Here is a 57,671-nt window from a genome sequence, read left to right as displayed (position 1 = left end):
CCGATGGCGTCGCCGCGGTCATGGTAAATGAAAATATGGAGAAAACAGCTGCGAAGAACGTGGTGTACAGCGTCGTGTTCAACTACCGCGGTTACGATACGCTGGGAGAGAGCTTCATTTTGATCGGAGCCATCGCCGGGACCATGGCGATTCTTCGCAGAGAGAAGAGGGCGCCGAAGCAGGTCGTGGATTATGCGGGAAGAGGCTTCGGTGAGACCGCCGCGCAGGCAAAGACGGATCCCCCGGTTGTTTCCGCAGGGGCAGCGCCCGAAGGAGGCCGCTACCGGCGCAGGCCGCTCATCATGCGGTGCGGCTGTGACTTTCTGCTTCCTCTGGCGGCCGTGTACGGCTGGTATATCGTCCTCCACGGCGCGATCAGTCCGGGGGGCGGCTTTCAGGGCGGCGTGCTGGCGGCCGGCACGGTTCTTCTGGTTTATCTGGCCTACGGCCTTACCGGTGTGCGGCGGGTGTTTCACGGGGGCTTTCTTCACGCCTCCGAGACGCTGGCGGAGATCCTGTATGTGTTTATCGCTTTGATGGGAATCTTCGAGGGGGTAAATTTCTGCTTCAACTTTGTTCTCTCCGGGACGGAGGAGACGGCGATGCTGATGAATGATGCGGTGGGCTATCATGTCATGGCCGGGATCTGCTGTCTGCTCATTCTGATGCTCGAGGCGCTGAACACGGACCGCGCGGAAGAGCAGCAGACAGAGTGAGAGGAGCGGGGGGACATTATGATTCTGATCAACTATATCGCTGCCTTTGCCCTGATTGCGCTCGGCTTCTACTGCATGGCGGTGAAGAAAAATCTGATCAAAATATGTATCGGAATGGGAATCGCGGATTACGGCGCGAATCTTCTCATTGTCTCCGTAGGCTTCCATGACGGAGGAACCGCTCCGATTTTTACGATCGGGGAGCTGACGAGGGCCAGCTTTTTCGTTGACCCGGTGCCGCAGGCGCTGACCCTTACCTCGATTGTGATCGGGGCCTGTACGACGGCGATGACGCTGAGTCTGATTATCCGTCTGAAAGAAAAATACGGGACATTAAATTCGGATGAGATCAGGAGGCTGCGGGGATGATGGAAATGATCTACGGGCAGATCGGAGGCGCGGTCGCGCATTTTCCGATTTTTGCCGTCATATCACTGTTTCTGGGAGCTTTTCTGACGGCGCTTGTCGGGAAGCGGCGCGCGCTTCTTAGAAGAGGCATCGTGTTTGTCTCGTCGCTTGTGTCTCTTGTACTGGTTATTCTGATGATCCCTCCCGTCATGTCGGAGGGCTGGATCATCACGTACTGGATGGGAGGCTGGGAGCCGGTCGGCCAGTGGGCGATCGGCATCGGTCTGGAGGCGGATGCGCTGAGCCTGTTCTTCGCGCTGATCGTCACGGCGGCGGTGTTCACCGCGGCGCTGTATTCCTTTCCGTATATGGCGCAGGATTCTCAGCCGGAGAATTACTATACGTTATATCTGATGCTGGCAGGCTCGCTCCTCGGTCTGGTGCTGAGCGGTGATCTCTTTAATATTTTTGTCATGATCGAAATTATGACCATGACGGCCGTCGCATTGACGGCGTTCCGCGTTGACTATGACGGGGCGCTGGAGGGGGCGATAAAGTATATGATCGTCGGCTCCATCGGCTCCTCGGCGGTGCTGGTGGGGATTGCCATCCTTTATTCCCAGCTCCATACGCTGAATCTGGCGCAGCTTGCGCTCCGGCTTCCGGAGGCGAACAGTCCGGCGACGGCGGCCGCGTTTGCGTTCCTGTTTGTCGGCTTCGGCTCCAAGGCGTTTCTGTTCCCGTTCCATCCTCTGGCGGCGGATGCCCATGCGGTGGCTCCCGCCTCCATTTCCATGATCATTTCGGGCGTGATCACCAAGTGCGGCGTATACGGAATCATCCGTCTGTGCTATGTGCTCTGGCAGAATATGTCCCTGCCGGCGGTTTCGACGGCGGTTACACTGATCGGGGCGGTGAGCTGCTTCATCTGTGTGACCATGGCGTTTAATCAGCACAATTTTAAGCGTTTGCTGGCGTTTCATTCAATTTCGCAGATCGGCTATGTGATTGCGGCTGTCGGCCTTGGATCGTTCTTCGGTCTGGAGGCGGGACTTTTTCATGCCATGAACCACACCATCTTCAAGGGACTGCTGTTCCTTGCGGCGGGCGCGGTGCAGCACGCCGCAGGGACGCTGGATCTCGACCGGCTGGGCGGTCTTGCGCGCAAAATGCCCCGTACGTTTCTGCTGTTTCTGATCGGCGCGGCGGCGATCAGCGGACTGCCGCCGTTCAATGGCTTTGCTTCCAAATGGATGATATATCAGTCGGTGTTTGAGAAAGCGGAGGAATCCGGAAATCCCGTGTTTATTCTTGTTCTTGTCCTCTGTCTGCTCTCCTCGGTGCTCACGCTGGCGTCCTTTGTGAAAGTCACACAGAGCGTCTTTTTCGGACCGTGCAGGCCGGAGTACGCGGAGCTGCGGGACGTGTCCGCAGCCATGCGCGTTCCCATGTGGATTCTGGCAACGCTCTGCGTGATCACGGGACTTTTCCCCGGAGCGGTGAGAAATATTCTGCTCGCGCCCGCTGCGGCGGCTGCCGGCAATCCGGCGGCCTATATTGACGCGGTGTTCGGAGTGGGAACGGCGGCCGGAGCGCATATTCCGGAGGCGGCGAAAGCATCGGAGACGCTGATCGGCTGCTGGGAGCCGCTTTCGTGGCTGTGGCTTTTGCTGACGGTGACCTGTGCGGTCTGCTTTGTGATGGTGCTGGGCGGCCGGCCCTTTGGACGGACCGTGCAGGCAGACGATGCAGAGGAGCGCAGGCAGGCTTCCGAAAAGCTGTTTGCGGGACTTCCGGATCCGAAGTATGAGAGCTTTTTCTCGGGAGAAAAGGCGGAGTTTTCTCATGTCGGCGGATCGGATCTCTTCTGGGGCTTCAAGTACAGCCTGCGCCGCTACTTCTCTTATATGAGACGATGGCACAGCGGCAATGTGAACGATTATACGAGATACGGCATCGCGGCGCTCGCTTTTATGCTCGCCTTTGCGGTGCTGTGCCTCTGATGCCGGACGGGAGATAGCAGTCATGGATTTTCTGATGCTTGCAGTTCAAATTCTTGTTTTCCCCGGTCTCCTGTTTATGACCGCAATGGGAGTGCTCCTTACGGGTCTCGGCGGCAAGCTGGTGGCCCGCCTGCAGAACCGTGTGGGCCCGCCGGTACTTCAGCCGTGGTACGATATCCTGAAATGCTTCGGGAAAGAGATGATCGTGCCGGAGCACGCCGGGAGGGCGGTGTATATCGGTGCGCCGGTGCTGGGCTTTGCCGTACTGTGCACGGCGGGCTTCTTCATCCCGATGGGCGGCAGGGCCGTATTCTCCGGGACGGCGGATGTTATTGTCGTCCTGTATCTCCTGACATTCTGCAGCGTCATGGCAATGGCCGGCGCGGCATCGACGGGCTCCCCTTTTGCCGGGGTGGGCGTTTCGCGCGAGATGGTTGCCATGATCTCCTATGAGCTGCCGTTTGTGCTGATTCTCCTTGCCGTGGGGAAGCTCGCGGGCTCGGATACGGGCGGCGTGACCTTTTCCCTGCAGAGCATTGCGGAGTGGCAGAGGATTCACGGACCGGTGCTGTTTCATTGGAGTATGATTCCCGCGGCGATCGCCATGCTCTTTGTCATCTCCTGTGAGGCAGGGCTCCATCCGTTTGATGTGGCCGAGGCCGAGACGGAGATCTGCGAGGGACTGCTGGCGGAATACAGCGGGCTTCCTCTGGCGTTTTACCGGCTGACGCACTGCGTAAGGCTGTTTATCATGACGGCTCTGTTTGCCGCTCTGTTCCTCGGAGGACTGGCGGCAGGAAACGATGGCCTCGCTGTCCTTTTGCTGGTGGCTGTCTGCATTGTGCTCACGTTCCTATGCATGGCGCTGCCGCACGGAATCTGTGCCCGCCTGCGCGTAGAGCAGCTGTTCCGTTTTTACTGGACCGTTGTGACAGGGCTTGCACTGGTCAGCCTTGTGCTGGTCTGGTTCGGCCTCTGATTCTGACGGAGAGAAAAGAGAGTTAGTGTAAAAAATCATGCTGATGCGCTGATTTTTTACACTGCTATTTGTGCCGAAGCCCAAATAGCCTCTGATCGCAGCCGTAAAACCGCCTGCGCGGATTTTACGGCGCGTGCCTCGCACAAAGTGCTTCGGCATGGTGATTCCTATGTTTCAGAAATGGATTGACAGCAGTATGAAGAAAAGCCCGTGGATCTTTCATATCAATGCGGGCTCGTGCAACGGGTGCGATATCGAGCTGGTTTCTGTTCTCACGCCGCGCTACGACGCGGAGCGCTTCGGATTCCGGCTCACCGGCTCGCCGAGGCAGGCGGATATTGTGGTGGTCAGCGGACCGATCACGATGCAGAGCCGTGAAAGGCTGGTCAGAACGCTGGCACAGGTGCCGGAACCGTTCTGTGTGGTGAGTCTGGGCTCCTGCCCCCGTTCCGGGAATGTATTCAAAGGGAGCTATGCGATCGACGGACCGCTGGAGAAGTGGACGCATGTGGATGTATCGGTGGGCGGCTGCACGCCGAAGCCGGAAGCGATCATTGCGGCGCTGGCACAGGCGGCGGAGCTTCTTGAGAAAAAACGCAGCCGGATGCACGGCTGACGATGGCGGAGGATGTACGCTTATGTTACCTTATTTTGGTGAGGCGATCAGAAATCTGTTCAAAAAACCGGCGACGGAACGATTTCCCGGCAGCGCGGCGCCGAAAGCGGCAGAGTGCTATCGGGGGCGGCTTTCCTATGACCCGACAAAGTGTGTTAACTGCGGAATGTGCATCCGGGTGTGTGCCCCGCAGTGCATGACCCGCACCATCCGGGAGATCGACGGGGAGACGCAGGAGATCACGTTCACCTTTGATATGACAAGCTGCACATTCTGCGGCATGTGTGCGGATTTCTGCTCGCAGCATTCCATTGTTATGACGGATGATTATATGATGGTCAGCAGCGATCCCAAGGACTTTCTCGTGACGGGGAGCTTTCAGAAAAAGAAGCCTGCCGCTCCCAAATTTACGCCGGAGCAGCTTGCTGCGATGAAAGCGGCGGCAGAGGCGAAGAAAAAGGCTGCGGCGGAGAAGCAGGAGGAAAAGGTCTGAATATGCAGAAGACGGAGATTGTGCAGATTACGAAAGAAGAGATCCGGGAAATCGCCGCGAAGATGAGGGGGGAAAACCGTCTCCTCGTTATGATTCACGCGTTTCTTGAAAAAGACGGAACGCCGGTCGTGATGTACGATTACAGCGAGGGACCGACGATTCGTGAATATGAGGTGAGAGGGGAGTCTGTGCTCCCCAGCATTTCCGACATCTACGATCAGGCGGCGGCATGGCCGGAGCGGGAGATCGGCGAGCTGATGGACATTGCATTCGAGGGTCTGGATACCAGCGAGCGCCTCTTTCTTCCCGATAATCTTCTGGACGGAAAGGGACAGATTCTGGTCACGTCGATGGAGGAATTAAAAAAGAAGAACGGCAATCTGTGATCGCACCATAAGTATTTATAAAGGGAGTATTCATAAAAGCAGAAGAAAACCGGCGGCTGTCTGAAAGCGGACAGTCTGCCGGTTTTTCTTCGCTGCGGCTCAGGACGCTGTAGCTGCGTCGGGAGAAGCGTTCTCCGATTTGCCCTCTTCATGGCGGTTCAGAATCTTCATGAATTCTTCGCCGGTGATGGTCTCACGGGAATAGAGATGCTTTGCAAGCTCGTCAAGCTTTGCGCGGTTCCTTGTCAGAAGCTCCGTCGCCTTTCCATGCTGCCGCCGGATCAGCGTCTCGACCTGTCTGTCGACCTCGTTGACGGTTTCCGCGCCGCAGACGAGGGTGGTATCTCCGCCTAGATACTGATTATTCACCGTCTCCAGTGCCATCATGTCGAAGTTTTTGCTCATGCCGTAGCGCGTGATCATGGAGCGGGCGATTCTTGTGGCCTGCTCGATATCGTTGGAGGCTCCGGTGGTAATTGTGCCGAAGACCAGCTCCTCGGCGGCTCTTCCTCCCGTGAGCGTTGCGATCTTGTTTTCCAGCTCCTCCCGGCTCATCAGATAATGGTTGCCCTCATCCACCTGCATGGTATAGCCCAGAGCACCGCTGGTGCGGGGGATGATGGTGATCTTGGTGACGGGGGCCGAGTCGGTTTGCATCGCTGCGACCAGCGCGTGACCGATTTCATGGTAGGCGACCGTCCATTTTTCCTTATCGGTGAGTATCGCATTTTTCTTCTGGTATCCGGCGATGACGACCTCGATGCTGTCTTCCATATCCGCTTCGTTTGCAAAGCGTCTTCCGCTTCGAACGGCGCGCAGGGCAGCCTCGTTGACGATGTTGGCGAGCTCCGCGCCGGACGCGCCGGAGGCCATGCGGGCGACTTTTTCAAAGTCGATGTCGTCAGAGATGCGGATTTTCTTTGCGTGGACTTTCAGGATATCAATCCGTCCCTGCAGATCCGGGAGCTCGACGGGAACCCGGCGGTCGAAGCGGCCCGGACGGGTCAGCGCGGGATCCAGAGATTCCGGACGGTTGGTGGCGGCAAGAATGATCACACCGTTGTTGCTCTCAAAGCCGTCCATTTCTGTCAGAAGCTGGTTCAGCGTCTGTTCACGCTCGTCGTTTCCTCCGAATGCGCCGCCGTCTCTCTTTTTGCCGATGGCGTCGATTTCATCAATGAAGACGATGCAGGGGGCTTTCTCCTTGGCCTGCCGGAACAGGTCGCGGACCTTGGAAGCGCCCATGCCCACGAACATTTCGACAAACTCCGAGCCGGACATGGAAAAGAACGGGACGGCAGCCTCGCCGGCTACGGCCTTGGCCAGCATGGTTTTGCCGGTTCCGGGAGGGCCGACAAGCAGTATGCCCTTGGGCATGCGCGCGCCGATTTCCTGATACTGGGAGGGGTTTTTCAGGTAGTTCACAATTTCCGTCAGGTTTTCCTTGGCCTCCTCCTCACCGGCGACATCCGCAAAGCGGATGCCGTCAGAGGAATGCACATAGATCTTGGCATTGGACTTTCCCATTCCGAACATCAGTGAGTTCGGGCCGCCCTCCCGGCTCATCAGGCGGTTGGAGAGCCAGCGGCCGAGCAGCCAGAAAATAAGGATCGGCAGAATCCATGAGAAGAGAAACGTCACGATCGGCGAGACATCCTCGTATATTTTGCTTGAAAAATGTGCGCCGGAGGCGTACAGCCGCTCGACCAGCTCCGGATCCTCAATGGCGCCGGTGCGGTAGAGGCGGGTGTCATCGGCGTTGGTAAACAGGATTTCATCGCCGTCTATCTGCACGCTTCCGATCTGCCGGTTTTCCGTCATGGACATGAATGTGGCGTAGTCCACATCCTGCACAGTCATTTTGCGGACCCGGGGAAGCATGAACAGATTCATGACAAGAATGAGCATGGCCGCGATTGTTGCATAAAACATGAGTGGTTTTTTCGGTGGCTTTACTTCGTTCATTTTCGTACTCCTTTCTGATGATTGTAGCGCAGTTTTTTCGGAGTTGTGTTTCCAATTTGTGATTTATTTATAAAAAAGAAATGAAATGTGATGACGCAAAGCCCGGAAAACATGCTATGATCTTGCACGTGCCGAACGCAGCGGGTGCGGCACGGGGGTGAATATGACGGAGACAGCGCAGGAAAAGAACGCCATCATAACAGGAACGATCTGGAAGCAGCTTCTGCTGTTTTTCTTTCCGCTTCTGGGAGGAACGTTCTTTCAGATACTTTATAATACGGTCGATGCGATCGTGGTCGGGCGTTTTGTCGGAAAAGAGGCGCTCTCCGCGGTGGGAGGCTCTACCGGGATTCTGATCAGTCTGTTTGTTGGGCTTTTTGTGGGAATTTCCGCCGGCTCATCGGTCGTTGTGGCTCAGTTTGTCGGAGCCGGACGGAGAGAAGAGGTGCACCGGGCCGTGCACACATCAATGGCGCTTGCGCTGATCGGGGGCGTGGTGCTGAATGTGACGCTTCTTCTCTTTTCGGAAACCATGCTCCGCGCCATGGGGACGCCGGAGGACATCGCCGGCCTTTCCCTCCTGTATATGCGGATTTATGCCTGCGGAATGCTCGGCAATATGATCTACAATTTCGGCGCATCCATTCTTCGCGGGGCAGGAAATTCCAAAGCGCCGTTCTGCTTTCTGGTGGCGGGAGCCCTGGCGAACATCATTCTTGATCTGGTGACCGTCATGATTTTCCATATGGGTGTGTGGGGTGTCGCTCTGGCGACGATACTGTCCCAGTATGTGAGCGCCGCGGCAACGCTTTTTTACATGATCCGTTCAAAGGAAATTTACCGTCTGGAGCTGCGCAGAATCCGCGTGGAGAGAGAATATTTCATAAGAATTTTCCGGATCGGCGTTCCGGCGGCGCTGCGGTCGCTGATGTACAGCTTTTCCAATGTTCTGATTCAGCGCTGCATCAACGGATTCGGCACGGATACGGTTGCAGCGTGGACGGTCTGGGAAAGAATCGATGCGATCTACTGGATGATCATCAATTCACTGGGCATTGCAGTCACGACTTTTATCGGACAGAACTACGGGGCGGGAAGATATGACCGGGTCAGAAGATGTGTGAGAGAGGGGATGGTGATCTCCGCAGGCTTTACATTTTTCATGATTGCCGTATTTCTGACGCAGAAAGAACCGTTTCTCCACCTGTTTACCGGCGATCCCGCCGTCATGGAGATCGGGAGAGAGGTCATTGAATTCATGGCGCCGATGCTGATCGCGTACATCAGCATTGAGATTCTGTCCAGCTCGCTGCAGGGGATGGGCGCGGTGGTCATACCGACGATCATTACCATAGGGGGCGTCTGCCTGCTGCGTATCGTCTGGATTTACACCGTGGTGCCGCGATGGCAGGGGCTTCACACCATTTTGTACAGCTATCCGTTCTCATGGCTGGTCTCGTCGGCTGCGTTCTGGATCTATTATGAATATTTTGTGAGGAAAAAAAGGATTTACAGCGCCCGTGGATGAAATCAATGAATGTGATTTCCGGTATTCGGCCCTTTTTCACCGATTCCTCCTTTTTATCTGGCTTGTTTTGATTACTGTCCGGGAACAGCAGAACCGCCGGAGGCAGCCGCTGCTGCAGCTGCGGCCGCCTGAACGGCGGCAGCGGCGTTATAGGCCTCTGCGGCGGTCTGCACCTGCTGCTGCGCGGCGGAGATCGCAGCGGCGTCCCCTCCCTGCTGCGCGGCGACCAGCGCAGACTGTGCCTGAGCGAGCGCATCCGCCGCGGCCTGAAGTCGGGCGTTGGCATCGCCTATGGAGGCTGCCAGATGTCGCTGGCTGAGCTCCTGCTGCTGCTGTGCGGCGGTGGCCTGCCCCTCGGGGGTCGCCATAAAGGCCGCTGTATGCTCACAGCGCTGCCCGACGGACTCGGGCGGGACGCTGAGAACGCCCTGCACGGCGAAAGGACAGCCGTCGGCCGCGGGGAGACCGGAATATTCGCAGATCATTCCCTGATAGTGAATGTTGCATGTCTGTGTGGGCAGAGTGTCCTTGTCAAAATATTCCTGTCCGAGCGTAGCGTCGCACAGGCCGGCCACGGGGAGAAGCCCCGAGGCGGTGCAGATGGTCTGCCGCACAATGCCCTCCGGCATCGCAAACTGCCGCGCGGGTAATTCTGCGTGAATCTGTGCCATGCAGTTTTTCCAGATCGTCTGGGCAAGCGCCTTTTCAGTGGAGGAGCTGAGCTTGGTGTTGTCGTCAAAGCCGGCCCAGCAGGAGGCGGTATAATAATCGGTGTAGCCGCAGAACCATACGTCATTGTAGTCGGAGGTGGTTCCGGTCTTGCCCGCGATGGCGGTCGTCCCGAAATTGACGCGGGTTCCGGTACCTTTTGTGACGACGTCCTCCATGGCGGAGGTGAGGAGCCATGCCGTTGTCTCCTTAAGAACGCGGCGGGTCTCGCCCTCCGTATTGTCAAGAATCACCTTGCCGTCGTGATCCGTGATTTTTATGTAGAGCTTCGGCTTGATATATATGCCGCCGTTTGCGATGGTGGCGTAGGCGCCGTTCAGCTCGATATTCTTTACGCCGTTCGTGATGCCGCCGAGGGAGAGCGACAGATTGTTGTCCGAATAATACACGCCGTTGATGGTTTCACCCTCTACGAGCGTGGTGATGCCTAAGTTTTTGAGATAGTCGATGCCGAGCTGCGGCGTGATCTCCTTGAGCGTTTTGACGGCGACGATGTTCATGGAATTCTGGATTCCGACGCGAAGAGAGGAAAGTCCGCGGTAGGCTTCGCCGTACCAGTTGCGCACCGGCGTTCCGTTGTCGTAGGAAAACGGCGCGTCGTCCTGCGTAGTGGCCAGCGTCATGCCGGCGCTGTCGAGAGCGGGGGCATAGGTGGAGACTACCTTGAACGTAGAACCGGGCTGCCGCATCGTGTCGGTCGCGCGGTTCAGGGTGCGGTTGGCCAGCTTCGCGCCGCGCCCGCCGACCATGGCGACGACGGCTCCGGTGTGCTGGTCTTCGATGGTCAGAGAAATCTGCGGCTGGGGCGTGAGAGATCGGGATTCGCCCTGCACCTCGCCGTCCCCGACAACGGCCTCGCGGAACTGTGCGGCGGCCTCGTCGGCGGAGCTTTCATCAGGGAAAAGGAGGCTTCGGCTGATGTTGTTCTGCCGGAGCCAGTCCTCGAACATTTCCGAACTGTAATTGGTGATCTCGCCGTCTGCAGACCGGACGGTGAGCTGATAGCTCATGAGATAACGGGTGCCCTCGGGGTAATTTTCCGGATTGGAGGTCACTTCATCGCAGATTGCCTGTATGGCGGGATCCTGCGTGGAGTAGATGTTGAGTCCTCCGGAATAGAGGAGTGTATAAGCCTGCGTTTCGGTATAGCCCGCCGCCATCAGATCCTCCAGAATCTGGTTGGTCAAGGCGTCGACAAAGTAGGAGTTCACCTCGGTGTCATCCGTCTCGACGTCGACGATCTGAATGCGGTCGTATACGTTGTCATCCGAGGCCTTGCGGTATTCTTCGTCGGTGATGAAGCCGAGCTTCAGCATGCTGCCGAGAACCATTGCGCGCCGTTCGGCGTTTTTTTCAGGGTAGACAATCGGATCGTAGCGGGTGGGGTTCTGCGTGATGCCGGCAATGACGGCGGATTCCGAAAGAGAAAGCTCGCTGACGGATTTGCCGAAATACCGGAGAGAGGCAGCCTGAATGCCGAGCGTGCTGTGCCCTAAGTTGATGGTGTTCATATAATTGAGCAGAATATCGGCCTTGCTCATCTTTTTCTCAAGCTCGATGGCAAGATACTGCTCCTGAATCTTGCGGCGGACGCTCTCCGCAAAGGTTTCGCTCGTCCAGCTGGTGAACACGTTGTTTTTGAGAAGCTGCTGCGTGATTGTGGAGGCTCCCTCGGAAAAATTCCCGGAGGTCAGTCCCTTGACGCCGGCGCGGAGAATGCCCTGAATGTCGACGCCGCGGTGTTCATAGAAGCGTTCATCCTCGATGGCGACAAAGGCATTGCACAGATCCTTGGGAACCATATCCATGGTGACGGGAATGCGGTTCGAGTCGGTGGAGACCAGCTTGGCGGTCTGATTGCCCTCGCTGTCATAGACAAAGGTGGAAAAGCCGCTGGGCGTCACGTCGATATTGCCGATGTCCGGAGCGGTGTCGATAATGGCCCGGAAAGCGCCAACGCCGATGGCGAGAACCATGACGGCGGCCGCTCCGAGGCTGATGAGGAGGAGCTGCACCACGCTGAGCGCTATCTTACGGGAACGCTTGCGGGAGCGGGAGGCCAGCTCCTTTTTTGTTTTCTCGATACTCGATTTGCCGTAGTTCATATATACTGTGGTTATATCCTTTCGGAAACGAAGATTCGGTTCGTTTGGTGCAAATATGTACAGCTCATTATATCATAAAACAGCAGAGGAAAATGTATGGCGGAAAAACAGGACGGGGCGCTGCGGGAGGAGCAGCGCAGAGACTATCGGACAATCGGCGCGGAAGGAACGGGGGCGTATGCGGAAAAAAAGTCCCGTTTTCTGGCCAGAGCCCTGCATGTGAGCTGCGAAGAGGAGGTGTCTGTCGCGCTCGCAGAGGAGAAGAAACGCTATTATGATGCAAAGCATCACTGCTCGGCATGGATCACCGGCACGGGCGGGGCACCCCGCACCGAGCGCGCGTCAGACGACGGGGAGCCCTCCGGGACAGCGGGGAACCCGATGCTCGAACTCCTGAAAGGAAACGATCTGACGGACTGCATGGTGATTGTGACGCGCTATTTCGGAGGGACGCTCCTTGGAACCGGCGGGCTGATGCGCGCCTATACCGCGGCGGCAAAGGCGGCTCTTGCGCAGGCGCAGATTGTCAGAATGTGCGCCTGCGATGTGCTCGGGCTCCGTATCGGCTACCGCCAGCTTGACCGCATCCTTTTCTGGCTGTCGCGGGAGAGGCTGTCTTTTGAGGAGCCGGTGTATGCCGAGCAGATATCGCTGCGCCTTACCGTTCCCTGTGCCGAAACGGAGAAACGGAGAAGAGAGCTGGAGGAGCTCACCGCGGGAAAGGCGGAGATTGCGGTGGAGGAAAGCGGCTTTTTTTCCATTGACAATGAATTTTCCGTGGGGTAAGGTAAGTTGAAAATTGCGTTTGTGCGGAGAGATGCAGAACGCGGGCCGGAAGCGTGAAAGGAGGTGGTTTTTATGGAAAGTACGGGCATGCACAGCAGCGATAACCCTCTGCCGCGATTGTGCCGCAGCATGAAAACCACATCAGAGAGAGGAGCGCTTCCATGGAGGAAGAGAAAAACACGCCCGAGGAGCTGAGAGAGCTTCTCGACAGCAAGCAGTACACAAGGCTTCGTCAGACTCTGGAGGACATGAACGATGCGGATATTGCGGCGATCATGGACGAGATGGAGGACGAGGATTCGCTTAAGATGTTCCGTCTGCTGCCCAAGGATATGGCGGCGGACGTGTTTGCCCAGCTTCAGCTGGAGGGGCAGCAGTATATTATCACGGCGCTGTCGGAGAAAGAGGCGTCCAGCGTCATAGACAATCTGATGGCCGACGACGCGACGGATCTTCTGGAGGAAATGCCGGCCAACGTCGTGAAGCGGATTCTGAGCAACGCCAAGCCGGAGACCCGCGCGGATATCAATCGCCTGATGCGTTATCCGGAGTATTCGGCCGGCAGCATCATGACGGTCGAATATGTGGACCTCAAAGAGGAAATGACGGTAGAGGATGCGATCGGCCGCATCCGCAGGATCGGGCTCGACTCGGAGACCGTCAATATCTGCTATGTTCTTGACAAGCAGCGCGTGCTCTGCGGCACGGTCGCGCTGCGTTACCTTCTGATCCGCGACAAGGATGATCTGATCGGCGATTTCATGAACGAAAACGTGATCAGCATCAATACGATGACCGATCAGGAAGAAGCGGCGCAAGTATTCAAGAAGTACGATTTCACCGCGATGCCGGTTGTGGACAATGAAAGGCGGATGGTTGGCATCATCACGATCGACGACGTCGTCGACATCATCGACGAGGAGGCGACGGAAGATATTGAGAAGATGGCCGCGATCATTCCGACCGAGAAGCCGTATTTCCGCGTGAGCGTCTGGGAAACCTACGCAAAGCGGATGCCGTGGCTCCTGTTCCTCATGATTTCCGCGACTTTTACGGGGCAGATCATCACGCGCTATGAGAGTGCGCTCGCTTCGTACGTGATTCTGACGGCTTATATTCCGATGCTGATGGATTCCGGCGGAAATGCAGGCTCGCAGGCGAGCGTCTCCATCATCCGCGGAATGTCTCTGCATGAAATCGAGTTCAAGAATTTCTTCCGCGTGCTGTGGAAAGAGTCGCGGGTAGCGCTGATGTGCGGCGCGTCCATGGCGGCGGTCAACTTTCTGAAGCTCCTCGCGGTGGACCGGATCGGCGTGGAGCTGGCGGCGATTGTCTGCGTCACGCTGGTGTTTGTTATTTTTGTAGCCAAGAGCATCGGCTGCATGCTCCCCATGCTGGCGAAACGGATCGGCTTCGACCCGGCGGTCATGGCAAGTCCTCTGCTGACGACGATCGTGGATGCAGTTTCTCTGACGATTTATTTCACCATCGCTACGCACGTTCTGCATATTGCGGTGTAGCGTTCGCTCAGTATTCCGGAAGCCGGATGAATTCCGGAGCGGGAAGAGCGCACAGCACGGTGTATGTTCTGCTTTTCCAGTGAAAGCGGCAGAGGAGACAGCAGTCGTCGGCAATCAGCGCGATATGGACGCCCTCTTCCGCCGGTTCGAGCGGTATGCGGAAGAACTGTCCTTTCCGGATGCGGAGCCTCGCCTCCTCGTAAAAATGAGAGACCATAGCGGCGGGAGAGGAAAAGCAGCTCTTTTTGATGTGCCAGAGATTCCGCATATGGATTTCCTCCGCGAAAGCCGTGATACAGACCGGAGGGCGGTAATTTGTGACGGCTGGAGGGAAGACCGGCGTCTTGTCTGCCTGCGGGCTGCACTCGGCGCTGAAATCACGGACGGCGTCGTCCAGCCGGCGGACGGCTCCGTTCTGTGCATCACGGGCCGCCTTTCGCAGGATGACGTGAAAGACGGGGTGCATCACATAGCGGGCCAGATCGGCGCCGATCGGTCTGCGGGTTTCTGCTCTTTCGTACATGGCAGCTCTCCTTTTCATCATGGATCAGCAAGCGATGGGTTTATATTGAGATACGCTACATTGAATCAGTTTTGCGTATATCAGAGCGGTGCAAGATGCGGAATGTGAAACGTTTCAGGATGATTCTGCCATTTATCATACGCACTGACCGCAATTTGTGCAATAAAAAATCAAAAAATCGGCAAAAATAATTGATTTTTACCTCATATTCACCGATTCTGGACCTCGGCTGTTTAACCAATATACGGGAAATGTTCCCGAAAACACATCTTGTTGATCTCCCTGAGCACAGGGCGATGCAGGAGGGTGGAAAAGCAGCGATGGATATGTATTTTTCGGAAATCATGGATCGGTGGCTTCTGTTTATTCAGACAAGGGTATCCGGGTCGACCTACTATGAGTATCACAGTGTGGTCATGCGGTATTTTTATCGCGCCATGGGGCCGCTTCCGCTCTCGGAGCTGGACGAAGCGGCGCTCATCCGTGCGCTTGATGCCCTTGCAAAAGAGCATGGTGAGCCCGGACTTTCCCCCTCTACACTGGGGCATATCGTGACCATACTCCGGCAGATTCTGCATTTTATGAAAGAAGAGAATATCGCGGATATCCCGTTGCATTACCGCGTGCACGGGGCGCACAGATCCCGGGGACGCTGCTTTGAAGCCCGGCATGTCGCGTCGATCGTCGCATTCTGCGAGGCGTCAGGAAGAGCCCGCGAATACGGCGTGGTGCTTTCGCTGTATCTGGGCCTGCGGATAGGCGAGCTCTGCGCGCTTCAGTGGAGCGATATCAGCCTCTGCCGCGGAAGCCTTTATGTCTGCAAGACCGTGAAGCGCGTGCCGGCGGATGCAGACTGCCGCAGGGCGCGCTGTGTGATCGGCCCGCCGAAGACCGAGAGCTCTTACCGGGAGGTTCCGCTGCCGGATTTCATCTGGGCGCAGCTGCGGATACTGCATGAAACGGTGCGGAGCGATGCCGCATATTTTCTGAACGGGCGCACGGACCGCTTTGTCTTTCCCCGCAGCTATGAGCAGAGCTTCAAGACATGGCTTGTAAAATGCGGGATCCCGGATATCAATGTCCATTCCATGCGGCACAGCTTTGCGACGAACTGCCTGATGACGGGCTGCGATCTCAAGACGCTGAGCGAGCTGCTCGGGCATTCAAATCCCACCGTCACCCTGAATATGTATGTGCATTCCTCCATGGAGGAAAAGAGGCAGGCTGTCAACCGCCTGCGAAAGCATAAAACAAGTGCGGAAGAAAGCAAACGGCAGGCGCATCCGGCCGGAATAAACGCGAGAAACCGCAGAAATACAGGGAAAAATAAGAATAGAGCTGTTCGCAAAACTGATTCATTCCCGTATATTTCGTTTTCTGACGCCTCGGTACGCAGGCGGTTATCCCGCCTGTCTCTATATTACATGCGCTTCGGGGCGCGCTGAATGGCAAAACGTGCTCATCCTGTTACATATCCTGCGGTCTTTTGTTTTCCGGATATTTCCGCGGAAAGCGGAGGCGCGCCGGGAACGAAGAGGCGGGAGCGCTTCGCGCTATGGTATAAGTCCGCCTGCCGGAGAACTTGCCGCCGGACGGTGCGCTGTGCTACAATGCGGGTCAGAACATATGTTTGCTTTTGCCCGCCGTTGAACATCGGGCGGGTAGGCGGCACGACTTCTGCGGTCGGTTCCGGCAGGAAAAGGGGCGGCGCATGACGGGAGAAAAAAAGAGTAAAAAAGGAACAGCGGGGGCGATTGCGCCGGACACGCCGCTCGCAGAGCTGAAAGGCGTCGGCGCAAGGACGGCGGAGCTTTTTGCCTCCGGCGGCTGGAACACGGCGGGTGAGTTGCTCCGCCATTATCCGCGAAGCTACGATTTTTTTGAAGATCCGAAACCCCTTTCGGAATGTGTGACCGGACAACTCTGCGCGGTGAAGCTGACGATACGGCAGGGCGGCTCGAGCTTTCATGCAGGGGGGCGTTCGGTGTGTTATTTCCGGGCGGGGGACGGAGAGGAGGAAATCCGTCTCAGTTATTTCAACCAGCCGTATCTTCGCAGGACGCTTTCAGCCGGCATGATCCGCATCTTCCGCGGCATTCTGAAGCAGAGCCGGAACGGGAACCGATACATGGAGCAGCCGCAGATTTACAGGCCGGAGGACTATGTGGCGCTCTCCGGATCCATGCAGCCCCGCTACGGTCTTGTGCAGGGATTGAAGAACGGACAGATCATGCGCGCGGTCTCCCGCATTCTGGAACGGATCGGGGAGGAGGGTTGGGAGGCGGATTATCTTTCGGAGGAGGAGCGGACGCGGCTTGCGCTCATGGAGGAGACGGAGGCGCTCCGGGCCATTCATTTTCCTGTGGCGGCTGCGGAGGCCGCCGCGGCGCACAGACGGCTCGCGTTCGATGAATTTTTCTTTTTTCTTCTTGCGGTTTACGGGGCGCGCGGACAGCGGGAGGAGCTCGCGAACCGCCGGCCGATGCTCGAAACGGCGGAGCCGGAGCGCCTCATCGAGCGGCTTCCCTATGCGCTGACGGCGGGGCAGAGGCAGGCGTGGCGGGAGATCCGTGACGATCTGTGCGGCGGTCATGTCATGAACCGGCTGCTGCAGGGGGACGTCGGCTCGGGAAAGACGATTCTTGCGTTCCTTGCGCTTCTCCTTACGGCTTCAAACGGCAGGCAGGGGGCACTTATGGTTCCCACGGAGGTGCTCGCACGGCAGCATATGCGCGGCATGGAGGCCATGGCGGAGGCATACGGCATTCCGTTTCATCCGGTGCTCCTTACGGGCTCTGTCAAGGGGACGGCCCGCCGCCGGGCCTATGAGGACATCGCGTCGGGTGCGGCGGGTGTGATTGTCGGGACACATGCGCTGATACAGGAAAAGCTGGTTTACCGGGACCTTGGTCTGGTGGTGACGGATGAGCAGCACCGCTTCGGCGTGCGGCAGCGGGAGAATCTTGCGGGAAAAGGGGAGGAGGTTCCCATTCTTGTGATGAGCGCGACGCCCATTCCCCGCACGCTGGCTCTTATTCTGTACGGCGATCTGCGGGTGTCCGTGCTCCGCGAGAAGCCGGACGGGCGTCTCCCGGTTAAAAACTCGGTGGTGGATGAACGCTGGCGGGGAAAGGCGTACCGCTTCATCGCCGCGCAGGTAAGAGAGGGGAGGCAGGCCTACGTGATCTGCCCGGCCATCGAGGCGGGAGAACTGGATCACGTCGCGAATGTGGAGGACTATGCGCCGGCGCTGCGAGAGGCGCTGCCTGAGGAAATTTCCGTCGGGTCGCTGCACGGAAAGATGAAGCCGTTGGAGAAAGAGCGGATCATGGAGGATTTTGCGGAGCAGCGAATCGATGTCCTCGTTTCCACGACGGTTGTGGAGGTTGGAGTCAATGTGCCGAACGCGACGGTGATGCTGGTGGAAAATGCGGAGCGCTTCGGCCTCTCGCAGCTCCATCAGCTCCGGGGCCGCGTCGGGCGGGGGGCAGAGCAGTCCTACTGCATTTTTCTGTACAGCGGCACGGGGGAAAAGCCGAAGCGCCTCGAAATTCTGGAGCATTCTACCGACGGCTTTTATATTGCGGAGGAGGATCTGCGGCTGCGCGGCCCCGGGGATGTCTTCGGCATCCGGCAAAGCGGCGAGCTGGGCTTCGAGAGCGCCGATATTTATGCGGATCAGGATGTTCTCAGGCAGGCGGCCGAGCTGGCCGAGGCGGTTCTTGGAGCCGATCCGGAGCTGAAAGAGGAGAAAAACACCGGGATCCGGCGGCGTCTCCTGCGCGATCGGGCGAAATCCATTGACTTTCGGAGTATCTGACGGCATACTGATATTTGTATTTTTATGCGGAAATTACAGGAGATCAGCTTATGGCACGAGTACAGGTCATTACGGACAGCAACAGCGGTATTACGCAGAAGCAGGCCGAAGAGCTTGGTATCCGCGTGGTTCCCATGCCGTTTATGTTTGGCAGGGACGATACCACATATTATGAAGATATCAATCTGAGCAGGGCCGAATTTTTTGAGCGGCTTGAGACGGAGGAGCAGATCATGACCAGCCAGCCGGCGCCGAATGAGGTGCTTAAGGTCTGGGACGCGGCGCTTGAGGAGTGCGACGAGGTTGTCTATATTCCGATGAGCTCGGGGCTCTCCGGCTCCTGCCAGAGCGCGCGCATGCTCTCGAGCGATTACGACGGCAAAGTACAGGTGGTCAATAATCAGCGTATTTCCGTCACGCAGAAAGCCTCGGTGTTCGATGCGATGCAGCTTGCCGCGATGGGAAAGAGAGCGGCTGAGATACGGCAGATTCTGGAGGATGTCCGCTTTGACAGCAGTATCTATATTATGCTGGACACGCTGAAATACCTGAAAAAAGGAGGCCGGATCACACCAGCGGCCGCGGCGATCGGCTCGCTTCTGCGGATCCGCCCGGTACTGCAGATCAAGGGGGAACGTCTTGACGCGTTTTCCAAGGCGAGGACGACAGCGCAGGGCAGGAGTACCATGCTGAGCGCAATGAAGAACGATATCGAGAAGCTGTACGGCGGCACTGCGGAGGAGACGGTGCATCTGTACGCGGTGCATGCCAATGTGCCTGAGCTCGAGGAGGAATGGGCGGCGCAGGTGCAGGAGTTTTTCCCGAATTTCCACGTCGAAAAGGATGCGCTTTCGCTCAGCGTAAGCTGCCACATCGGCCCCGGCGCACTGGCGATAGCATGTTCTAAAAAGCTTGAAATCTGACGGACAGACGGGGGTGGATTTTGGCAGCAAAGGTTGACAGCAGTTATAACGCAGAAAGCATTAAGGTGCTGGAGGGACTGGAAGCCGTCCGCATGCGTCCCGGGATGTATATCGGCAGCACCTCGACGCGCGGACTCAATCATCTGATCTATGAGATCGTGGATAATTCCGTTGATGAACATCTGGCCGGGTACTGTGACACAATACGCGTCACGCTCGAGAAGGACGGCTCCTGCACGGTGGAGGACAACGGGCGCGGCATTCCGGTCGGCATGCATGAAAAAGGCGTAAGTGCGGAGCGCATTGTGCTGACGACGCTCCACGCGGGCGGAAAATTCGACAATAAATCCTATAAAACGAGCGGCGGACTCCATGGCGTCGGCTCTTCGGTCGTCAATGCGCTGTCTGCGTATCTGACCATAACGGTTTGCAGCGGCGGCTTTGTCTATCGCGACTGCTATGAACGCGGCGTTCCGACGCAGGAGCTGACGGATGGATTGCTTCCGATCATCGGGAAGACCAGAGAGACCGGGACGACGATCAATTTCCTCCCCGACGCGGATATTTTCGAGAAGACGCGCTTTAAGGAGGACGATATCAAGAGCCATCTCCACGAGACGGCATATCTGAACCCGAATCTGACCATCGTGTATGCCGACCGGCGTGAGGGCACGGAGGAGGAGCTGAGCTTCCACGAGCCGGAGGGAATCAGCGGCTTTGTCCGGGAGATCAACAAGAACAACGAAGCAGTGACTGATGTCATTTATTTCCGGGGCGAGAGTGAGGACATTCAGGTTGAGGTGGCGCTCCAGTACGTCAATGAGTTTCATGAGGAGGTGCTGGGCTTCTGCAACGACATCTATAATGCCGAAGGCGGATCGCATCTGACCGGCTTCAAGACCCAGTTTACGCAGGTGATCAACAACTATGCCCGGGAACTGAACATACTCAAGGACAAGGACGCGAACTTTACCGGGACCGATATCCGCAACGGCATGACGGCGGTTGTCTCGATTAAACATCCCGATCCCCGCTTCGAGGGACAGACCAAGACCAAACTTGACAATCAGGATGCGGCGCGCGTGGTCTCCAAGGTGACGGGGGACGAGATCGTCCGCTACTTCGACCGGAATCTAGACACGCTGCGGGCAATCATCGGCTGCGCGGAAAAAGCGGCAAAGATCCGGAAAAATGAGGAAAAGGCAAGGACAAACCTTCTGACAAAGCAGAAGTTCTCCTTTGATTCCAACGGAAAGCTGGCGAACTGTGAGAGCCGCGATCCGTCAAAATGTGAAATCTTCATCGTGGAGGGAGATTCGGCCGGCGGGAGCGCCAAGACGGCAAGAGACCGCATGTATCAGGCGATTCTGCCGATACGGGGCAAGATTCTCAACGTCGAAAAGGCCAGTATTGACAAGGTGCTCGCCAATGCCGAAATCAAGACCATGATCAATGCGTTCGGCTGCGGCTTTTCGGAGGGCTACGGGAACGATTTCGACATCAGCAGGCTCCGCTACGACAAAATCATCATTATGGCGGATGCTGATGTGGACGGCGCCCATATTTCCACGCTTCTGATGACTCTTTTTTACCGCTTCATGCCGGAGCTGATTTTCGAGGGACATGTTTACGTTGCGATGCCTCCTCTCTACAAGGTCATGCCGCAGGGCAAGGGGAAAGAGGAATATCTCTACGACGATGAGGCTCTCGAGAAATACCGGGCGGCCCATAAGGACAGCCGCTTCACGCTGCAGCGCTACAAGGGGCTGGGCGAGATGGATGCGGAGCAGCTCTGGGAGACGACGCTTGATCCCGAGCGCCGCTGCATGCGCCGGATTGAAATTGACGACGCCCGCATGGCCTCGGAGATGACGGAGCTTCTCATGGGAAATGATGTTCCGCCGAGAAAGAAATTCATTCACAGTCACGCGACAGACGCGGCCGTGGACGCATAAAGAGTTGGAGTAGACAGATCGATGCCGGTTAAAGAACGAATTATCCGAAGCGAGTATTCGGAGCTGATGCAGAAATCCTATATTGATTATGCCATGAGCGTCATCGTGGCAAGGGCTCTCCCGGATATCCGGGACGGATTGAAACCTGTGCAGCGGCGCACACTGTATGACATGAGCGAGCTGGGAATACGCTCGGACAAGCCATACCGCAAGAGCGCCCGTATTGTCGGCGACACCATGGGTAAATATCATCCGCACGGCGACAGCTCGATCTACGACTGTCTGGTCGTGATGGCGCAGGATTTCAAAAAGGGTCTCCCTCTGGTTGACGGGCACGGTAATTTCGGCAACATCGAGGGCGACGGGGCGGCCGCGATGCGCTACACGGAGGCACGCCTGCAGAAGATCACCGAAGAAGCGTTTCTCGCGGATCTCGACAAGGATGTCGTAGACTTTGTCCCGAATTTCGATGAGACGGAAAAAGAACCGTCCGTCCTGCCGGTCCGGATTCCGAATTTTCTGGTCAACGGCTCCGAGGGCATTGCGGTCGGCATGGCGACCAGTACGCCGCCCCATAATCTCGGGGAGGTGATCGATGCGGAAAACGCGTATCTGGAGAACCCGGATATCACGACCGCCGAACTGATGAAGTACATCAAGGGGCCGGACTTTCCCACCGGCGGCATCATCGTCAACGAGGATGATCTGGCGGAAATTTATGAGACCGGGACGGGGAAGATACGAGTTCGCGGCCGCGTGACGGAGGAAAAGGGAAAGAACGGCCATATCCGGCTTGTGATTACGGAGATTCCCTATCCCATGGTCGGGGCCGGAATCGGCAAATTCCTGCAGGATGTGGCGGAGCTATCGGAGAGCAGGGTGACCGGCGATATCATCGATATCACGAACCAGTCCTCCAAGGAGGGCATACGCATCGTCATCGAGCTCAAAAAGGACACGGATGTGGAGAACTTCAAGAATCTTCTCTACACCAAGACCCGGCTGGAGGATACGTTCGGCGTCAATATGCTGGCGATTCACAGGGGCCGGCCGGAGACGATGAACCTGCGATCGATTCTGCAGGCCTCCGTCGAGTTTCAGTTTGAGACGCAGAGGCGTAAATATACGAATCTGCTTGAGAGAGAGCAGAAGAAGCGTGAGATTCAGGAGGGCCTCATCAAGGCCTGCAATGTGATCGATCTGATCATTGAGATTCTGCGTGGCTCCAAGGATCGTCCGATGGCAAAGCGCTGCCTTACACTGGGCGAGACGGAGGGCGTCGCGTTCAAGTCAAAGGAATCAAGGGTCATGGCGCAGCAGCTTCTGTTTACAGAGGCACAGGCGGACGCCATCCTCGATATGCGCCTTTACAAGCTGATCGGCCTCGAACTGAACGCACTGATCGAGGAGCATGAGCAGACGGTGGCGAATATTTACCGCTACGAGGATATTCTGGAGCAGCGGGAATCCATGACCATGGTAATTCAGAAAGAGCTCGCGCAGCTTCGCAGAGCCTATGCCCGGGAGCGCCGCACGGAGATTACGCAGAAAACACAGGCTGTATTTGTGAAAAAGGAGCAGCCGGCGGAGGATGTGTGGTTTCTGATGGACCGCTTCGGCTATGCCAGAACCGTGGATACGGGGACCTATGAGAGAAACCGCGAGACGATCGAGGCGGAGAACCGCTGCTGCTTCCGCTGCCGGAGCGATGGAAGAATCTGTCTGTTTACGGAGGACGGTCAGCTTCACACGGCCAAGGTCTGTGATCTTCCGCTCGGAAAGCTGCGCGATAAAGGCGTTCCGATTGACAATGTCAGTAATTTTGATTCCTCTAAAGAGCAGCTTGTCTTTGTGACAGGGCAGTCGGAGATGAACCTGTACCGCCTGATTTTTGTGACGAGACAGGCCATGGTCAAGATCGTTCCGGGAGGAGAGTTCGACGTCCGCAGAATGACGGTGGCGGCCACCAATCTGCGGGAGGGAGACCGCGTCGCAAGAATCGAGATTTATTCGAATCAGCAGAATATCGTTCTTCAGACGGAGAAAGGGCTTTTCCTGAAATTCCCTGTGGAGCAGATCCCGGAGAAGAAAAAGGGCGCCGTCGGCGCGCGCGGTATGAAGCTCGGCGACGGGGACGAGATCGAGGCCGTGTATTTTACCAATAATCTGGAAAGCTCTGTGATCCGGTACAGGGAGAGAGAACTGGCGCTGAATCATCTGAAGCTGGCGTCAAGAGACGGAAAGGGAACAAAGGTGCGGGCATGAGAGTAATTGCGGGCTCTGCGCGGAGCATACCGCTGATTTCGCCGGAGGGCGAGGAGATCACACGGCCGACGCAGGATCGGATCAAGGAGACGCTGTTCAATATCATTCAGCTCGAGGTTCCGGGCGCGGTGTTCGCCGATCTGTGCGCGGGGAGCGGCGGCATCGGAATCGAAGCGCTGAGCCGCGGCGCGAAGCACTGCTATTTTGTGGAAAACAACCGGGAGGCGGCAGCCTGTATTCAAGCCAATCTTCACAAGACGAAATTTGAAGACCGGGCGACGCTGATGAAGCAGGATGTACTGAATTCCATCGGAAATATTCATGAAAAGGCAGTCGATGTGATCTATCTCGATCCGCCCTATGTCTCGGACATCACGCGGCGGGCGCTGGGGCCTCTTTCCGGCGCCTCCTATGTCACGGAGGACACGCTCATCATCGTGGAGGCCGCGCTGGATGCGGATTTCTCCTACGTCGGGGAGCTTGGCCTCTCGGTGGTCCGTGAAAAAAAATACAAGACGAACCAACATGTGTTTATCCGGAAGCAGTGGTAAGCGGCATGAAAGGAGAGGCACGATGAAAGCGGCAATTTATCCCGGCAGCTTTGATCCGGTGACGTTCGGCCACATTGATATCATCCGCAGGGCGGCGGACATGTTTGACGAGCTGATCGTCAGCGTGCTTGACAACACGGCCAAGACTCCGTTGTTTTCCGTGGAGGAACGTGTTAAAATGCTACGGGATGTGACGAAAGATATTCCCAATGTCGCGGTGGAATCCTTTCAGGGACTTCTTGTCGATTACGCGCGGGAAAAAGATGTTCACGTGAGCGTCCGCGGGCTTCGGGCCGTAACGGATTTTGAATACGAGCTCCAGATCGCGCAGACGAACCGTCTCCTTTCAAAGGGGAGGCTGGATACGATTTTTCTTACAACCAGTCTGGAATATGCGTATCTGAGTTCCTCGAGCGTCAAGGAAATCGCTTCTTTCGGCGGTGATATCGGTCCCTGTGTCCCTCCGGAGATTGCGGAGAGGGTCTACGCCAGATATCGGTCCGGATCGGTCCGGCCGGAGATGGAGGAGCAGCATGGCTAACAAAATCGAACGTCAGATAGATGAGATCATTGCCTATGTGGATCAAGCAAAGTATGTGACCTTTTCCTCAGCGGAGATACGGGTCAACCGGGAGGAGCTTCTCGACATGCTTCAGGATCTGAGAGATTCCACGCCGGAGGAGCTGGCCAAGTATCAGCGTGTCGTCAACGACCGGGATAAGATCATGGACGAGGCGCAGCGCCGGGCGCAGCAGCTCATTGACGAGGCGCAGGCGCGCACCAATCAGATGGTGACGGATCAGGAGGTCATGAAGCAGGCTTACGCCAGAGCGAACCAGATCATGGCGCAGGCGGCGCAGAATGCGCAGGAGACGACGGATCAGGCGATCATCGACGCGAACAACTATCGCCTTGCGGCGGTACAGTATATGGACAATATGCTCTCCACGCTTGAACAGCAGACAAAGCGGTGTCAGGAGCAGACCAACGCGGCCTACGGACAGTTCTCCCGGATGGTGGAGCAGTATGTGGAGCAGCTTGCAGGAAACCGCGAGGCGCTCCGCCCCGAGGAGCAGCAGCTTACCGGCGCCATCAGCCTTGGCGAGAACGGAGACGGCAGGGAGTCGGGGATTGCCGAGACAGCAACCGGTTCCATCCCGCAGAGCGATAATCCGCTCGGGAGAGCCGGTGGCTTTAGCACGACAGCTTCGCTGAATCTGGATGGGGTCGGCCGGTGACCGCTGCCGGAGAGGAAAGAATGAAAGACAGGAGCTTCAAAGAGACCGATTCCGTTCGGGAACCGGTCTTTCTTTATGAGTGTTATGAAGAGCTGCAGGCCGTGTTGTTTGATCTGGACGGCACACTGGTCGATTCCATGTGGATGTGGCGGGCGATCGATATCGAGTATCTGGCCCGCTACGATGTCGTGATGCCCGACGGACTGCAGGAGGAGCTCGGCGGCCGGAGCATGCGCGAGACGGCGGTGTATTTTCGTGAGCGCTTCGGCATTCCGGACGAGGAAGAAATCATGATGGCGGACTGGAACGACATGGCGCGCCGCAAATATGCGGAGGAGGTCCCGCTGAAACCGTATGCGCTGGACTTTCTGCAATGGTGCAGAAGCAGTGGCCTGCGTCTGGGCATCGCGACGAGCAATTCGCGGGAGCTCACGGAGACGGTGCTGTCCGCCCACGGAATTGCAGATCATTTTGACACGGTGGTGACGGGAGACGAGGCGCTGCGGGGCAAGCCTGCGCCGGATATCTATCTCACAGCGGCGAAGCGGCTCGGGGTATCTCCGGAGCGCTGCATGGTTTTTGAGGATGTGCCGGACGGGATCCGTGCGGGCAAGGCGGCCGGCATGTATGTCACGGCGGTGGAGGATCTTTTTTCCGCCGGACAGAGAGCGGAAAAGCAGCAGCTCGCCGATTGTTACATCAGGGACTATCGGGAGCTGCTGGGCGGCGCAATTAGGGAGGAATCAGAGGGACAATGAGAGGAATAAAAAAGGGAAGCACGGGCTACATCCGTATGCGAAGAAACCGGATGCATCATCTTACGCTGCTTCTCCTTGCCGCGGATCTCATCATGTTTTTCACGGCGCAGGTTTATTTTGGGAGCAATCGGAACCTGTTCAGCATCTTTGCCGCTCTGATCTGTCTTCCGATTGCGAAATGCGGCGTCTCCGCGATTGTTCTCTTCCGGGCCCGCGGGTGCTCTGCCGGCGCGGAAGAGCAGATACGCAGACATGTCGGAGCGCTCGACCATCTGTATGAGCTCTATCTGACAAGCTACAGCCGGAATTTCCAGATTAGTCATGCGGCGTTCGCCTGTAAGAATATTGTCGCCTTTACGGAAACGCGGGACTGCGACGGACCGGCGGCGGAAAAGCATATCCGCGATATGCTGGAGAACAACGGGATGCGCGGTTACAGTGTGAAGCTTTTTTTCAGCCTCGACCGTTACCTTGACAGACTGGATTCTCTGAATCGTCTTGCGGAGCAGACAGAAAAAGAAGATTTGCGGAATGTCCGCGAGCTGCTGCTTGTGCTCTCGATCTGAGAACGCCGAATGCGCCGCATGCAGCGGCGCATTACCTGATGAATTAAAGAAGAACGGCGATGAAAAAAATGATTGTTTCGGCCCCCGAGCAGGGGCAGCGCTTTGACAAATATCTTCGGAGAAAGCTGCCTGCGGCTCCGAGCTCTTTCATCTATAAAATGCTCCGCAAAAAAAACATCACCCTGAACGGCAGCAGGGCGGAGGGCGGCGAAAACGTCCGCGCGGGAGACGAGGTGGTCTTTTTCCTCTCGGATGAAACCTATGCCAAGTTTTCGGGCACGGGGGAGGATGCGGCCTGCGGTGCGGTTTACCGGGCGGCCTATGCGCAGATCGGCGCCCTGTACCGCCGTTCGCCCGTCATCTATGAGGACGCCCACATTCTTCTTGCGGATAAAAAGCCGGGCATTCTCTCCCAGAAAGCGAGGCCGGAGGATATCTCGATGAACGAATGGTTCGTGGGCTGTCTTCTTGCGCGCGGGGAGGCGACGGAGACGTCTCTTGAGGAGTTTACGCCATCTGTCTGCAACCGTCTTGACCGCAATACGGGAGGAATCCTGATCTGCGCCAAGACGCTGGCGGGGAGCCGCGCGGTGTCGGAGCTTCTGCGGACGCGGTCGCTCCGGAAATTCTACCGCATGGTCGTTCGGGGACACATGCAGGGGAATGGAAGAATCACCGGCTATATCAGAAAAGATCCGCGTACCAATCAGGTCGAGGTCTTGCCGAAGGCGGCGGAGAACGCGCCGTATTCGGAGACGCGCTATCGCGCTCTCAAGTATGGAAAAAACGCGACGCTGCTGGAATGTGAGCTGGTGACGGGAAAAACGCATCAGCTCCGGGCGCATCTTGCGCACAGAGGAAATCCGATCGGAGGCGACCCGAAGTACGGCGATACCCGGTGGAATGACGAGCTGCGGTCAAGATACGGCGTGCGGCATCAGCTTCTGTACGCATGCCGGATTGAATTTCCCCTGATGGAGGGGGAGCTTGTCGCGCTGTCCCGCCGCAGCTTTTTGGTTCCGGTACCGGCAGTTTATGGACGGATTATCGCGGAGGACGCAGATGGGAACATGGAATTCCAGAGGCCTTAGAGGCTCCACTCTTGAGGAGCTGATCAACAGGACAAATGAAAAATACCGTGAGCAGCACCTCGCGCTGATACAGAAAGTGCCGACGCCGATCACGCCGATCAATATTGACAGGGAGAGCAGGCACATCACACTGGCATATTTTGATCAGAAAAGCACGGTGGATTACATCGGCGTCATTCAGGGGATTCCGGTCTGCTTCGATGCCAAGGAGTCCAAAACGCTCACATTCAGTCTTCAGAACATCCATGAACATCAGGTCGATTTCATGCGGGAATTTGAGAGGCAGGAGGGGATTGCCTTTTTCCTGATTTCCTTTACGGGAAAGGAAATCTATTATTATATGCCGTTCCGTCTCTTCCTCCCGTTCTGGGAACGGACCGAACAGGGAGGGAGGAAGAGCTTCCGCTTTGATGAGCTGGATCAGACGTGGATTCTCCCCAAGAAGAGCGGCGTGCTGGTGCCGTATCTGGAGATGATCAATAAGGACCTGACAGAAAGATAGATGCTGCGCAGCGGGACGGCATGAGAGGCGACGCGGCGCGTCAGAAATTCCGGTGCTGCTTTTGATACTGCTCATAGAGCAGGGGATTGACATTCAGCACGGAATCCTTTTCCGCCACGCGCTTTGTGACAAGCCGGGGCCTTGCGGGGGCGGTGGACTCGCGGATGATGAGATCCGGGCGCATCATGCTGCGGCTGAGCGCAACCTGCTCGATCAGCGCATGAAGAACAAAGAAGCCGCTTTTGCCGAGCTCAAGGCGGTCCTGCCGGATGGTTGTGAGCGGCGGACTCAGATGCGCGGCAAAGGGAAGATCGTCGAAGCCGACGACGCTGATGTCTTCGGGAACAGAGAGCCCTGCGGTGCGCACGGATTCGATGACGCCGACGGCGATGGTGTCGCTGCCGCACAGGATCGCCGTCGCACCCAGATCGAGAAAGCCGGGAACGTGATATTTTGCGGCGTCTGCGACGAAATAGCCGTATACGGCCATGTTGGGATCGACCGGCAGATGATGCTTTGCCATACCGTTCAGATAGGCGAGCATGCGCTGATCGGAGATCATGGAGCCCCGGGAGCCGTTTAAGAATGCGATTTTTTCATGTCCCAGCCGGATGAGGTGATCAAGCGCGGCATTGATGGCCTCCTCGCTGTCCGTACCGATGGAGCCGACGTCATGGTTGGCCGGAATGAAATTGTCAAGAAGCACGGTGGGGACAGAGGTGCCGGTAAGCTGCTCCATCCACGGGTCGTCCGAGGAGAAGCCGAGGATAAACGAGCCGCTGTAATTCTTTTCCAGCATAAAATTGTCGTATTTGTTCATTTCCTGAAAGACGTGATTCACAGGAAGCATGTCAACCTCCCAGTGATCCCGGTAGGAAGCCTGACGGAAGCCGAGCACGATTTCATAGCCGAACTGATCCGCGTCGGAAAATTCCATGTTCTCAATAAAAAGGCAGAGCCGCCGGTTTTCTTCCTTTCTTGCGCGGCGGTTGATGTAGCCAAGCTCAACGGCAGTGTCCAGAACGGATTGACGCAGGGCTTCGCTGATATCTTTGCCCCCGTTCAGCCCCTTTGACACCGTACTGACCGATATTCCAAGCCTGTCGGCAATATCCCTGATGGTAGCCATTCTATATTCTCCTGTCCGTATTCCGGACGTCTGTCGCTGTGTTTTTCTATAAATGATTATGCTTATTATATGGTGCGGAAAAGCATTTCACAAGCGAGACGAAAATTTTCGAAATTATTTAGTTCTTCTTTCTGAAAAAGAACACATAAAATTGTGCAGGATAACGAAAATATGATGATTTTCAAAGAACAATATTGACATAGGAGCCGAGGCTGCGATACCTTATAGGTGCCGGAGCGAAAATTATCGAAAATATATCCGGTGATACAGTTTTACAGGTGAGAAACGAAGGGAGAGACCTATTATGAAGAACAAGGCATTGACGGCCGCACTCAGTTCGGCAGTGGCAGTGACGCTCCTTGCGGGCTGCGGAAGCGGCACGGCATCCGGAACGGGGCAGGAGGCGACCGCGGATACCGCAGCCGCGGAAGAGACGGCGGAGGCGGAAACCGAAGAGGACGCGCCGCAGGAGGAGATCGATTACGGCACCGGAGAGATCAAGGTCTGGGTCGCAGACAATGCTGTTGATTTTACCAATCAGCAGATCAAGGCGTTTCAGGAGGCCAATCCGGATTTCTCGGGCTACAGCATGGTGGTCGAGGCGACCGGCGAGGGCGATGCCGCCGGCAATATGATCACGGACGTCGAGGCTGGTGCGGACATTTATGTCTTTGCACAGGATCAGATCGCCCGTCTCGTTTCCGCGGGAGCACTCGAAGAGGTTGCTCCGGAGAACGTGGAGGCGGTCAAGGCGGCCAATGATGCCGGCGCGGTTGCTGCGGCGACGGTCGGAGATATCCTCTATGCCTATCCGCTGACCTCGGACAACGGTTATTTCATGTATTACGACAAGAGCGTCGTCAAGGATCCCTCTGATCTGGACGCCATTCTTGCGGACTGCGAGGCTGCCGGCAAATCGTTCTATATGGAGATTAACTCCGGCTGGTATCAGACGGCTTTCTTCTTCGGAACCGGCTGCACACTCAGCTATGAGACGGACAATGACGGTAATTTCACTGCGGCGAATGTGGACTATGCCTCGGATGCCGGTGTAGTGGCGCTCAAGGAGATGATTCATCTGAACAATTCTCCCGCCTTTGTAAACGGTTCCTCCGTCGGTGCGGCGGACGCGGCAAAGATGGCGGCCATCGTGGATGGTACATGGGATGCGCAGGCGGCCAAGGATGCGCTGGGCGACAACTATGCCTGCGCAAAGCTTCCGTCTTTCAAGGGGGCGGACGGCAAGACCTATCAGCTCTCCGGTTTCTCGGGCTATAAGCTTCTCGGCGTGAAGCCGCAGGAGGACGAGGGCAAGCTCATGGTCTGTGATGCTCTGGCGCAGTTCCTCTCGGGCGGCGAGGTGCAGCTCGCGAGATATGAGTCTGTCGGCTGGGGACCGTCGAATCTCGAGGTGCAGAAGTCTGAGAAGGTTATGGCGGATGAGGCTCTGACCGCGTTGAACGAGCAGATGCTGAACGACGTTCCGCAGGGACAGTATCCCGGCGATTACTGGACGCTGGCAACCGGTCTCGGCGACAGCGTGATCAACGGAGAAATCTCGGATAAAACGAGCGATGCCGATCTTCTCGCAAAGCTGCAGGAGTTTCAGGATACCTGCATTTCCTACGCGAAATAATCGGATGTAAACAGCAGACGGGCCGGCAGAAATGGTTTTGCCGGCCCGTTTTCTCCAAAGAGCAGTTTTCAGGAGGGGACGGAGGTAGATATGGCAGGGACTGCTGACGGGACAGCAAAGAAAAAGAGCGCGTTTGCCGGAGCGTTGTCAGCTTTTTCGGCAGATATAAAGGAGATCGGAACGACATTCGCGGAGGGGGATTGGAAGACGAGAGTATCCTATCTCATCATGGGCTTCGGCCCGATACTCCGCGGTCTGTACGCAAAGGGATGGGCTCTTTTTCTGTCAGAAATTTTATTCATCTGGTACATGATCAGCTTCGGAGGTCAGTATATCTCCAAGTTTGCAACGCTGGGAACCATCGAAACGCAGAAGATCCGCCGCAAGACGGTATACGGCGACAACAGCTTTCTAATTCTTCTGTTCGGAATCCTGACGATCGTCGTGATCGCTGCATTTATTTATCTGTGGCGGCTGAATGTACGGGAGAACAAGAAAGAGCAGGACAGACTCCGCGCCGGCAAAGCGCTGGAAACAAACCAGAAATTCCTGTTTTCTCTTCTCGATGAGAATTTTGACAAGACACTGCTTGCCATCCCGGTGCTCGGCATTTTCATCTTTACGGTGCTGCCCATTATTTTCATGATCTGCGTTGCGTTCACCAATTATGACGATAAGCATCAGGCGCCGACGCACCTGTTTACATGGGTCGGTCTGGAAAACTTCCGGAATCTCTTTTCTTTCGGGACGAGCGGCTTCGGCAAAACGTTCCTGATGGTGCTGATTTGGACACTGGCATGGGCGTTCTTTGCAACCTTTATCGACTATTTCCTCGGACTTGCCGTGGCGATGCTGATCAATAAGAAAGGGATACGCTTTAAGAAGCTGTGGCGCACCATATTGGTGCTGACCATTGCGGTGCCGCAGTTTGTCTCACTTCTTTATATCATGCGTATGTTTGCCGCCGACGGACTTGTGAACAGCTATCTTCTGAAGTGGGGGCTCATCCGCACGGCCATTCCGTTCTGGACAGATCCGGCGCTTGCCAAGATCATGATTATTCTTATCAACATCTGGGTCGGTATCCCGTATCTGATGCTGATCGCGACCGGGCTTCTGATGAATATTCCGGAGGATCTCTACGAAAGCGCAAGCATCGACGGGGCAAACGGCTGGCAGATGTTCTGGAGTATCACGCTGCCGTACATGCTGTTTGTGACAGGACCGTTCCTGCTCACGCAGTTTACCGCCAACCTGAATAATTTCAACGTGATCTACCTGCTGACGCAGGGCAAGCCGCTGTCCACCAATCTGGCGGGCAACGCCGGGCACACCGATCTTCTGGTCACATGGCTCTACAAGATGACGGTCAACGATACCAACTATAAGATGGCGGCGGTCATCGGCATCATGGTATTCGTTGTCACGGCGGTGATTTCTCTCGTGGTATATAATATGCTGCCGTCAGTCAGAGATGAGGAGGGCTTCCAGTGATGAATGAGAAAAAATATTCTTCCATGTCGGTAAGGCGCGCGATCGGGAATGCCGTCACCTACGCGGTTCTGATTCTGGTGAGCATCATCTGGCTGTTTCCTTTCTTCGGCCTCCTTATGACCAGCTTCCGATCCTATGAGAGTGAGTACGGCGGAATGATAGGCTATGTGATCCCGAAGCGTTTCTCTCTGGATAATTACCGTTTCCTCTTTTCCGGGGAGAACAATTATCTCCGCTGGTACGGAAATACGGTGCTGATCGCTCTTGTAGTTTCTGTGCTGCAGACGCTGATGGTTCTGTGTGTGGCGTATGCACTGTCCCGGATGCGCTTCCGCGGCAGAAAGCTCCTCATGCGGTTTTGGCTGATTCTCGGTATGTTCCCGGGCTTTCTCACGATGATCTGCATGTACTTCCTGCTTAAGCAGTTCGGCCTTACGCAGGCCGGCGCGGTGCCGGGCCTGATTCTTGTCTATGTGGCGAGCTCCGGTATGGGTTACTATGTCTGCAAAGGGTATTTTGACACGATTCCGAAAGCGCTTGACGAGGCGGCCCGTATCGATGGCGCGACGAGAGCCCGGATCTTTGTGCAGATGATCATCCCGCTCTCCAAGCCGATTGTCATTTACACCGCGCTGACGGCGTTCATGGCGCCGTGGTGTGATTATATCTTCGCCTCCTATGTGGCGTTCGGCAACGACAAGAGTTATAATGTCGCGGTCGCCATGACGCGCTGGGTATGGACCAACGACTATCAGGGCTACTTTACCCGTTTCTGTGCGGGAGGCATTCTCGTCGCCATTCCCGTCACCATTCTCTTCATGTGCCTCCAGCGGTATTATGTCGAGGGAGTTACCGGCGGCGCGGTCAAGGGCTGATCGATACATGGAAACAAACTTTTTCTCCCGGGGGACTTTGGCGCCTCCGGGAGTTTTTTGAACTGGCCGTCGCGCTGCCGCCGGCGCAGGACGCCTGCGGCGCGTGCCTCGCTGTGGGTGCTTCGGCATGGAGATTATGATGCGGAAAAAACGATGGGCTTCCTTTCTTATAACGCTGCTTCTTGCAGGATTTGCGGGGAGTGCCGCCGGCTGCGGCGCAGGAGCCGGAATCGCGGCGCCGCGCGAAGCAGGGGAGAGCGAAACCGGCATCGGACAGATGGCGGCTCTGACCGAGCGGCTGCCGCTTCTGCCGCCCGTGGGAAACTGCCGGACAACGTATGAAATTTTTGTCTATTCTTTCTGCGACAGCGACGGAGACGGGATCGGCGATCTGCAGGGAGTCATTTCCCGGCTTGATTATATTGCGGACATGGGCTTTGACCAGATCTGGCTCATGCCGATCTGCCCCTCGCCCAGCTATCATAAGTATGATGTGACGGACTACTTTGCCGTCGATCCGCAGTACGGAACGCTGGAGGATTTTGACGAGCTGATCCGGGAAGCAGGAAAACGGGACATTCGTGTGCTTACGGATCTTGTTCTGAATCATACCTCAACGGAGCATCCGTGGTTCCGGGAGGCGGCGGATTATCTCCGGGCGCTTCCGGAGGGAGAGGAGCCCTCCGCCGAAGATTGTCCTGCGCTTGACTGCTATCAGTTTTCTGCGGAAAAGCAGGCGGGATACGAGCCGCTTGGGGATACGGGCTTCTACTATGAGGCGAGATTCTGGTCGGGGATGCCGGATCTGAATCTGGACAGCAGCCGCGTCCGGGAGGGAATCGCCGAGGTTCTGCGTTTCTGGCTGGAACGCGGCGCGGCGGGCTTCCGGCTGGATGCCTGCACGTCCTACTACGCAGACGATATCGCCCGCAATGTCGCTTTCCTCTCATGGCTGAAGCAGACGGCGGAGGGGATCCGGCCGGACTGCTATTTCGTCGGCGAGGCATGGGCGAATCAGCAGGTGTATGCCCGCTATTACGAGAGCGGAATCGATTCGTTCTTTGATTTCGCATTCGCGGATGCGGAGGGACTGCTGGCGAGGACGGCAAAATCAAAGTACAGTGCCCTGCAGTTTGCGGAGGCCATGGAGGAGGAGCAGACCCTTTACGGGACATATTCCGAGAGCTATGTCAATGCGCCGTTCTATACGAATCACGATATGAACCGGAGCGCCGGATATTATGCGGGAGACGACGGTGCGTGCGCGAAATTCGCCGGTGGGCTGAATCTGATGATGGGAGGGAACGCATTCGTCTACTACGGCGAGGAGCTCGGAATGAAAGGCTCCGGCAGAGACGAGAACAGGCGCGCCCCGATGTACTGGTCGGAGGATCCGGACGCGGAGGGAATGACGGACGGGCCGCCGGAGATGGAGAGTATATCAATGAAGTTTCCGCCCATGCAGGAGCAGAGTGGGGATCCGGCCTCTATCCTGCGATATTTCCGGACGGCGGTTCACATCCGCCGGAGTTTTCCCGCCATTGCAGGGGGAACGGTCCGGGTCATCCGGGAGCTCTCGGATGAGGACAGCTGCGCCCTGCTGCGGGAGCTCCCGGGAGGGGAGAGCGTCCTGCTCGTCTATCACACGGCGGAGGAGACGCGCCGCATGGAGCTGGGAACTGTCTGCCCGGAATACCGCTCGCTCGGCGCGGTGCTGTGCGTCGCGGAGGAGCCCGTGCTTTTGGAGGGCGATGTGCTGACACTGCCCGGCAGAAGCATCGTCGTGCTGACCGCGGGCGGCGGGGGCGGTCAGCCCTGATCGCAGCCGCAAAGCCGCCTGCGCGGATCTTTCAGCAAAAGAAAAATGCTGTCAGGCAGAGGGACGCCATGAGACGCGAAGCGGCTCGGCGCCCTGCGCGTCGGCACAGGGCGCCGGCGGCGCGTGCCTCGCTAAAAACGTTTCGGCATGGAGGATTAAGGCGGATTAAGGCGGGAATATTGCGGAAATGGGAGCGGCATTGACAGGTCGCTCCTTTTTCTGTATACTCACAGATAGTTTAGCGTGATAATGAGTTATCACATCACAGCAATAAAGTGTTGAAAATAAAGTGCACTCGATAACGCATCAGAGAGGACGCGGAATGAACAGACAGGAAGAGGAACGCGCTCTGCTCCACACACCGGAGGGAGTCCGCGACGTATACGGAAAGGAATGGAAAGAGAAGCGGGCGGTCATGTCCCGCATTCTTCGGGAGATGACCCTGTACGGCTATGAGGAGCTTCAGACGCCCTCCTTTGAATTTTCCGATGTGTTTTCCCGCGAGATCGGAACGACGCCGTCCCGGGAGCTGTACCGCTTTTTTGACCGGGAGGGAGAGACGCTCTCGCTCCGGCCGGATTTCACTCCCTCCTGCGCCCGCTGCGCCGCCAAATACTATATGGAAGAAAGCGGTCCGATCCGCTTCTGTTATCAGGGCTCGGCCTTTCTCAACCGCTCAAGTCTTCAGGGGAAGCTCCGGGAATCCACGCAGACCGGCGTCGAGCTCATCGGCGACGGCTCGGTCTTTGCGGACGCCGAGGCCATCGCTCTCCTGATTCACGCGCTGCAAAGCGCGGGGCTCCGTAATTTTTGTGTGAGCATCGGCAATGCGGATTATTTCCGGGGGGTCTGGGAGGCGGCCGGTCTTGACGGGACGACGGAAGCGGCTCTCCGTGAGCTGATTTCAGGGAAGAATTTTTTTGCGGCGGAAAAGCTGCTGGAGGAGGCGGGCGTCGCCGGGGAGGAGAGGGAGCGGCTGCTCAGGGGATCGGACTTCATCGGCACGGCAGAGACGCTGGATGAGGCCGCGGCGAGCGCCGATAATCCTCGGTCGCAGCGGGCCGTCGAACGGCTCCGCGCGGTCTGCCGGGTTTTGCGGGAGTACGGCTTTGACGAAGAGCTTCGCTTTGATCTGTCCATGCTCAGCAATTACAATTACTATACCGGCATCATTTTCCGCGGCTTCACCTACGGCGTGGGAGATGCCGTCGCCTCCGGCGGCCGCTACGATACGCTGCTCGCGCGCTTTGGCAAGGCTGCGCCGGCAATCGGCTTCATGATCCCGGTCGACACGCTGCTCGAGGCGCTGCGGAGACAGAGGATTTCCGTGCCGGTCCCGGGAGAGGCGGTTCGTCTCCTCTATACGGAGGAAACGTTTTCCGAGAAGCTCCGGGAAGCGGAGAAGCTGAGGGCCGGAGGACAGCCGGTGGTTCTGGAGCCGGCGCACTGAGAGGCGCCGCACATGGCTCTGCCGGCAGGAGGAAAGAAGCGGATGGAAAGAACACAGGAAGAAAAATATCTCACGATTGCGCTGACCAAGGGGAGACTTGCGGACCGGACGCTCGCGCTGTTTGAAAAGATCGGAATTTCGATGGAGGAGATGAAAGACGGCAGCCGGAAGCTGATCTTTGAGAACAGGGAGCAGCGTCTGCGCTTTTTCCTCGCCAAGGGGCCGGATGTCCCGACCTATGTGGAGCTGGGGGCGGCGGACATCGGCGTCGTCGGCTCGGATATCATCATGGAGGAAAAGCGTCGGGTCTACGAGGTTCTTGACCTCGGCTTCGGGCGTTGTACCATGTGCGTATGCGGGCCGGAGGAGGCGAGGGAGAAGCTGCGGCATCACGAAATGATCCGCGTTGCGAGCAAATATCCGAACATTGCGCGCGAATACTTCTATAATGAAAAGCAGCAGACCGTGGATATCATCAAGCTGAACGGTTCTGTGGAGCTGGGGCCTATTGTCGGTCTGTCGGATGTGATCGTGGACATCGTGGAGACCGGCTCGACGCTCCGGGAGAACGGGCTGGGGGTTCTCGAGGAAGTCTGTCCTCTCTCCGCCCGCATGATCGTCAATCAGGTTTCTATGCAGATGGAAAACGTGAGGATCCGCGGACTCATCGCGATGCTGCGGGCTGCACAGAGCGCATCGGCGAATCTGAAATTCGCCTCGCGGAAAAGAGGGAAAGCATGAGAATCGTGACGCTGACCGGGGAAGAGCAGGGGAAAGCCATGGATGCGCTGCTCCGGAGAAATCCGGTCAATTACGGAGAATACGAGGAGACGGTCCGGGAGATCACAGACAGAGTCCGCAGAGAGGGTGATGCGGCGGTGTTCCGCTATGAGGAGCAGTTTGACCGGTGCCGCCTCTCGAAAGAGACGCTCCGCGTCAGCCGGAGAGAAATCGAGGAGGCTTATGCGGCGCTTGACCCTGCCTTTATCGGCGTCATGCGCAGAGCTGCGGAAAACATCCGCCGCTATCATGAAAAGCAGAGGCAGGAGAGCTGGATCTCCACTTCGGAGGACGGAGTTATTCTGGGGCAGAAGATCACGCCGATCGGAGTTTCGGGCTGCTATGTGCCGGGCGGACGGGCGGCATATCCCTCCAGCGTTCTCATGAATGTGATACCGGCAAAGGTGGCCGGCGTCAGGCGTATTCTCGTCTGCACGCCTCCCAATCCGGAGGGCAGGGTTCCGACAGGAACGGTGGTGGCGGCTGATATCGCGGGCGCGGATGAAATTTATAAAATCGGCGGGGCACAGGCCATCGCCGCGATGGCCTTTGGCACGGAGACGATTCCGAGGGCGGATAAGATCACGGGCCCCGGAAATATTTTCGTCGCGCTGGCTAAAAAGGCCTGCTTCGGCTATGTGGGCATCGATTCGGTTGCGGGGCCGAGTGAAATTCTCGTCATTGCGGACGAGACGGCGAATCCCCGCTATGTCGCGGCGGATCTCCTGTCGCAGGCGGAGCACGACCCGATGGCGAGCGCCATTCTCCTGACCGTCAGCCGGGAGCTGGCGGAGGCGGTCTCGCGGGAGATCGACGCGTTTCTCCCGGAGCTTGACCGGGCGGACATCATTCGCGAGTCGCTCGAACGCTACGGCTGCCTCTTTGTCGGAAAGGACATGGAACAGCTCATCGAGGCGGCCAACGCCATCGCCTCCGAGCATGTGGAGATCATGACGGCGGAGCCTTTTGCCGTTATGACGAAGCTGCGCAACGCCGGCGCGATTTTCCTCGGGAGCTTCAGCTCGGAGCCTCTGGGGGATTATTATGCGGGTCCCAACCACATTCTTCCCACCAACGGAACGGCCCGTTTCTTTTCTCCGCTCGGCGTGGAGCAGTTTGTGAAACGGAGCAGCATCATTTCCTATTCCCGCGAGGCGCTCGAACGGGTGCATGAGGACATTGAGCTCTTTGCCGAAAACGAGGGATTGACGGCGCATGCAAATTCCATTAAAGTCAGGTTCGCAGAGGATGCTGCGGACGCCGCAGAGCAGGGAGGCGGAACATGCGTACAGCGGAAGTGACCCGGATCACCGGGGAAACGGACATTGCCATGAAGTTGGGGCTCGATGGCTCCGGCAGAGCGGACATTTCAACCGGCATCGGCTTTTTTGATCATATGCTGGACGCCTTTGCCAGACACGGCCTGTTTGACCTCGAGCTTCGGGTCCGGGGCGATCTCGCGGTGGACGGGCATCACACAGTGGAGGACACCGGAATCGTGCTCGGAGAGGCGATCCGTCAGGCGGCGGGAGATAAAAAGGGGATTCGACGCTACGGCTGTTTCATTTTGCCGATGGATGAGGCGCTGATCTGCTGTGCCGTGGATCTGTGCGGCCGGCCGTTCTATGTGTGTGACGCGAAGCTCCCCTCTGAGCGTGTCGGGGACTTTGAGACGGAGCTTGTGAACGAGTTCTTTTATTCCGTCTCGTACGCCGCGGGCATGAATCTTCATATCCGCATGCTCTCGGGCAGCAATACGCATCATATCATCGAGGCGATGTTCAAGTGCTTTGCCAAGGCGCTGGATATGGCGACCGCGGGGGAGCCTCGCATCGACGGCGTGCTTAGCACCAAGGGAGTTCTCTGAGGGTTCTTTTTGAGTTTTCAAGCTTGAGATTCTTAAGCGGCGGACGGCCCGGGCGGAGTATGAACCGGCAGGAGAGGCGCAGCGGACATGATAAAGAAAAACTGTAAAAAATTCATTCCCTGTATTTTTCTGTATCAGGGCAGAGCGGTCAGAGGCCTCCGGGACAACACGACGGTGTCCGGGGACCCGGTGGAGCTGGCAAGACGGTACGATGGGGAGAGTATTGATGCGCTTCTTGTGTTTGACCGTTCCGCGGACGACAGCGACGCGGAGCATGACGCGGCGCTGGAGATGATCCGGAGCATCGCCGCGGCGGTCCGGGTTCCGGTCATCGGGGCGGGACATATAAAGCGCATGGAGGATGTCAAAAAGCTTCTCTATGCGGGATGCTCCATGGCGGCGCTCAATTATTCCAAGGAGTCTAATATCGCGCTGACCTGCGAGGTCTCGGAAAAATTCGGGAAGAACCGCATCGCGGCCTGCTACCGTCTCACGGACGACGTTCTTTCCCGCCGTGAGCTGATTGTACAGTATGTGCAGGAGATGATACTCATTGAGGAGAACGGCATACGGGATGCTCTGAATTTCCGGGATATTCCGACGATCATATGTATTCCCGAGGTGTCTCTTGACAAAATTCTGGAGCTTCTGTCCTACGAGAGCATCGACGGAATTACCGGCAATGCGGTGAACGACAATGCCGCACAGCTCGGGGATATCAAGAAGCTCTGCGAGGAGAACGGGATTGCGGTCGACCGGCGCAGGGCGAATTTTGCGTGGGCAGAGCTCAAGACCAGGCAGGACGGCCTGATTCCGGTCGTCGTGCAGGAGGCGGCGACGGACGAGGTGCTGATGGTGGCCTATATGAATAAGGAGGCGTATGCGCAGACCGTCGAGACCGGACGCATGACCTACTATTCCCGGAGCCGCAGTGCGCTGTGGGTCAAGGGGGAAACCAGCGGGCACTTCCAGTATCTTCGTTCCCTCTATGCGGACTGTGATATGGATACGCTTCTGGCCCGGGTCGATCAGATCGGACCGGCCTGCCATACCGGCGCCCATTCCTGCTTTTTCCGGCAGAATCTTCAGATCGGGGAAGTGCGCGGGAGCACCGGGAATGTTCTTGATGAGGTCTATCAGACGATTCTGGACCGCAGGAGCAATCCGAAAGAGGGCTCCTACACCAATTATCTGTTTGACAAGGGCATTGACAAGCAGCTCAAAAAGCTGGGGGAAGAGGCGGCGGAAATTATCATCGCCGCCAAAAATCCGGAAAAAACCGAGCTGGTCTATGAGATGGCGGATTATCTGTATCACATGATGGTCGTCATGGCGGAAAAAGGAATCGAATGGAACGATATCACACAGGAGCTTGCCCGGCGGGAGCAGAAGCCGTGAAAATTCTGGTTTCCGGGTGGGGCGAGCAGAATTTCGGCTTTCTTCTGGAGGACGGCAGACTGCGGGAGGTGTTCCCGGCCGATCGGAACGGGGATGCTCTCTGCGTGGGAGACATTATTCTGGGGAGAATTACGGCGGTGGTTCCCTCGCTGCGCGCCTGTTTCATTTCCCTTATTTCGGGAACAGAGCGCGAGGAAAAAGCGGGAGGTCCCGCATTTCTGCCGTTCAGTGAGCTCGCGGGAGAGCCGGAGAAGCTCCGCCCGCAGCAGCTTCTTCCGGTGCAGATCAGCGCGCTGCCGATGGGGACGAAGCCCTGCCGGGTCACGGGAAAGCTCAGTCTGGACGGGCGGTACTGCGTCGCAGGGTTGGGATATCGGGGCGTGAGCGTCTCGAAGAAGCTCTCCGGAGCGGCGGCAGAATTTCTGAAAAAGAGCTGCGAGGCATGGAATGCGTCCGAAAGCGGGAGCATCGGCCTCATTATCCGGACGAACGCGGGGGAACTCGCAGAACAGCAGAATCCGGAGCCGCTGCTCGAGGAGAGCCGCGAGCTGTCCCGGAGGCTTTCGAAGATTGTGGAGGAGTCCTCCGTGAGGACCGGATTTTCGGTGCTTTATCGGGCACTCGGCGAACTGGAGCGGCAGATCAGGGACCGGAATCCGGCGGAGGTTATTGTCGACATCGGGAGCCTTGGCGCTTCCTTTGACGAGAGCCGTATTCCCGACGGGCTGCTGCGGCGCTACGAGGATGCGAACGGGGGACGGTACCTGACGGTGATGGGGCTCGAAAGGCAGCTCAGAGGGGCTCTGTCGCGGCAGGTGTGGCTTAAATCCGGGGCGTATCTTATCTTCGACCGGACGGAAGCGCTGACCGTCGTCGACGTCAATTCCGGGAAGTCCTCCGCGGCGGGCCGGTGCGGCCGGAAGAGCTCACGGGAGGCGGCGGAGAACGCGGCGTTTGCCGTGAACTGCGAGGCGGCGGAGGAGATTTTCCGTCAGCTCCGTCTCCGTAACCTGTCCGGGATGATTCTTGTGGATTTCATCAATATGGATGAACGCCATCGTGAGCTGCTGGGAGAGAGGCTGCGGGAGCTCTGCTGCCGCGATCCGCAGAAAACCGTGTGGGTGGATTTCACAGCGCTCGGGCTTGCGGAGATCACACGGAAAAAGGCGGGGGCACCGCTGGAAGCTCTGTTGACAAAACCTTGAAAAACTTGAAAAACGCCTCTGAAAAAAGAATAAAAATGTTTGACATTTGGCGGGACGGATGGTATTTTAATTATCGTATGTGCCGCATGATGAGGCTGGGACAGGTTTTACCCTGAGAACTGTCTGGGTACTGCAGTTTTCCGGAAGTCCGGCGGGAGTTTTCTCCGTCGGCGCCGAAGTCAGCGAGTATAATAAAGGAGGAGGTACCTATCATGTACGCGATTATTGCAACAGGCGGAAAGCAGTATAAGGTTTCCGAGGGAGACATCGTCAAGGTTGAGAAGCTGGATGCGGAGGCCGGGAACGCCGTCACTTTCGATCAGGTTCTTGCCATCGGTGGGGATTCCCTGAGGGTGGCCGGCGATGTGTCCGGAGCGACCGTCACGGGGACTGTGCTGGATCAGGGCAGAGAGAAAAAGGTAGTCGTTTACAGATATAAGCCGAAGACCGGCTATCACAAGAAGAACGGTCACAGACAGGCTTATACTTCTGTCAAGATCGAAAAGATCAACGGCTGATCGGAAATTCCGAGCATTTTATCATGATCCGGGTTCAGATCAGAAAAGACAGCAAGGGCCTTTACCGGGCCTTTTCCTGCAGAGGACATGCGGAGTATTCGGAGGCGGGATCGGATATTGTCTGCGCCGGGGTTTCGGCTCTGGTCATCAATACGATCAACTGTCTGCAGGATCTTCTGCATGAGGCGGTGGTAGTCCGCGCGGATGAGGAGTCGGGGGGGAATATCTCCTGCGAATTCCGAAATGCGCCGGGAGATCGGGCCTGTTTTCTCATCGACTGCATGATCTATGGTTTTGACTGGATCATACGGCAGTACGGCGGGAAGTATCTGCGCTATGAAATCAAGGAGGCGTAATTATGTTAAACTTAGACCTTCAATTTTTTGCCCATAAGAAAGGACTTGGCTCGACCAAAAACGGCCGTGATTCCAACGCCAAGAGACTTGGTGCAAAGAGAGCTGACGGGCAGTTTGTCAAGGCCGGCAACATCCTTTACAGACAGCGCGGCACGCATATCCATCCCGGGACGAACGTCGGCATCGGCGGCGATGACACTCTGTTCGCCAAGGTGGACGGTGTTCTTCGGTTCGAGCGTGTCGGAAAGAGCAAGACCAAGGCTTCTGTATATCCGGCAGAGCAGTAAGAATAGTTTGCTGAACACAGACGGGCTTCGGACAGCAATGTCCGGAGCCTGTTTTCGGTATGCGCGCCATGGCGCGTTCCATGGACAGCGGCAGATACCGCGGTCATCCAATGACAGCAGAGCGAGGCTTGAGCATATGGCATTTACAGACAGAGCCAGAATTATCGTCAGCAGCGGCAAGGGAGGCGACGGGCATGTTTCTTTCCGCCGCGAGAAATTTGTGCCTGCGGGCGGTCCGGACGGCGGCGACGGCGGCAACGGCGGGGATGTGATCTTTGAGGTGGATGAGGGACAGAACACACTCGAGGATTTTCGCCATGTCCGCAAATATGCGGCGCAGGCCGGACAGGACGGCGGAACGAGACGGTGCTCCGGCCGGAACGGTGAGAGCATCGTGCTCAAGGTGCCGGAGGGAACGGTTATCAAGGATGCCGGGAGCGGCAGGGTAATTGCGGACATGTCCGGCGAGCGGCGGCGCTACGTGCTTCTGCGCGGCGGTCACGGAGGCAACGGAAACCAGCATTATGCGACCTCGACCATGCAGGCTCCGAAATATGCGCAGTCGGGGCAGCCGGCCCGCTCGATCGAGCTTCTTCTGGAGCTCAAGGTCATTGCGGACGTCGGTCTTGTCGGCTTCCCGAATGTCGGCAAATCGACGCTGCTCTCCATGGTAAGCAATGCCAAACCCAAGATTGCGAATTATCATTTTACAACCTTGAATCCCATACTCGGCGTTGTGGATCTTCCGGATGCGCCGGGCTTTGTGATGGCAGATATTCCGGGACTTATTGAGGGAGCCGCCGAGGGCGTGGGGCTGGGACATCAGTTCCTTGCCCACATCGAGAGGACAAAGGTTCTTGTCCATGTTGTGGACGCCGCGGGCTCGGAGGGAAGAGACCCCGTCGAGGATATCGAGGCGATCAACCGTGAGCTGGCGGCATACAGCATCGGGCTTTCGGAAAAGAAACAGATCATTGTGGCAAACAAGTATGATCTGATCCCGGAGGGTGACGACCCGGTGCGCCGTATCCGTGAGAAGTACGAACCGCTCGGCATTCGTGTGTTTGCCGTATCCGCGGCGACTGGCGACGGCATCCGGGAGCTGCTCTATTATATCAGCGGAGTGCTGGCATCCATGCCGCATACGGTTATGACCTACGATCAGGAGTTTGATCCCGAGACGGAGCTGATCCTGACAGAGGATGATTTTACGGTCAGCTATGATGAGGAGAACAAGGAATATTTTGTCTCCGGGGCAAAAGTGGAGCGCATGCTCGGCTATACCAATCTCAATTCGGAAAAAGGCTTCCTGTACTTCCAGAAATTTCTCGAGAGCAACGGCATACTTGACGCACTGAGAGAGCTGGGGATGCAGGAGGGTGATACGGTCCGTATTTTCGGCCATTCCTTTGAATATTATGAATGATGTGCGAAGCGCTGCCGGGCCCCGTGCAGATGGAAAGGATGATTATGGAACTGAACAGCAGACAGAGGGCATATCTGATGAGCCTTGCCAATGAGCTGGAGCCCATCGTGCAGATCGGCAAGAACGGCGTGAGCCCGGAAGCGGTGCAGTCCGCCGACGAGGCGTTTCACGGCCGGGAGCTTCTGAAAGGGGCTGTGCTCAAGACCGCGCCGGAGACGCCCCGGGATGCCGCGGAAAAGCTGGCGGGACGCACACGCTCGACGGTGGTAAGAGTCATCGGACGCCGCTTTATCCTGTACCGCCCGGACAGGGATAAACCGGTGATCGTGCTGCCGGGAACGCGCGAAACCGTTGTCTCCGGCGACTGAGCGGGCTGCTTTGCAGGGTGAGAATGAGATGAAAAAAATCGGAATTATGGGAGGTACCTTTGATCCTGTTCACATCGGACATCTGATTTTGGCGGAATGTGTTCGAGATACGGCGGGACTGGATGAGGTTCGCTTTCTTCCCAGCGGCATCTCTTACCTGAAAAAGGGCCGTGAGGACGGCGTATCGCCGGCCGGGGACAGACTGGAAATGTGCCGCCTTGCCATAGAGGGAAATCCATATTTCAGCGTATCGGATCTGGAAATTCGCCGGGGGGGGAACAGCTACACCTGTGAGACAATGGAGGCGCTGCGCGCGGCGGAGCCGGACAATGAATTCTGCTTTCTCTGCGGCGCGGACAGCGTGCTCCAGATGGCATCGTGGTATCGGCCGGATCGTCTTTTTTCCGCCTGCCGTATTCTGGCGGTCGAGCGCGGAGATAAGGTGAGCCCGGAAGCGCTTCAGGAGGCGGCCGCCGAGCTGAAAGAGCAGTACGGCGCAAGGATTTCCGTACTGCCGATGCGTGATATTCCGATCTCCTCGACGGAGCTGCGGGAGGCGCTGCGCAGCGGCCGCTCCGTCCGTTACCGCATCCCGGAGGCGGTTGAGCGCTATATCCGCGCGAGAGGATTGTACCATGGATAAGGAGCAGCGGGTAAAACTGATCCGAAGACTGGAAAAGGAGCTGAATTACAAGCGCTTCATCCATACGCTGGGAGTCGCCGGCACCGCCGCCGCTCTGGCTATGCGCTGCGGCGCGGATATGGAAAAGGCGGAGCTTGCGGGACTTCTTCATGACTGCGCAAAATGTATGAGCCCAGAGAAAATGCGGACGATCTGCATCGAGGCGAGGATGCCGCTGAGCGAGCCGGAGAGAAACAATCCGGCTCTGCTTCATTCCAAGGCGGGCCGCGTTCTGGCCCGCATGGAATACGGTGTGGAGGACGAGGAGATCTTAAACGCCATCGCATGGCATACGACAGGGCGTCCGGCCATGACGCTGCTGGAAAAAATCATTTTTATTGCCGATTACATTGAGCCGGGAAGAAATGCGGCGCAGCGTCTTCCGGAGATCCGGAGCGCAGCTTTCCGGGATCCGGATGAAGCTCTGATTATGATTCTTAGCGATACGCTGCGTTATCTGCGCGTTTCCGGCGCCGCAGTTGATTCCATGACGCAGAAAACCTATGATTATTACAGAAGCCGGGTTCATGCGGCAGCGCCGTACAGAACAGACGGCTCTGCGCCTGAAAGGGAGGAAAACATATGACCATGACAGAAAATCAGAGAGAGGAAGAGGGACGGGAGAGATCCCGTGAAATGGCATGTATCGCCATGGAAGCGCTGGAAAACCGCAAGGCGGAGGAGATCCGCGTCATTGACATCAGCCATGTCAGCGTACTTGCAGATTATTTTATCATCGCAAACGGAACCAATACCAGCCAGATTCAGGCGCTGGCCGACGGGGTGCAGGAGTTCCTCGGGCGCTCCGGCTACCTGTGCAGGCAGGTGGAGGGCTACGACAGCGCCTCATGGGTTCTGCTGGATTTCGGCGATATCATCGTCCATATTTTTGACGGCGAAAACCGTCTTCTGTATGATCTGGAGCGCATCTGGGGCGACGGCATCCGCATCGACCCGGAGAGCCTGCGGCGCAGCAGCTAGAAATATTACTCATGTACACAGAAACCTCAATGATTGTGCTTAACTGAGACACAAGGATCCCTCAGGGCATCTTCCTTACGGAGGATGCCCTGAGGGATCCTTTTTTTGGATTATGAATTTGTCATCATATGGTTATTTCAGCCATTTACGTTTCTCCATAGGATATTCAGCTCGCAGATAGACCACCAGTTGTTGATCGTGTGGGGACCGGTCAAGCTGATTTTAACATATCGGGCGGTCTGTGGGATGCTTGGGAGGAGAACCATTTTGGGGCCAAAACCAATATGGATATTATTCAGTGCTACCTGTGTAAAGTTTATTCCGTCCTGCGAAATTTCGACCTGATAGCTTCCAGGGTAATCATTTCCGTCATGCTCCAGGACGATCTTATCAAAATTCTCCTGCTGGCCGAAATCCACGAGCACAAATTGACCTTCCGTTTGTGCCGTGCCGGTACTCCAGCGAGTTGTACTTTTTCCGTCAATCATATAAGAAACCGGATTATAGGGAAGAAGAGAGGAACTGCTGGCGGTAACAGTCCATGGAGAACGGTCGAGCGCTACGTAAGGATAGTTGGTACTGCCGTCTGCTCTGGCAGAAACAATATTGATATGTGGTGTATTGACCTGATAATGCTCGCTCGTTTTGGTCGCCGCCCAGATTGCTTCGATCTCTGCGTCGGTATCGTGCATCAAATCCGGGTCACTGCCATCCCAGGTATTATAGTAACCCCAGTTGCCACCGCCGCTTTCATAAATTGTTCCTCTTACCTTATAGTTCCAGTTGGCCCAAGAAATATGGTTCTTATTGAGATCAGACAGGAAATCATCCCAAATATCCGAGAAGTAATAAAGACAGAACTCACCGACAATCAGCGGGACATTCCATTGATTCTGTATCGCAGACATCGTTGAAACGGTAGTATTGGCAAGATTTTTCTGGGCATCCCACGAAAGGCGATTTGGCATATCGTACGGATGCTTATCAAACATATAGTTTGTCCATCCGGCTCTTTCCGGACGATTTGTTGCAACATTCCAGTCCATAAATTCCTCAAATATTACGATGTGATTGGTATCAATTGCGCGGACGGTATTGTAGATTTCGTCGTAGAAGCCATATTTCAGGTTTTCATAGGCAGGATTGGCATCAAAGTTCAAAACCGGTTCATTCAGCAGACCATAGGCCGCAACGGTGGGATTATCCTTATATCTGGTCGCCAGTGCACTCCAAATATTCAGGACGACTGACTGATTCCATGCAACTGTGTCTGTATTTCCGGTATACAGTTCCGTGGGAATTGTGCTTGCCTGACCGCAGCTTGCCCAGCAGTTGACACCGCCGGGAGCGCCGTGGAAATCAATTAGAACATAGATTCCGTACTGTTAGCAAACATTCAAAAGCCAATCGAGCTTTGCGAAGCCATTGTATGGATCTGTTCTCATGGTACCGTCTTTCAGCATGAAATCCATCCAGTATACAGGGACTCGGACGAAATTCATATTCATATTCGCAATGTTCTGAATGTCTGTCTCCGTAATGTAGTTGTTCTGGAAAGTTGCAATCATTTGGTTCGTTCTGGTTTCGCCAAAACGGCGAATCAGATGGTTTCGCACGGTGTATTCGTCGGTCATACACAAGCTGATATTTGCAACCGTCCAGTACTGACCGTCCTCTGAGGCGCGGCCGGGGCGAATGGCAATGTACTTTGCCGACTGATCTCCGGTCAAAATCGTTACGATGCCCTCATTGGATTTGCTTTCATCAACGGTGATCGTGTCCGCAGAAAACCAGTCCGTCCAGTTGTTGCTCATCCACACAACAGCACCGCGAAGATAGTCGCCGGTATGCGCAGGGCCGGTTTCGACCACAATCCTGTCAAAGTAGCGTATCTTATCCAACTCTATCAGCAGCTCTGCACTGTTTTCCGCCTGTGCGGAGGTGGATTGCCAATAAGTAAACATATTGTTTGTTGTAATTTCATCGGTTGTAACTGTATCGATTGCATTGGATGCAACGTGGTCTCCATTGGTTGCGCTTGCGGTGATGTTAACAATAAAGGAATGATCGATTTCGCCTGAACCAAGGGGCGTCATCCAGCCTTCCTGCATAAGCCATCCACCAAGGTTTGTACCTCGGAGGGTAATTTGTTTTCCCGCTTCATCTACGATGCGGCTTCCGCTTGTGTGAAGCATGGACATTGACGAGCCGGTTTCGCCGTGTACGTTCGCTGCAGGAAATGCAAAGAATAGCAGTGCAATAGCAAGGATAATGCTGATCGATTTTTTCATGGCAATACTCCTTTCAGCTGCGAATTGAATTATGGAAGGGACAGTTTCAGTATGCCAGACCATTGGAAAAAGTCATTGTATCAATTTGTTCTTTCGTTTTGTCAAAAAAATCTCGTATAAGAAAATAATTGGGCGGATTTGGGCAGGCTTAACAAAAAAGTATAAAAAATTACAAAAGAAAGCAAAAATACACAATTAATTTCTGGTTGAATGGAGAAATTTTGTGATATTAATATAATGTAATTATAACAAGCCGAAATAGTGCGAGGATTTGTACAGTGAAACAGTTTAAGAACATTTCCATTCGCAAGAAAATCCTGATTTCCATGCTTATTTTTACATTACTGCCAATCATTCTGGTTGCAGCTGTTGCGACGACGATTACTTATCAGACCATGCGGGATCAGATCATCTACGACCACCGCATGAGCAGTGGGTGGCTGCAGGACCGGCTGTCGCTGGATATGAACACTATACAGGACCGCTTTTACGATTTTGAGGTCGATAAAGCGGTCAAAAATGACATTTATCAGTGGTGTGTTAAGGGTGAGACGCTTAATTACTCTGCGCAGTGGCGAATTATCACACTGATGAACACGCTGATCAGCATGGACAGCCGCATTAATTCCATCGAAATCCACAACCTTTCCGACGATTCTGTTCTGGTTGCCGCGCGTTCGGGAGCGCATCTGGATGTTCGGGGCAATCAACTGGACCGCTGGTTTGCCCGGGACGAAGGCTTACAGAGCAATCTCATGTTTATGAGGGAAGAAAACGAGCTGCTGGCCATTCATCAAATCCATCGGTTTGATGATAAGCTTCCAATCGCCGTTGTTGTTGCAAGATTCCGGCCTTATCAGCTACAGAATATACTGGATGAAATAAAAACCGTCCCAGAGGAAACGATCCTTGTTTTTAACGACCAGAACGAGCTTCTTGAGGCGGATTACGGAACAACGTGGAACATGGATTCAAGGACAGTAGAAGCGGTTCGCAGCGAGCTTGCCTCCGGTGAACGGAAGGAGGAGTCCTGTAATGAACAGTTCTGGTTCTATCGCAGCGTTAATAACGGAAAAATTCAGGTGCTGCTGACGGTTCCGAACAAGACCATTGTGGATGCCCTGTACCCAACGGTTGCAAGCTGTATTCTTGTTGCAGTCGTTGCGGTCATGGCCAGCATAATTTGCTCGACTGTATACTCCAAGGCGGTCAGCCGCCCGATCCGCCAGCTCTCCTCCGAGATGAAGAACGTCACGCTGAATGAATACTCCGGAAGCATTCTGGAAAACCGCGGGGATGAAATCGGAATTTTGCAGGACAGCTTCAATCATATGATTGCCCGCAACAGGGAGCTGATCGCGCAGCAGTATCAGGCCAAAATTGAAAAACGCAACGCACAGCTGCGGGCGCTGCAGGCGCAAATCAATCCGCATTTTATGTATAACACGCTGCAGGTGATCGGTGGGATGGCATTGGAAAAGGGTGCACCGGAGATTTATTCCATCACACTGGCACTCAGCGATATTATGCGCTACTGCCTGAATTTCTCGAAAGAAATGATTGCTCTGGAAGAGGAAATTACCTATCTGCAAAGCTATGTCATAATACAAAACGAGCGCTTTGACGGCCGGGTTCATCTGAAGCTGAGTATTGCGCCGGAAACGCAGAAGTGCCTGATTCCCAAGCTGATTTTGCAGCCGCTGGCAGAGAACAGCTTTGAGCACGGCCTGCCGGAAAAGGAGGGGCCATGGCTTCTGGAAATTGAGAGCAGTCTCACAAAGGAGAGTGATTTACTCATTCTGGTGAAGGACAACGGCGTTGGACTGGAAAAGGAGCGCCTGGATGAGCTGCGGGAAAAAATTCGTCAGGACACGACGCAGGTACTGAAATCCGGCTCACACATCGGTCTGGCGAATGTCCATGCAAGGATCCGGCTGCGCAGCCAGAATGAAATGCACGGCGTTACGATTGCCAGCTCGCCGGAGGCCGGGACGACAATTCGGGTTTTGATGCCCGCGGTGCTGGAAGGAGAGGTCAGCGGATGATACGAAAGGTTGTAATTATTGATGACGAACCATGGACACGCGGGGCCATTTTAAGGCTGGGACAATGGGAGCAGCTTGGCCTTGCCGTGGTTGGCGAAGCGACCGACGGTGAGATAGGATTGGAGCTGATTCACAAGCTTCTCCCCGACATTATCATTACCGATGTCCGAATGCCGCGCATCGGAGGTATCGAGCTGGTACAGCAGCTGCGTGCGGAGAACTACAATGTCCCAATTCTGATTGTCAGCGGTTATGACGACTTTGCTTACGTGCGCAGTGCGCTGAAGCTGGGGGTTACAGACTATCTTCTTAAGCCCGTAAAGATGCAGGAATTGCACCAGCAGCTCCTGCGGTGCATCGAGGAACTCGACCGGCAGGAGGTCGCGAGGCCCATCATGCAGGCGGGTTTTTTTGCAAACGGCTGGGAGGATTGCTACGGCAGTATTCGCAAGCGGCTGGAAGCGGCGCTGCAGGTAGGAAATTGCGGCATCATTTTACAGCAGTTCGAGGATCTGCAAAACGTGATTCTGAGGTATGAGGGAGAAAAACCTGCGATTACAGTAATGATTGGCGTTTACTATTCCATGCTATACCTGCTGCAGGTCTACGTTGAATCGGTGGGTCTGCACAAGAGCGAGGCCTTCGGTTCGACAGAACCGATTTTTGTGTTCAGCCGGGAGAATTCCGTCGGGGAGCTGATACATTTTTTGAAGGAGTTGTATCTCAGCGTCGTCCGCGCCGCTGAACGGCATCAGCAAAGCCGCGGTCGACTGGATTTGGATGCCGTCTGCAAATATGTGCAGGAGAATTACGCGACGGGTATCACGCTGGAGCGGACGGCAGACGCTTTCCGCGTTTCAAAGGTGTATTTGAGCAAGGCGTTTAAAAGCCATCGCAAGGAGGGCTTCACTGAATATGTGACTTCTCTGCGTATGAAGCGGGCGTATGAGCTGATTACGTGTTATCAAGCACCCATCAAGGAGGTTGGGGCAATGGTCGGGTACTATGACTTGGCACATTTCTACAAAACCTTCAAGAAATATTATGGCAAAACGCCGGGAGAAATCCGAGATGGATTAAAAAGTGACAAGGAAACAACTCTTTAGTTGAAAATGCTATTTCCCCGTGTTGGATGTATGGTTAATTATAGCAAAATAACCAAATCATCAAACAGGAGGGTCAATAATGAAAAAGATTATCGCAATTCTTATGACGGTCTGCTTGCTTTTTTCCCTTGCTGCCTGCGGCAATGGCGGAACACAGGAAACCAATTCCTCTGTGCCTGATGGCACAAAAAACGTGTCGGATTCCGGCGCAGCGACGGACGAACCGCGCGAGGCAGAGCTGAACATTATGATGAGCTTCCCGCAGTTTATGGACCAGTGGGAAACCTACGCAAAACAGTTCGAAGCCAAAATGCTGGCTGAGGAGAACATCAAGGTTAAAGTGAATCTGGAAATGCCCAGCTCCGACCAGTATGAGAGCGTCCTGCAGGCTCGGCTGAGCGGCGGCGACGCTCCTGACCTGTACACCTTGCACTGCAATAACATCGGAACCTACAACGACGCCGGTTATCTGTACGACCTGTCCGGTGAGCCCCTTGCGGATGTCATTTATGAGAATGTAAAGGCTACCGTTTCCGTTGACGGTAAGCTGCTGGCTGTGCCGATTGAAAGTCAGGCATGGGGCGTTTTGTATAACAAGGCGATTTTTGCCGAGTGCGGGCTGAAAGCGCCCGACACGCTGTCTGATTTGACGGCAATCTGCGAAACGCTGAAAGAAAAGGGTTATACCCCTTTCCTGTTGGCTTTCCAGGAGCAGTGGGTTCCGCAGCTCATGACAGGTCTGACGCTGGGCGGTATTGTTTCCGGCAAGCTACCGGATTGGTTGGAACGAATGTACAAGAATGAAGGTTCCTACGATGAGGTTCGCGAGATTTTTGATGTCATTGATCTGATTATGGCAAACGGTACGGATCGTGCCATGGAGGAAGGTTCCGAGGCTGGTGCCGCCGACTTCGCAATGGGCAAGGCTGCGATGTTTGTTCAGGGCACGTGGGCCTCCAACACGATCATGACCACCAACCCGGATATGCAGCTTGGCGTTTTCGCGCTGCCGATCAATGAAGATCCTGGCTGCACCCGCGTGAATCTGTCCACATCCACGACGCTTGCCGTTCATCCCGACAGCAAGGAGCTGGATTTGGCGCTGAAGTTTGCCAACTACGTACTTGACGAGAACGATTCCTCTGCACTGTTCCAGTCCTGCTCGTTCAATCCGCTGGCAACCTGCCACAACTATGAGGCATATTCCTGGGTCTCGGACGCCTCTGCCTACGTTGCCTCCGGCCGCGCCTATCAGGATCTGGTGCTGCCTTCCTCCGTTACCGATGAGCAGGGCCGCCTGCTGCAGGAGTACTATGTCGGTACCGTAACGGTAGACGAGATCGTAGAACGTCTGGATGCCGCATTCCAGGCCGCAAATGCCCAAAATTAAGCAAGGTTTCAAAGGGCAGGTGATACCTGCCCTCTTTTTTTATTAAGGAGGCCCGGCACGATGAAAAACGCAAGAAAACGAAATCTCAGTCTGCTGCTTTATTGCCTGCCGGCGTTGATCGTCTATCTTGCATTTAAGCTGTTTCCCGCAATTTCCGGCATGTATTATTCCCTGACGAACTGGAATGGTCTGAATAAGAGCTATGAGTTTGTCGGCCCGTCAAATTTTCTGGAGCTTTTGACCGACGATTACTTTTGGGATTCTATGTGGTTCACGTTCAAGTACGTGATTGTAAGTGTGATTATTGCCAATGTGGCCGCTTTGACATTAGCTGTTGCCATTGAGAGCTGTCGACGGGCGAAAGGGCTGTTCCGAACACTGTTTTATATGCCGAATATGATCAGCATGGTCATTGGCGGCTATATGTGGATGTTTATTTTTACGAAAGTGCTTTACTATCTGGCTGACAACTGGGGCTGGTCCTTCCTGGATCACTCGTGGATCGGTGACCCCAACTATTCCTTTATTGCAATCATTATCGTCGCGGCGTGGGGCGCTGTCGGCTACCTGATGATTATTTATATGGCTGCACTGCAGGGCGTTCCGGCGAATCTCAAGGAAGCCGCCGCAATCGATGGAGCAAATGCGTGGCAGAATTTCTGGAAAATCATATTCCCGCTGATTTCTCATGCCATCACTATTTGCGTTTTCTGGTCCCTGAATTCGGGATTTCAGGTGTTTGACGTCATCTATACGCTAACCGGAGGCGGGCCGGGACGAGCCACACAATCCGTCGCCATCAACATTTATCAGGAAGCCTTCCGGGGAAATATTCGCTACGGATACGCCACCGCAAAATCAACGGTGTTATTCTTTATTGTCCTGATCGTCACCGCAATTCAGTTGAAACTTACCGGGAGAAAGGAGCAGGAGCTGTGAAAAAAAAGGGAATTCTCTCGGACATAATTGTCTATACACTGCTTTCGGTTGCGGCGCTTTTCACACTGTTCCCGTTGCTGATGGCGCTGATGAATTCCTTTAAGAGCAATCAGGAGCTGCTCATCAACGTGATGAGCTGGCCGACAGAGCTGCACCTTGAAAATTACGTCCGCACCTTTGACAAGATGCACTACACGCGCAGTTTTTTGAATACGGTGATCCTAAGCGGACTCAGTGTTTCTCTGATGATTTTTTTTTCGGCGCTTGCGGGATGGAGGCTGTGCCGCACCAAAACGCGGTTATCCCGCTTTCTGCTGAAGCTCTTTATTTTTTCCATGCTGATTCCGTTCAGTTCCATTATGATTCCGCTTTATCGTGTTGCGCAGATAATGAAAATCACAAACTCCGTCGTTTCGCTCTCGTTTGTTTACGCGGGCTTGGGTGTCAGTATGGCGATTTTCCTGTACCATGGCTTTGTGAAAAGCGTTCCGGTCGAGCTGGAGGAGGCTGCGGCAATTGATGGCTGCAGCTCTTTGCAGGGTTTCTTCAAGATCGTATTTCCGATGCTCAAGCCGATTACCGCGACCATCACAATTACCAACGTACTTTGGATTTGGAATGATTTTCTCCTGCCGCTCATTATGATTTCCGACAACAAAAAATATACTCTTTTGCTTTCGACCAACACGCTGTTCGGGCAATACAGCAGCGATTGGACTGCAATCTTAAGCGCTTTGATTTTAGCTGCACTTCCAGTCATTGTTTTTTATGCGTTCTTCCAAAAACGCATTTTGAAAGGCATTTCGGACGGTGCGGTAAAGGGGTGACGGCGATGGAATTTCTTCGTGCAAAAAATGGAAAGCTGTATCGGGGGGACTGCCCGATGCTTTTGCGTGGAATGGGTTTCGGCGGTTGGCTGCTGCCTGAAGGATATATGTGGAAGTTCTATACAAAGTGCGACCGGCCGCGCAGGATAGAGGCGCTGGTAGAAAAGCTGTGCGGCGCGGAGTATGCCGCATCGTTTTGGGAACGCTATTATGCGTCCTATATCACAGAGAAGGATATTGCGTGGATTGTCACGCAGGGGATGAACTCCGTGCGGCTTGCACTCAACTCTCGTCTGCTTTTTGAGATTGTGCCCGGCGGAGCAGTTACTTTCCGTGCGGCGGTACATTCCGTTGATTCCTGTGTCGAATGGTGCAGACGGCACGGAATCTACATATTTCTCGATATGCACGGTGCACCGGGTGGCCAAACGGGGCAGAACATCGACGACAGCGAAAACGACCGACCGGAATTATTCACAAGCGAAGAGCATCAGGACGCGCTGGTTGAAATGTGGCGGCTTTTGGCGCGGCGTTATCGGGAAGAGCCCGCCGTTGGAGGCTTTGATCTGCTCAACGAGCCGTTGCCGAACTTTTTCAGCGAATACACTCCGCAGCTGCTGCCGCTTTACCGCCGCTTGATTGCGGCGATTCGGGAAATCGACACTAAGCATCTCATCATTTTGGAGGGGGTGCATTGGGCAACGGACTTTTCCGTCTTTGACGGCTTGACGAAAGAAGAAGCTGCTAACAATATCATGCTGCAATTCCACAAATACTGGAGTACCCCGGACGAGGAAAGCCTTGCACCGTTCCTGCAAACCGCAAAACACTTGAACGTTCCGCTCTGGATGGGAGAGGGAGGCGAAAATAATTTGTCTTGGTATACGACGGCTTTTCCTATGTACGAACGCCTCGGCATTGGCTGGTGCTTCTGGTCGTATAAAAAGATGGAAACGTCCAATTCGCCCGTGACTTTCGCACAGCCCGACGGATGGCAGGAAATTCTGGACTATCTCGACGGCGGGATAAAGCCATACCGCACGGCTGCCATTGCCGCTTTCGATAACTTGATTGCGAGCATCCGCAATAGCACTTTCCATTCTGAAATTCCGGACGCACTGCTGCGGCGGCCGCCGGTTTGGATTCCTGCCGAGGCTTTTGACGCAGAGCAAATCTGCAGCGAGAGGGAAACCGGTGCCGATTTCCGCAGAACCAGCCATGCAACGCTTCTTTTTGTGGATGGCCACATTGGCGCAGGTAATTGGAACAGATACGGCGGGGGGCCGCAGCCTAAAAGCGAGAGAATCTTTCTCCGTCTGCACAAGGACGATCGCGTTGCTTATCGTATTCAAACGGCGGCAGATCCGCGTGTAAAAATAACGGTACATTGGCACGGAAACGGCGCACTCAGCACACAGCTTGACGAAGCGGATGATGCGCTCTTATGGGTAAACTGCGATTCCGGCACGGTCGATATCGAAGCCATTGAAGCAGCAATCAAGGAGTAAACTATGGGAACAGGTATTTTAATTAACCGGATATCAGCGCATGATGCGGAAGACACCGAATACCTTACCGAGTATGACGCAGGAGTCCACAATAATGGGCTCCATTTCATCATTCTCCGGCTGGAGACGGATATGTCCCTTTTCACGGAAAAAACGCTTGACGGTGGCGGAATCGTCCACAAGAGCCACAATGATCTCGCCGTTCTCCGCCGTCTGGCAGCTGTTCACAAAAATGAGGTCGCCGTCGAAGATGCCGACGTTGATCATGGAGTCGCCTCTGACCCGGAGGGCAAAGGATGTTCCGCGGGGAACCATTTCGGCCGGCAGAGGATAGTAGCTGTCAATATTCTGCTCGGCGAGGATCGGTTCTCCGGCGGCCACCTGTCCGACAACCGGGATGGAGGTCATTTCCGTCCGGACCATCTGGAAGCTGTCGTCGCATATCTCAATGGCGCGGGGCTTCGTCGGATCGCGGCGGATATAGCCGTTCTTCTCGAGCGTCTCGAGATGGGAATGAACGGAGGAGGTGGATTTAAGATGTACGGCGTCGCAGATTTCACGGACGGTGGGCGGATATCCCGTCCGGAGCGTCTCTGCCTTGATATATTCCAGAATATCGGTCTGTTTCTGTGTGATGCGGCCGTTTGTCATGCGGTGTTTACCTCCGTGCTCTGAAGCGTGGAATGGGGCGGATGCTCGTCCGTGTGCCAATTATAGCATATCAGGGAGATAAAACAAACATACATTCCGAAAATATGTTCGATTTTTCGATTGACACCCGAATGTGCGTTCGATATAATCCCTGTCTTTCGGACTTGAGAAAAAAAGTAGTGCTAAACCACGGTTTAGAACCTGTGGTTTAGCATTTTATTTATGGCCTCATTTCCGAGAAAATATGATGTCAGAGGAAGACCGGTTTCAGAAGCTA

53 protein-coding genes (1 of these 53 running past the window's edge) are annotated in these 57,671 nt (G+C 55.6%); 46 read left to right on the top strand and 7 right to left on the bottom strand.

Translation table 11 applies throughout. The features are described from left to right. The 7 genes from mbhE to E0E20_RS09020 form a co-directional block, all read left to right on the top strand. A protein-coding gene (mbhE, locus tag E0E20_RS09050) for a hydrogen gas-evolving membrane-bound hydrogenase subunit E (RefSeq protein ID WP_130837891.1) crosses the window boundary here: on the top strand, positions 1-716 show its 3' portion. The gene continues 172 nt to the left of window position 1, outside the view; only the last 716 of its 888 coding nucleotides appear in the window; its start codon lies off the left edge, out of view; it ends in the stop codon at positions 714-716. A gap of 18 nt (positions 717-734) precedes the next feature. After that, positions 735-1,085 carry a sodium:proton antiporter gene (locus E0E20_RS09045; RefSeq protein ID WP_130837890.1) on the top strand — a complete coding sequence of 117 codons (351 nt, stop codon included), beginning with the start codon at positions 735-737 and terminating at the stop codon, positions 1,083-1,085. Then, positions 1,082-3,067, top strand: coding sequence for a proton-conducting transporter transmembrane domain-containing protein (locus E0E20_RS09040; RefSeq protein WP_130837889.1), 1,986 nt, complete (start codon positions 1,082-1,084; stop codon positions 3,065-3,067). The genes E0E20_RS09045 and E0E20_RS09040 overlap by 4 nt, the downstream gene beginning before the upstream one ends. Positions 3,068-3,089: 22 nt before the next feature. Further along, positions 3,090-4,046 carry a respiratory chain complex I subunit 1 family protein gene (locus E0E20_RS09035; RefSeq protein WP_130837888.1) on the top strand — a complete coding sequence of 319 codons (957 nt, stop codon included), beginning with the start codon at positions 3,090-3,092 and terminating at the stop codon, positions 4,044-4,046. Positions 4,047-4,215: 169 nt separating this feature from the next. Then, positions 4,216-4,662: an NADH-quinone oxidoreductase subunit B family protein gene (locus E0E20_RS09030; protein WP_130837887.1), complete on the top strand. Its 447-nt coding sequence runs from the start codon at positions 4,216-4,218 to the stop codon at positions 4,660-4,662. Positions 4,663-4,684: 22 nt separating this feature from the next. Continuing rightward, on the top strand, positions 4,685-5,155 hold the full coding sequence (locus E0E20_RS09025) for a 4Fe-4S binding protein (RefSeq protein WP_130837886.1): 471 nt from the start codon (positions 4,685-4,687) through the stop codon (positions 5,153-5,155). Between the two features lie 2 nt (positions 5,156-5,157). Next, complete coding sequence (locus tag E0E20_RS09020) at positions 5,158-5,541, top strand: NADH-quinone oxidoreductase subunit C (RefSeq protein WP_130837885.1); 384 nt, start codon at positions 5,158-5,160, stop codon at positions 5,539-5,541. 99 nt (positions 5,542-5,640) lie between these two features. On the opposite strand, the gene ftsH is transcribed toward E0E20_RS09020, so the two are convergent. Beyond that, positions 5,641-7,506 carry an ATP-dependent zinc metalloprotease FtsH gene (gene ftsH, locus E0E20_RS09015; RefSeq protein WP_130837884.1) on the bottom strand — a complete coding sequence of 622 codons (1,866 nt, stop codon included), beginning with the start codon at positions 7,504-7,506 and terminating at the stop codon, positions 5,641-5,643. Positions 7,507-7,669: 163 nt separating this feature from the next. On the opposite strand from ftsH, the gene E0E20_RS09010 reads away from it, so the two are divergent. After that, positions 7,670-9,034 carry an MATE family efflux transporter gene (locus tag E0E20_RS09010; RefSeq protein ID WP_130837883.1) on the top strand — a complete coding sequence of 455 codons (1,365 nt, stop codon included), beginning with the start codon at positions 7,670-7,672 and terminating at the stop codon, positions 9,032-9,034. Between the two features lie 71 nt (positions 9,035-9,105). Here the strand turns inward: E0E20_RS09010 and E0E20_RS09005 are convergent, their stop codons facing one another. Then, entirely contained in the window at positions 9,106-11,868 is a 2,763-nt protein-coding gene (locus E0E20_RS09005) for a transglycosylase domain-containing protein (protein ID WP_130837882.1), read from the bottom strand. Positions 11,869-11,964: 96 nt separating this feature from the next. Here E0E20_RS09005 and E0E20_RS09000 point away from each other — a divergent pair, with 96 nt between their 5' ends. Beyond that, on the top strand, positions 11,965-12,654 hold the full coding sequence (locus E0E20_RS09000) for an IMPACT family protein (RefSeq protein WP_130837881.1): 690 nt from the start codon (positions 11,965-11,967) through the stop codon (positions 12,652-12,654). A gap of 161 nt (positions 12,655-12,815) precedes the next feature. Beyond that, positions 12,816-14,174 (top strand): magnesium transporter, encoded by a 1,359-nt coding sequence (mgtE, locus tag E0E20_RS08995; protein WP_130837880.1) that lies wholly within the window; start codon positions 12,816-12,818, stop codon positions 14,172-14,174. Positions 14,175-14,181: 7 nt separating this feature from the next. Here mgtE and E0E20_RS08990 read toward each other — a convergent pair whose 3' ends face one another. Beyond that, positions 14,182-14,697 (bottom strand): hypothetical protein, encoded by a 516-nt coding sequence (locus tag E0E20_RS08990; RefSeq protein ID WP_130837879.1) that lies wholly within the window; start codon positions 14,695-14,697, stop codon positions 14,182-14,184. A gap of 320 nt (positions 14,698-15,017) precedes the next feature. Here E0E20_RS08990 and E0E20_RS08985 point away from each other — a divergent pair, with 320 nt between their 5' ends. From E0E20_RS08985 to E0E20_RS08930, 12 genes are all read left to right on the top strand, one after another. Continuing rightward, complete coding sequence (locus E0E20_RS08985; RefSeq protein WP_165444048.1) at positions 15,018-16,142, top strand: tyrosine-type recombinase/integrase; 1,125 nt, start codon at positions 15,018-15,020, stop codon at positions 16,140-16,142. Positions 16,143-16,408: 266 nt separating this feature from the next. After that, the gene (gene recG, locus E0E20_RS08980; protein WP_130837877.1) at positions 16,409-18,517 is read left to right on the top strand and encodes an ATP-dependent DNA helicase RecG; all 2,109 of its coding nucleotides are present in this window, start codon (positions 16,409-16,411) and stop codon (positions 18,515-18,517) included. Between the two features lie 50 nt (positions 18,518-18,567). Then, positions 18,568-19,440, top strand: coding sequence for a DegV family protein (locus E0E20_RS08975; protein WP_130837876.1), 873 nt, complete (start codon positions 18,568-18,570; stop codon positions 19,438-19,440). Between the two features lie 20 nt (positions 19,441-19,460). Then, on the top strand, positions 19,461-21,395 hold the full coding sequence (locus E0E20_RS08970) for a DNA gyrase/topoisomerase IV subunit B (RefSeq protein WP_130837875.1): 1,935 nt from the start codon (positions 19,461-19,463) through the stop codon (positions 21,393-21,395). 21 nt (positions 21,396-21,416) lie between these two features. Continuing rightward, on the top strand, positions 21,417-23,660 hold the full coding sequence (locus E0E20_RS08965; RefSeq protein ID WP_130837874.1) for a DNA gyrase/topoisomerase IV subunit A: 2,244 nt from the start codon (positions 21,417-21,419) through the stop codon (positions 23,658-23,660). Continuing rightward, complete coding sequence (gene rsmD / locus E0E20_RS08960) at positions 23,657-24,211, top strand: 16S rRNA (guanine(966)-N(2))-methyltransferase RsmD (RefSeq protein WP_130837873.1); 555 nt, start codon at positions 23,657-23,659, stop codon at positions 24,209-24,211. The genes E0E20_RS08965 and rsmD overlap by 4 nt, the downstream gene beginning before the upstream one ends. A gap of 22 nt (positions 24,212-24,233) precedes the next feature. Further along, entirely contained in the window at positions 24,234-24,752 is a 519-nt protein-coding gene (gene coaD / locus E0E20_RS08955; protein WP_130837872.1) for a pantetheine-phosphate adenylyltransferase, read from the top strand. Next, positions 24,745-25,449 carry an ATPase gene (locus E0E20_RS08950; protein WP_130837871.1) on the top strand — a complete coding sequence of 235 codons (705 nt, stop codon included), beginning with the start codon at positions 24,745-24,747 and terminating at the stop codon, positions 25,447-25,449. The genes coaD and E0E20_RS08950 overlap by 8 nt, the downstream gene beginning before the upstream one ends. 20 nt (positions 25,450-25,469) lie before the next feature. Then, complete coding sequence (locus tag E0E20_RS08945) at positions 25,470-26,207, top strand: HAD family hydrolase (RefSeq protein WP_130837870.1); 738 nt, start codon at positions 25,470-25,472, stop codon at positions 26,205-26,207. Continuing rightward, complete coding sequence (locus E0E20_RS08940) at positions 26,204-26,773, top strand: hypothetical protein (protein ID WP_130837869.1); 570 nt, start codon at positions 26,204-26,206, stop codon at positions 26,771-26,773. The genes E0E20_RS08945 and E0E20_RS08940 overlap by 4 nt, the downstream gene beginning before the upstream one ends. A gap of 59 nt (positions 26,774-26,832) precedes the next feature. Then, positions 26,833-27,864: an RluA family pseudouridine synthase gene (locus E0E20_RS08935; RefSeq protein WP_130837868.1), complete on the top strand. Its 1,032-nt coding sequence runs from the start codon at positions 26,833-26,835 to the stop codon at positions 27,862-27,864. Then, complete coding sequence (locus tag E0E20_RS08930) at positions 27,836-28,366, top strand: Holliday junction resolvase RecU (RefSeq protein WP_130837867.1); 531 nt, start codon at positions 27,836-27,838, stop codon at positions 28,364-28,366. Before E0E20_RS08935 ends, E0E20_RS08930 begins: the two co-directional genes overlap by 29 nt. A 40-nt stretch (positions 28,367-28,406) precedes the next feature. Here E0E20_RS08930 and E0E20_RS08925 read toward each other — a convergent pair whose 3' ends face one another. After that, complete coding sequence (locus E0E20_RS08925) at positions 28,407-29,495, bottom strand: LacI family DNA-binding transcriptional regulator (RefSeq protein WP_130837866.1); 1,089 nt, start codon at positions 29,493-29,495, stop codon at positions 28,407-28,409. Positions 29,496-29,799: 304 nt separating this feature from the next. On the opposite strand from E0E20_RS08925, the gene E0E20_RS08920 reads away from it, so the two are divergent. The 18 genes from E0E20_RS08920 (at position 29,800) to rsfS (ending at position 46,637) form a co-directional block, all read left to right on the top strand. Further along, positions 29,800-31,131, top strand: coding sequence for an extracellular solute-binding protein (locus E0E20_RS08920; protein WP_130837865.1), 1,332 nt, complete (start codon positions 29,800-29,802; stop codon positions 31,129-31,131). Positions 31,132-31,221: 90 nt separating this feature from the next. After that, positions 31,222-32,625 (top strand): carbohydrate ABC transporter permease, encoded by a 1,404-nt coding sequence (locus E0E20_RS08915; protein WP_130837864.1) that lies wholly within the window; start codon positions 31,222-31,224, stop codon positions 32,623-32,625. Continuing rightward, positions 32,625-33,500 carry a sugar ABC transporter permease gene (locus E0E20_RS08910; protein ID WP_242622738.1) on the top strand — a complete coding sequence of 292 codons (876 nt, stop codon included), beginning with the start codon at positions 32,625-32,627 and terminating at the stop codon, positions 33,498-33,500. The genes E0E20_RS08915 and E0E20_RS08910 overlap by 1 nt, the downstream gene beginning before the upstream one ends. A 136-nt stretch (positions 33,501-33,636) precedes the next feature. Then, entirely contained in the window at positions 33,637-35,319 is a 1,683-nt protein-coding gene (locus E0E20_RS08905) for an alpha-amylase family glycosyl hydrolase (protein WP_165444047.1), read from the top strand. A gap of 322 nt (positions 35,320-35,641) precedes the next feature. Next, positions 35,642-36,769 (top strand): ATP phosphoribosyltransferase regulatory subunit, encoded by a 1,128-nt coding sequence (gene hisZ, locus E0E20_RS08900; RefSeq protein WP_130837862.1) that lies wholly within the window; start codon positions 35,642-35,644, stop codon positions 36,767-36,769. A 42-nt stretch (positions 36,770-36,811) separates the two neighbouring features. Next, positions 36,812-37,510 carry an ATP phosphoribosyltransferase gene (gene hisG / locus E0E20_RS08895; protein WP_130837861.1) on the top strand — a complete coding sequence of 233 codons (699 nt, stop codon included), beginning with the start codon at positions 36,812-36,814 and terminating at the stop codon, positions 37,508-37,510. Then, complete coding sequence (gene hisD, locus E0E20_RS08890) at positions 37,507-38,850, top strand: histidinol dehydrogenase (RefSeq protein ID WP_130837860.1); 1,344 nt, start codon at positions 37,507-37,509, stop codon at positions 38,848-38,850. The genes hisG and hisD overlap by 4 nt, the downstream gene beginning before the upstream one ends. Then, positions 38,832-39,416, top strand: coding sequence for an imidazoleglycerol-phosphate dehydratase HisB (gene hisB / locus E0E20_RS08885; protein ID WP_130837859.1), 585 nt, complete (start codon positions 38,832-38,834; stop codon positions 39,414-39,416). The genes hisD and hisB overlap by 19 nt, the downstream gene beginning before the upstream one ends. 87 nt (positions 39,417-39,503) lie before the next feature. Next, the gene (hisIE, locus tag E0E20_RS08880; RefSeq protein WP_130837858.1) at positions 39,504-40,814 is read left to right on the top strand and encodes a bifunctional phosphoribosyl-AMP cyclohydrolase/phosphoribosyl-ATP diphosphatase HisIE; all 1,311 of its coding nucleotides are present in this window, start codon (positions 39,504-39,506) and stop codon (positions 40,812-40,814) included. Further along, positions 40,811-42,019: a ribonuclease E/G gene (locus E0E20_RS08875; RefSeq protein ID WP_165444046.1), complete on the top strand. Its 1,209-nt coding sequence runs from the start codon at positions 40,811-40,813 to the stop codon at positions 42,017-42,019. Before hisIE ends, E0E20_RS08875 begins: the two co-directional genes overlap by 4 nt. 212 nt (positions 42,020-42,231) lie before the next feature. Next, positions 42,232-42,537, top strand: a complete 306-nt coding sequence (gene rplU / locus E0E20_RS08870; protein WP_130837856.1) for a 50S ribosomal protein L21 — start codon at positions 42,232-42,234, stop codon at positions 42,535-42,537. Positions 42,538-42,560: 23 nt separating this feature from the next. Then, on the top strand, positions 42,561-42,893 hold the full coding sequence (locus E0E20_RS08865; protein WP_130837855.1) for a ribosomal-processing cysteine protease Prp: 333 nt from the start codon (positions 42,561-42,563) through the stop codon (positions 42,891-42,893). Between the two features lie 2 nt (positions 42,894-42,895). Then, positions 42,896-43,180 carry a 50S ribosomal protein L27 gene (rpmA, locus tag E0E20_RS08860; RefSeq protein ID WP_130837854.1) on the top strand — a complete coding sequence of 95 codons (285 nt, stop codon included), beginning with the start codon at positions 42,896-42,898 and terminating at the stop codon, positions 43,178-43,180. 136 nt (positions 43,181-43,316) lie between these two features. Next, complete coding sequence (gene obgE, locus E0E20_RS08855; protein ID WP_130837853.1) at positions 43,317-44,606, top strand: GTPase ObgE; 1,290 nt, start codon at positions 43,317-43,319, stop codon at positions 44,604-44,606. 44 nt (positions 44,607-44,650) lie between these two features. Next, entirely contained in the window at positions 44,651-44,974 is a 324-nt protein-coding gene (locus tag E0E20_RS08850) for a YhbY family RNA-binding protein (RefSeq protein ID WP_242622737.1), read from the top strand. 28 nt (positions 44,975-45,002) lie between these two features. Then, positions 45,003-45,617, top strand: coding sequence for a nicotinate-nucleotide adenylyltransferase (gene nadD / locus E0E20_RS08845; RefSeq protein WP_130837852.1), 615 nt, complete (start codon positions 45,003-45,005; stop codon positions 45,615-45,617). After that, positions 45,610-46,242, top strand: a complete 633-nt coding sequence (yqeK, locus tag E0E20_RS08840; RefSeq protein ID WP_130837851.1) for a bis(5'-nucleosyl)-tetraphosphatase (symmetrical) YqeK — start codon at positions 45,610-45,612, stop codon at positions 46,240-46,242. The genes nadD and yqeK overlap by 8 nt, the downstream gene beginning before the upstream one ends. A 2-nt stretch (positions 46,243-46,244) precedes the next feature. Continuing rightward, entirely contained in the window at positions 46,245-46,637 is a 393-nt protein-coding gene (gene rsfS, locus E0E20_RS08835; protein WP_442911479.1) for a ribosome silencing factor, read from the top strand. Between the two features lie 137 nt (positions 46,638-46,774). Here the strand turns inward: rsfS and E0E20_RS08830 are convergent, their stop codons facing one another. Beyond that, positions 46,775-47,797 carry a discoidin domain-containing protein gene (locus tag E0E20_RS08830; RefSeq protein ID WP_130837849.1) on the bottom strand — a complete coding sequence of 341 codons (1,023 nt, stop codon included), beginning with the start codon at positions 47,795-47,797 and terminating at the stop codon, positions 46,775-46,777. A gap of 225 nt (positions 47,798-48,022) precedes the next feature. After that, on the bottom strand, positions 48,023-48,928 hold the full coding sequence (locus tag E0E20_RS08825; protein ID WP_165444045.1) for a discoidin domain-containing protein: 906 nt from the start codon (positions 48,926-48,928) through the stop codon (positions 48,023-48,025). Positions 48,929-49,206: 278 nt separating this feature from the next. On the opposite strand from E0E20_RS08825, the gene E0E20_RS08820 reads away from it, so the two are divergent. From E0E20_RS08820 to E0E20_RS08795, 6 genes are all read left to right on the top strand, one after another. Beyond that, complete coding sequence (locus E0E20_RS08820; protein WP_130837847.1) at positions 49,207-50,973, top strand: sensor histidine kinase; 1,767 nt, start codon at positions 49,207-49,209, stop codon at positions 50,971-50,973. Beyond that, positions 50,970-52,079, top strand: a complete 1,110-nt coding sequence (locus E0E20_RS08815) for a response regulator (protein WP_130837846.1) — start codon at positions 50,970-50,972, stop codon at positions 52,077-52,079. The genes E0E20_RS08820 and E0E20_RS08815 overlap by 4 nt, the downstream gene beginning before the upstream one ends. Before the next feature lie 79 nt (positions 52,080-52,158). Continuing rightward, a complete protein-coding gene (locus E0E20_RS08810; RefSeq protein WP_130837845.1) occupies positions 52,159-53,469 on the top strand; it encodes an ABC transporter substrate-binding protein in 1,311 nt (436 codons plus the stop codon). 60 nt (positions 53,470-53,529) lie between these two features. Further along, the gene (locus E0E20_RS08805) at positions 53,530-54,408 is read left to right on the top strand and encodes a carbohydrate ABC transporter permease (protein ID WP_130837844.1); all 879 of its coding nucleotides are present in this window, start codon (positions 53,530-53,532) and stop codon (positions 54,406-54,408) included. Then, positions 54,405-55,235, top strand: coding sequence for a carbohydrate ABC transporter permease (locus E0E20_RS08800; protein ID WP_242622736.1), 831 nt, complete (start codon positions 54,405-54,407; stop codon positions 55,233-55,235). Before E0E20_RS08805 ends, E0E20_RS08800 begins: the two co-directional genes overlap by 4 nt. A 5-nt stretch (positions 55,236-55,240) precedes the next feature. Next, the gene (locus E0E20_RS08795; RefSeq protein WP_130837843.1) at positions 55,241-56,743 is read left to right on the top strand and encodes a glycoside hydrolase family 5 protein; all 1,503 of its coding nucleotides are present in this window, start codon (positions 55,241-55,243) and stop codon (positions 56,741-56,743) included. Positions 56,744-56,776: 33 nt separating this feature from the next. Here E0E20_RS08795 and lexA read toward each other — a convergent pair whose 3' ends face one another. Next, positions 56,777-57,394, bottom strand: a complete 618-nt coding sequence (gene lexA / locus E0E20_RS08790) for a transcriptional repressor LexA (RefSeq protein ID WP_130837842.1) — start codon at positions 57,392-57,394, stop codon at positions 56,777-56,779. Between the last annotated feature and the right edge of the window lie 277 nt (positions 57,395-57,671).

Source organism: Lachnoclostridium sp. Marseille-P6806 (assembly GCF_900625025.1).
In the GTDB taxonomy this organism is placed as follows: Bacteria; Bacillota; Clostridia; order Lachnospirales; family Lachnospiraceae; genus CAG-791.
Note: the sequence above shows the minus strand (reverse complement) of the source record. Positions and strands in the feature narration are given on the sequence as shown.

Coding starts and splice junctions, on each gene's coding strand:
- obgE (WP_130837853.1), top strand. CDS start 43,317: ATGGCATTTACAGACAGAGCCAGAATTATCGTCAGCAGCGGCAAGGGA.
- lexA (WP_130837842.1), bottom strand. CDS start 57,394: ATGACAAACGGCCGCATCACACAGAAACAGACCGATATTCTGGAATAT.
- E0E20_RS09040 (WP_130837889.1), top strand. CDS start 1,082: ATGATGGAAATGATCTACGGGCAGATCGGAGGCGCGGTCGCGCATTTT.
- E0E20_RS08925 (WP_130837866.1), bottom strand. CDS start 29,495: ATGGCTACCATCAGGGATATTGCCGACAGGCTTGGAATATCGGTCAGT.
- hisD (WP_130837860.1), top strand. CDS start 37,507: ATGAGAATCGTGACGCTGACCGGGGAAGAGCAGGGGAAAGCCATGGAT.
- mgtE (WP_130837880.1), top strand. CDS start 12,816: ATGGAGGAAGAGAAAAACACGCCCGAGGAGCTGAGAGAGCTTCTCGAC.
- E0E20_RS08945 (WP_130837870.1), top strand. CDS start 25,470: ATGAAAGACAGGAGCTTCAAAGAGACCGATTCCGTTCGGGAACCGGTC.
- E0E20_RS08930 (WP_130837867.1), top strand. CDS start 27,836: ATGGGAACATGGAATTCCAGAGGCCTTAGAGGCTCCACTCTTGAGGAG.
- E0E20_RS08965 (WP_130837874.1), top strand. CDS start 21,417: ATGCCGGTTAAAGAACGAATTATCCGAAGCGAGTATTCGGAGCTGATG.
- rpmA (WP_130837854.1), top strand. CDS start 42,896: ATGTTAAACTTAGACCTTCAATTTTTTGCCCATAAGAAAGGACTTGGC.
- E0E20_RS08990 (WP_130837879.1), bottom strand. CDS start 14,697: ATGTACGAAAGAGCAGAAACCCGCAGACCGATCGGCGCCGATCTGGCC.
- E0E20_RS08815 (WP_130837846.1), top strand. CDS start 50,970: ATGATACGAAAGGTTGTAATTATTGATGACGAACCATGGACACGCGGG.
- E0E20_RS08975 (WP_130837876.1), top strand. CDS start 18,568: ATGGCACGAGTACAGGTCATTACGGACAGCAACAGCGGTATTACGCAG.
- hisB (WP_130837859.1), top strand. CDS start 38,832: ATGCGTACAGCGGAAGTGACCCGGATCACCGGGGAAACGGACATTGCC.
- E0E20_RS08940 (WP_130837869.1), top strand. CDS start 26,204: ATGAGAGGAATAAAAAAGGGAAGCACGGGCTACATCCGTATGCGAAGA.
- E0E20_RS09000 (WP_130837881.1), top strand. CDS start 11,965: ATGGCGGAAAAACAGGACGGGGCGCTGCGGGAGGAGCAGCGCAGAGAC.
- E0E20_RS09045 (WP_130837890.1), top strand. CDS start 735: ATGATTCTGATCAACTATATCGCTGCCTTTGCCCTGATTGCGCTCGGC.
- E0E20_RS09005 (WP_130837882.1), bottom strand. CDS start 11,868: ATGAACTACGGCAAATCGAGTATCGAGAAAACAAAAAAGGAGCTGGCC.
- yqeK (WP_130837851.1), top strand. CDS start 45,610: ATGGATAAGGAGCAGCGGGTAAAACTGATCCGAAGACTGGAAAAGGAG.
- E0E20_RS08850 (WP_242622737.1), top strand. CDS start 44,651: ATGGAACTGAACAGCAGACAGAGGGCATATCTGATGAGCCTTGCCAAT.
- hisG (WP_130837861.1), top strand. CDS start 36,812: ATGGAAAGAACACAGGAAGAAAAATATCTCACGATTGCGCTGACCAAG.
- E0E20_RS08810 (WP_130837845.1), top strand. CDS start 52,159: ATGAAAAAGATTATCGCAATTCTTATGACGGTCTGCTTGCTTTTTTCC.
- hisZ (WP_130837862.1), top strand. CDS start 35,642: ATGAACAGACAGGAAGAGGAACGCGCTCTGCTCCACACACCGGAGGGA.
- rplU (WP_130837856.1), top strand. CDS start 42,232: ATGTACGCGATTATTGCAACAGGCGGAAAGCAGTATAAGGTTTCCGAG.
- E0E20_RS09020 (WP_130837885.1), top strand. CDS start 5,158: ATGCAGAAGACGGAGATTGTGCAGATTACGAAAGAAGAGATCCGGGAA.
- E0E20_RS09035 (WP_130837888.1), top strand. CDS start 3,090: ATGGATTTTCTGATGCTTGCAGTTCAAATTCTTGTTTTCCCCGGTCTC.
- recG (WP_130837877.1), top strand. CDS start 16,409: ATGACGGGAGAAAAAAAGAGTAAAAAAGGAACAGCGGGGGCGATTGCG.
- E0E20_RS08915 (WP_130837864.1), top strand. CDS start 31,222: ATGGCAGGGACTGCTGACGGGACAGCAAAGAAAAAGAGCGCGTTTGCC.
- E0E20_RS08805 (WP_130837844.1), top strand. CDS start 53,530: ATGAAAAACGCAAGAAAACGAAATCTCAGTCTGCTGCTTTATTGCCTG.
- rsmD (WP_130837873.1), top strand. CDS start 23,657: ATGAGAGTAATTGCGGGCTCTGCGCGGAGCATACCGCTGATTTCGCCG.
- nadD (WP_130837852.1), top strand. CDS start 45,003: ATGAAAAAAATCGGAATTATGGGAGGTACCTTTGATCCTGTTCACATC.
- E0E20_RS08865 (WP_130837855.1), top strand. CDS start 42,561: ATGATCCGGGTTCAGATCAGAAAAGACAGCAAGGGCCTTTACCGGGCC.
- E0E20_RS08795 (WP_130837843.1), top strand. CDS start 55,241: ATGGAATTTCTTCGTGCAAAAAATGGAAAGCTGTATCGGGGGGACTGC.
- E0E20_RS08905 (WP_165444047.1), top strand. CDS start 33,637: ATGATGCGGAAAAAACGATGGGCTTCCTTTCTTATAACGCTGCTTCTT.
- E0E20_RS08920 (WP_130837865.1), top strand. CDS start 29,800: ATGAAGAACAAGGCATTGACGGCCGCACTCAGTTCGGCAGTGGCAGTG.
- E0E20_RS08950 (WP_130837871.1), top strand. CDS start 24,745: ATGGCTAACAAAATCGAACGTCAGATAGATGAGATCATTGCCTATGTG.
- E0E20_RS09010 (WP_130837883.1), top strand. CDS start 7,670: ATGACGGAGACAGCGCAGGAAAAGAACGCCATCATAACAGGAACGATC.
- rsfS (WP_442911479.1), top strand. CDS start 46,245: ATGACAGAAAATCAGAGAGAGGAAGAGGGACGGGAGAGATCCCGTGAA.
- E0E20_RS08935 (WP_130837868.1), top strand. CDS start 26,833: ATGAAAAAAATGATTGTTTCGGCCCCCGAGCAGGGGCAGCGCTTTGAC.
- coaD (WP_130837872.1), top strand. CDS start 24,234: ATGAAAGCGGCAATTTATCCCGGCAGCTTTGATCCGGTGACGTTCGGC.
- E0E20_RS08985 (WP_165444048.1), top strand. CDS start 15,018: ATGGATATGTATTTTTCGGAAATCATGGATCGGTGGCTTCTGTTTATT.
- E0E20_RS09025 (WP_130837886.1), top strand. CDS start 4,685: ATGTTACCTTATTTTGGTGAGGCGATCAGAAATCTGTTCAAAAAACCG.
- ftsH (WP_130837884.1), bottom strand. CDS start 7,506: ATGAACGAAGTAAAGCCACCGAAAAAACCACTCATGTTTTATGCAACA.
- E0E20_RS08825 (WP_165444045.1), bottom strand. CDS start 48,928: ATGAAAAAATCGATCAGCATTATCCTTGCTATTGCACTGCTATTCTTT.
- E0E20_RS09030 (WP_130837887.1), top strand. CDS start 4,216: ATGTTTCAGAAATGGATTGACAGCAGTATGAAGAAAAGCCCGTGGATC.
- E0E20_RS08910 (WP_242622738.1), top strand. CDS start 32,625: ATGAATGAGAAAAAATATTCTTCCATGTCGGTAAGGCGCGCGATCGGG.
- hisIE (WP_130837858.1), top strand. CDS start 39,504: ATGATAAAGAAAAACTGTAAAAAATTCATTCCCTGTATTTTTCTGTAT.